The sequence below is a fragment of the Azospirillum sp. P4_B5 genome (genome assembly GCF_056402275.1).
This window is the reverse complement of record NZ_JBFUHT010000005.1, coordinates 1-56,145: the sequence shown is the minus strand read 5'-3', so window position 1 is coordinate 56,145 and position 56,145 is coordinate 1. Positions and strand designations below refer to the sequence as shown.

Sequence of the window (56,145 nt, the reverse complement as noted above, 5' to 3'; positions counted from 1 at the left end):
CGTAGACCGCGTCCACATGCGCGGCGCGCAGCGGTTCGGCCAACGCGGCGTGCAGGGCGTCGGCGCGGTCGCCCAGCTCCCGCATGTCGCCCAGCACGGCGAGGCGCCGGCCGCCGGCACCGGGGTCGGTCTTGCCGAGCACCGCGAAGGTCGCGGCCATGGCGGCGGGGCTGGCGTTGTAGCTCTCGTCGATCAGGGTGAAGGCGCCCTGGGCGGCCTGGACGCGCTTGCGCGTGCCGCGGCCCTTCACCGGCGCGATGGTGGACAGCGCGCGCCCCGCGGCGGCGACGTCGGCGCCCAGCGCCTTCACCGCCAGCAGCACGGCGAGGCTGTTCATCACCCAATGCCGGCCGGGCAGCGCCAGGCTGTACTGGATGCGCTCGCCCCGGACGACCGCGGTCACGGCGCTGCAGGTGGCGTGCAGGGAGCAGTCCACCAGACGCGCGTCGGCGTCGGCGTGGGAGCCGAAGCTCCAGATGCGGCTCAGCCCCTGGGTGCGCGCGGCGGCCAGGAGGCGCCCGAAATGCGGGTTGTCGCGGTTCAGCACGGCGACCCCGTTGGGGTTCATGCCCTCGAAGATCTCGGCCTTGGCGTCGGCGATCGCCTCGACGGAGTCGAAGAACTCCAGATGCGCCGCGTCCACCGTGGTGATGACCGCGACGTCGGGCATGACCTGCCGCGACAGGGGCCCGAGCTCGCCGGCGTGGTTCATGCCCAGCTCGAACACGCCGAACTCGCTGTCCTCCGGCATGCGGGCCAGCGACAGGGGCACGCCCCAATGGTTGTTCAGGCTGCCTTCGGTGGCGAAGGTGCGGCCCTGCGCCGACAGGACGTGGCGCAGCGCCTCCTTGGTGCTGGTCTTGCCGACCGAGCCGGTGACGCCCACCACCTTGGCCTGGGTGCGCAGCCGCGCGACGTGGCCGAGATCGCCCAGCGCCGCCAGCGTGTCCTGCTCCACCGCCAGAAGGGAGGCGTCGCCCGGAACGCCGGGCGGCACGGTGCTGACCAGCGCCGCGGCGGCGCCGGCCTCCAGCGCCTTCGCCACGAAGTCGTGCCCGTCGAAGTTCGGCCCCTTGATGGCGACGAACAGGTCGCCCGGCGCCACCTTGCGGCTGTCGATGCTGACCCCGGTCGCCGCCCAGGAGCGCGTCGCCTGACCGCGGGTGGCGGCGGCGGCGTCCTCGGCGGTCCACAGGATGGTCTTGGCCTCGCTCATGCTGCTCCAACCTCCGCCACGGCGGCTCGTGCCTCGGTCGCGTCGTCGAAGGGAAGGACCTCCGTCCCGACGATCTGACCATGCTCATGTCCCTTGCCGGCGATGACCAGGACATCACCGGGCCGGAGGCTGCGGACGGCGGCGCGGATGGCCTCGCGCCGGTCGCCGATCTCCTCAAGGGCCGGGTGGCCCGCCAGGACCTCCTTGCGGATGGCCGCCGGCACCTCGGTGCGCGGGTTGTCGTCGGTGACGATGGCGCGGTCGGCCAGACGGCCGGCCAGCTCCCCCATCACCGGCCGCTTCCCGCGGTCGCGGTCGCCGCCGCACCCGAACACCGCGATCAGGCGGTTCCGGGCGTGCTGCTTCAGCGCCAGCAGCACCGTTTCCAGCGCGTCGGGCGTGTGGGCGAAATCGACATAGACCGCCGCCCCGCAGGGGTGGGTGGCGACGTGCTGCAGGCGCCCCGGCACGCCGTCCAGGCGGGGCAGGGTGGCGAGAGCCTCGTCACGGTCCGCGCCGGAGCCGATCACCAGGCCGAGCGCGCACAGCACGTTCCACGCCTGGAAGCGGCCCGCCAGCGGCAGGTCCACGGTGATGTCGCGGCCCAGGACCGTCAGGTCCAGGCGCTGGCCGTGGGCCAGCGGCTCGACCCCGTTCACCCGGATCTCGCGACCGGCCAGACCGTATCCGAAGACGCGGTGACCGCGCTGTGAACAAATCCCGGCAAGCTCGGCAAAAGTGCCGCTGTCGGCGTTCAGGACGGCGGTTCCCCCATCGGGCAACACCCGTTCGAACAGCATCGCCTTGGCCTGGAGATAGGCCTCCATGGTGCCGTGGTAGTCCAGATGGTCGCGGGTCAGGTTGGTGAAGCCTGCGGCCTTCAGGACCACGCCGTCGAGACGGAACTGCTCCAGCCCGTGGCTGGACGCCTCCATCGCCAGATGCTCGATCCCCTTGTCCTTGACGGCGGCGAGGTCGCGATGAAGCGATACCGGGTCCGGGGTGGTCATCCCGCCGTAATCATCCAGCCCCGGCCCGATCAGCCCCAGCGTCCCCAGGCTGGCCGCCTTCAGGCCCATCAGGTCCCACATCTGGCGGGCGAACTGAACGGTGGAGGTCTTGCCGTTGGTCCCCGTCACCGCCACCACGGTGTCCGGCTGCCGCCCGTGGAAGGCGGCGGCGAGGCGGGCGAAGAGGCGGCGCGGCTGCTCGTCCGCGACCAGCGTCGCGGCGCTGCCGGCGGGCAGGGCGGTCCCGACGGGCGCCACCACCGCGACGGCGCCCTTGGCGAGCGCGTCGGCGATGAAGGCGCGCCCGTCCGCCTTCGCGCCCGGGAGGGCGGCAAAGACGAAACCGGGCCTGACCGCGCGGCTGTCCGCGGTCAACCCGGTCACATTGACGGACGGCACCTCGACGGAGGACGCCGCGTCAGCGGGGCTTGTTGCCAGCAGGTGGGACAGAAGCAACGGTGCTGCCTTTCGGTTGCGCGGGCGGAGGCGGCGGTGCGGGTGGGGTCGTCTGACCGGCGGTGTTGATGTAGGTGGCGTTGATGACGTCGGGGGAAGCCTCGTCCACCGGCTGGACGCCCAGCAGCGGACCGATCTGCTTCACGATCCGGCCGACCGCGGGAGCGGCGACCCAGCCGCCGGTGGCGAAGCCGTAGGTCTTCTTGGTGCCCTTCGGCTCGTCCACCAGGACATAGACGATGTAGCGCGGGTCGTGCATCGGGAAGGCGCCGAGGAACGACGACATGCGGGAGTTCCGGGCATAGCTCCGGCCCTTCTGCTTCTCCGCCGTGCCGGTCTTGCCGCCGACGACGTAGCCTTTGGCGTTGGCCGACTTCGCCGTGCCGTCGGTGACCACGAAGCGGAACAGGCGGCGCATCATCGCCGAGGTCTTCGGGCTGATGACCTGCTCGCCCGGAATCTCGACCGCGGGGTCGCGCTTCAGCAGGGTCGGCGGGTGCAGCACGCCGCCGTTGATGATCGAGGCCGCGGCGTTGACCGTGTGCATCGGGCTGACCGACATGCCGTGGCCGAAGGAGATGGTCATGGTGTTGACCTCCCGCCACGGATTCGGCACCAGCGGCCAGCCATTCTCCGGCAACTCCAGCGAGGTCGGTCGGGTCATGCCCAGCTTGGTCATGAAGGACTTCTGGTGCTGCACGCCCAGCGACATGGCCATGCGCACCGACCCGAGGTTCGACGATTCCTGGAACACCTCCGCCACCGTCAGATTGTGGCGGAACGGGTGGTATTCGCGGATCGTGAAGCGGCCCACCTTGATGTTGTTGATCGTGTCGAAGGTGTCGGAGACGCGGATCTTGCCCGAATCCAGCGACATCGCCGTGTTGAAGATCTTGAAGGTGGAGCCCATTTCGTACACGCCGAGCGTCGCGCGGTTGAACAGCGTGTCCGGGTCAAGTCCCGTCGGGTTGTGCGGGTCGAAGTCGGGCAGCGAGACCATCGACATGACTTCGCCGTTGCGGACATCGTAAATGATGCCGGTGGCGCCGATGGCGCTGAATTCTTCGATCGTCGTCTGCAATTCCTTCTTCAGGATGTGCTGAAGGCGCAGATCGATCGAAAGTTGCAGCGGCTTCGGGTCGGTGGTCAGCCGCTTGTTGAACTGCTGCTCCAGCCCGGCGAGGCCGTTGTTGTCCACGCCGGTGAAGCCGACCAGATGCGAGGTCAGGTTGGAGGCCGGGTAGAAGCGGCGCTCCTCCCGTTCGAAATAGACGCCGGGCAGGCCCAGCCGGAACACCGCCGCCTGCTGCTTGGGCGTCAGGTTGCGCTTGATCCAGACGAACCGCTTGTCGCCGCTGAGCTTGGTCAGCAGATCCTTGTAGTCCAGCTCCGGCAGGGCGGTGGTCAGCTTGCGCGCCACCTCGTCCGGACGGCTCACCAGCTTCGGGTCGGCGTAGAGCGACTGCGTGGCGAGCGAGGTCGCCAGCAGGTTGCCGTTGCGGTCCACGATGTCGGCGCGGTTGACCGGTGGGGCGTCGACCTCCGCGGCCATGCGCGGGCGCGGTTCCGCCGCGTGGTTGAACAGGGTCGCGTCCACCAGCTTCACGCCGATGGCGGTAAAGACCACGGCGACCATGGCCGCGGTCACCATCAACCGGTTCCGGCTCTGCTCCAGCGCGACCGACAGCGACGTCCGCGGCTTGGAAGCCGGGGGCGGAACGCTGTAGGCGCCGTGCGCGGGATCGATGCCGGGCGGCGGAACGCTCATCGGTTGGCTCCGAGACGGGCGACGAGAAGACCGATGCTGTCATGCTGGGCCGGAGCGGCCGGCGGCGGGGCGGCCTGGAAGCCGGCCTGCTGCGGCTGCGGACGGGCCGCGGGCGGCGGCGCCAGCGTCCGCGCGGTGACCGGCGGCTTGGTGGCGATCTCCGTCGGCTTGGTCGTCACCACCGGAGCCGGGGCCGACTTGGCGGCGGAGGGCAGGGGCGAGGGAAGCGGCGGGACCTTGGCCGAGGCCGGCACGATGGCCGAAGGCTTGATCGGGGCCGGCTTGATCGGCGAGGCCGAGGCCGGAATGATCACACCGCCCTGAACGCCGCCCTGAATGATGGCGCCGCCGCCCACGACGCTGTCCCCGGTGGAGGCCGTCGCCACGTTCGGCACCTTGCCCGGCGTCTGGTTGCGGACCATCGGCGGCAGCGGGGCCTCCTCCGGCGCGACGGTGGGGGAGGGGCGCATCGGGACGATGTTCATCGCCACGAACTGGCGCGCCTCGGTCGGCTGCAGCGCCAGATGCTCGCGCGACAGGTTCTCGAGACGGGTCGGGTCGTTCAGGAAGCTCCACTCGGCCTTGAGGACCTGGATGGCCTCCTGCTCCACCATGATCTTGCGGTTGAGCGAGCCCAGCTTTTCCTCCAGCTCCTGAACCTCGTAGCTGGTCTCGAACAGGACGAAGCCAGCGGCGGCGATCAGGCCACCCCAGAAAAGTGCGGATTTGTATTTCATGCCGCCTCCTTGCCGGGCGCCGGATAGGCCGGCGCCGCCGTGCGTTCAGCCGCGCGCAGCCGGGCAGAGCGCGCGCGTGGGTTGCTGTGGGCTTCCTGGTCCGTCGGCACGATGGGCTTGCGCGACAGGAGCCGGAAGGATGGGGAACGCGCGTCCGCTGCAAGGCTCGGCGCGTGTCGGGACGGGGAGGGCGGGGGCGAGGAGCGTTCCTTCAGGAACGTCTTCACTTCCCGGTCCTCCAGCGAATGGAAGGAGACGACGGCGAGGCGGCCGCCGGGCTTCAGCAGCGATTCGGCGGCGGCGAGGCCGCGGCGCAGCTCGCCCAACTCGTCGTTCACATGGATGCGCAGCGCCTGGAAGGTGCGGGTCGCCGGGTCGATGGCGTCGCCCTTCCCCTTCGGCACCACCGACCGCACCACGTCGGCCAGCTGCTTGGTGCGCGCGAAGGGGGTGTCCAGCCGCGCGGCGACGATGGCGCGGGCCACGCGGCGGGCCATGCGCTCCTCGCCGTAATGGAAGACGATGTCGGCCAGCTCGGCCTCGGTGGCGGTGTTCACCACGTCGGCGGCGGTCGGCCCATCGCGTCCCATCCGCATGTCGAGCGGACCGTCGAATCGGAAGGAGAAGCCGCGCTCCGGCTCGTCGATCTGCGGGGAGGAGACGCCGATGTCCAGCGCCACGCCGTCCACCGATTCGACGCCGTGCTCGGCGAGCAGCCGGTCCATGTCGCCGAATCGGCCTTCGACGATCTCCAGCCGGCCCGGATAGGCGAGGGCGAGCCGGCGGCCGCGCTCGATGGCTTCGGGGTCACGGTCGATTCCCCAGACCCGGCAGTCGGCCCGATCGAGAATCGCGCGGGAATAGCCGCCGGCGCCGAAGGTGCCGTCCACATAGACGCCGCCATCGCGCGGGGAGAGCGCGTCCACGACCTCGTTCAGCAGGACGGAGATGTGGGGAGAGGCCGGGGCGGTGGAGACGGGTGTGGGAGTGGTCATGCGCCCTCCCCTCCCCGGTTGGCGGCGGCGCGGGATGCCTTGGCGACGATCTGGCTCAGCGAAATGTCCTTGCGCACGACCTGGTCGCGCAGCGTCTGTTCATGGGCCTTCAAGGCGCCGGGCTCCCAGATCTGGAAGGTCTTGCGGCGGCCGATGAAGGCGGCTTCCTCGTCGATTCCGGCAAATTCGGCCAGTTCCTTGGGCAGGACGATCCGGCCCTCGGTGTCCAGCGAGACGGGGATCAGCTTGCCGAAGATGAAGGTCTCGATCATGTCGCGCTCGTCCGAATCCAGATCGGGGGATTCCAGGCTTTCGGAGAGCACGTCGAGATAATCCTGATCGGCGCCTTCCAGCGCCTGATGATTCAGCGAAGGCCAGAGATAGACGGTGCCGGGAGCCGACGTCTTGGCAAGCGACTGCCGGAACTGCGCCGGGATGGAGCAGCGGCCTTTCCTGTCAACTTTGTTGACGTATGTGGACAGGAAAATGGCCATCGGCCTGACGAACGCCCCCCTTATCCCGTTGCCGGTCCTCGCCGCCGCGAAGCCCTATCCGCTCTTGCCGCTGAACGCGCCCGGTTTGGCTACCTTGGTTGGGTAGTTCCCCCTCCGAACTGGGCTTTCATGGGATAGCATGGGACAGTTTGGGCGTCAACGCCCCCTCCAGTATTCATATGGTGCTGTCAAGACTTTTGGGCCGATGTGTTGCCAGCGTGCAAATAGGTGATCCGAATCGGCGAGAATCGGCAACGTATCAGCGCGCTAATGAGCGATTACGCGGCGTTGCCCCACAGAGTTCGCAGGATGTTCCGTGAGTCCCGCGAATGGTTCCCATCATGTGGCTTTCCATAAAGGCGAATCGCACCCTACGAATGGTATAGCCTGCTGGGGTAACCTACCGAGGCATGGCATGGGACGGCATGGGAATTTGCCCCACAGTTATCCACCGCCTGTGGATGAAGCTGGGGACATCTGTGGACAAGGGGGTGCCATCCCGGTCCCGCGCTGCGGAAAAGGGGTGGTCCGGTGTCCGGAGGTGGTGGGGGTAAACGCCAGATGGCCTGTAAGCCGGGTTTTGTCCTCAGGTTACCCTGATGGATGGCCATTCATCTGGGACGCCGGTTGCCCGGCGCCTCACGCAACCAACCCGGGCGGCGGCGCGGAAACGCGCTTGGCCCCAGACCATCCCATAAGAGATGGCGGGCCGTGCCGCCCCTATTCGGTCTTGCTCCCGGTGGGGTTTACCGTGCCGCCCCTGTTGCCAGGCGCGCGGTGCGCTCTTACCGCACCCTTTCACCCTTACCGCCGGCGCGAGGCCGGTGGCGGTTTGCTCTCTGTGGCACTTTCCCTAGGGTCGCCCCCGCCGGCCGTTAGCCGGCACCGTGTTTCCGTGGAGCCCGGACTTTCCTCCCCCGATCCAAAAGGTCGAAGGCGGCCATCCGGCCATCTGGCGCGGCACTGTGTATAGGGTCGCCGTTCGATTCGCAACTTCGATTCGCAACGGTGTTCGGGGGCGATTCGGATTCTCAGCGCCCGGTCATCCGCAGCAGCGCGCGCAGGCGGCGCAGCGTCTCGGGATCGGAGTCCCCGGTCAGGCGCTCGGGGTGGAAGTGGCGCTGGAAGGACAGCAGAACCCGCGATTCGGCGGCGTCGTACCCATAGCGTCCCAGAAGCGCCGCCACGTCCTCTACAGAATCCGCCGAGTCGTCCGCCGCGGTGGGCTCCGGCCATAGGCCGATTCCACGCGCCGCCAGCCCCGGCCAGTCGAACAGCTCGCCGGGGTCCTCCTTGCGGGCGGGCGCGATGTCGCTGTGGCCGAGCACATCGGCGGGCGCGATTCCATGACGGCCCATGACGTCCAGGCAGAGATCCGCCACGGCGGCCATCTGGGCGGCGGGGAAGGGGCGGTAACCGAACTCGTGCCCCGGATTGACGATCTCGATTCCGATGGATCGGCTGTTCACGTCGGCCCGCCCGCGCCAGGAGGACAGGCCGGCGTGCCAGGCGCGGCGGTCTTCCGGGACATGGGCGTAGACGGCGCCGTCCTCGTCCACCGTGTAGTGGGCGCTGACCTGGGCCTCGGGGTCGCACAGCCGGCTCAGGGCCGACTCGGCGGTGGGCATTCCCGTGTAATGGAGAATCAGCAGCTCCACCCCCACGCCGTCGGGCCGCGGCCCATGGTTGGGGGAGGGACGGTCGATGCATCCGGTGCCCGTGCGCGTCATGGTGTCCTCAGGTCGGGCTTCCTCAGGTCGGATTCGTCACCTTCTCCGCCAGCGCCGTCGGGCGCCGCTTCACGATGACGGCCATGCCGCCCACGGTCAACAGCCCGCCCAGGACCAGCCGGAGCGTGAAGGGATCGTCCATCAGCAGAACGCCGGCCAGCACGCCGAAGACCGGCACGGTCAGCAGGAAGGGCATGGTCTGGTTGACCGAGTATTTGCGCAGCAGCGGGTACCACATCCCATAGGCGCCGATCGTCACGCCCACCGCCATGTAGGCGATGGCGCCCCAGCCCCACAGGGTGGCGTCGGTGAGCGCGGCCATCTGCCCCTCCTCGAACAGGAAGGAGAGCAGGAGCAGCTGCGGGGCGGCGAACAGCGCCATCCAGCCGTTCAGCGCGAAGCCGTCCACCCCGACGATCAGCTTCATTTGGATGCTGGCGACGGCGAAGGCGAAGCTGGCGGCGAGGATCATGAACAGCGGCACCAGCGACCCGGACAACCGCGGCTCGCCCGCGATCACCGCGACGCCCGCGAAGGCGGCGGCCATGCCGGTGGCGCGGCGCCAGCCGAGCTTGTCCTTGAAGACCAGCGCGGCCAGCAGGGAGGAGAAGGGCACCTGCGCCTGCGCGGCCAGCGAGGCGGTGGCCGCGTCGATGCCGTTCAGCCCGGTGAACATCAGCGGGAAATGCACAGTCCCCAGAGTCACCGACAAGATCGCGATGGGCCGCACCGCGCTCCAGGGAATCCGCTTGAAGGGCAGGATCAGCGCCGCCACCGCGAGGAAGCGCAGCGCCATGATGAACAGCGGCGGGAACTCGGCCAGTCCCCATTTGGCGACGACGAAATTCAGGCCCCAGGTCGCCATGACCAGGAGCGCCAGCAGCGAGTCGCGCAGACTCATCCGCGGCCGCCTTCCAGCTCCTCGCGCAGGGCCTCCAGCTCCAGCCAGCGCTCCTCGGCGGCGGCCAGCTCATTCTGTTTCGCCTGCAACCGGTCGGACGTCTTCTGGAACCTGGCGGCGTCGCGGGCGAACAGGTCGGGGTCGGCCAGCGCCGATTCGAGCGTCGCCACCTCGGCGGCCAGCTTGTCCATGCGGGCCGGCAGGTCGTCCAGCTCGCGCTGGTCCTTGTAGCTCAGCTTACCCTTCGGCTTGGCGGCCGCCGGGGCGGCGGCGGGCTTCGCCTTGGCCGGGGCGGCGGCCTTCTCCTTGGGCGGCGGGCGCTGCATCAGATAGTCGGAATAGCCGCCGGGATATTCGGCGATCACGCCGTCCCCCTCCACCGCGATGGTGCTGGTCACCAGACGGTCGAGGAAATCGCGGTCGTGGCTGACCAGCAGCAGCGTGCCCTGATAGTCGCCGAGCACATCCTCCAGCAGGTCCAGCGTGTCCATGTCGAGGTCGTTGGTCGGCTCGTCGAGGATCATCATGTTGCTCGGCCGCGCGAACAGGCGGGCAAGCAGCAGCCGGTTGCGCTCACCGCCCGACAGGGCCTTGACCGGGCTGTCGAGCTGGCGCGTGTCGAACAGGAAGTCGCGCATGTAGCCGGCGACGTGGCGTGGCTGGCCGTTGACCATCACGCTGTCGCCGCCGAAGGGGCACAGCACCTTGCGGATGGTGTCCTCGGGGTCCAGCCCGTCGCGCCGCTGGTCGAAATAGGCGGTTTCCAGGTTGGTGCCCAGCCGGATCGTGCCGCTGTCGGGCTCCATCTGGCCGGTCAGCATCTTCAGCAGGGTGGTCTTGCCGGCGCCGTTCGGTCCGATCAGCCCCACCCGGTCGCCGCGCAGGATGCGGGTGGAGAAATCGTTGACGATGGTCTTGCGGCCGTCCGCCGTGTCGAAGCCCTTCGCGATGTGCTCGGCCTCGATGACCAGCCGGCCGCCGCGCTCGGCCTCGGCGACGGCGAGCTTGGCCTGCTGGCCGCCCTTGATGTGCTCGGCGCGGTCGGTGCGGAGCTGGAGCAGGGCGCGCACGCGGCCCATGTTGCGGGTGCGCCGGGCCGAGATGCCCTCGCGCAGCCACTTCATCTCGCCTTCGATCTTGCGGTTCAGCTTCTGGGCGGCGATCTCCTCCGATTCGAAGACCTCGGCTTGCCAGGTCTCGAACTCGGCGAAGCCGCGGTCGGTGGCGCGCACCGTGCCGCGGTCCAGCCACAGCGTGCGCTTGGCCAGCCGGTTCAGGAAGCTGCGGTCGTGCGAGATCAGCAGCAGCCCGCCGCGGTAGGCCAGCAACTCCTCCTCCAGCCACTCGATGGTGGGCAGGTCGAGGTGGTTGGTCGGCTCGTCCAGCAGCATGACGTCGGGGGCGCCGACCAGCGTGCGGGCCAGCGCCGTGCGCCGCGCCTCGCCGCCCGACAGTGTGTTGGGGTCGAGATGGCCGGGCACCTGGAGCCGGTCCAGCACGGCGTCCACCCGGTGCGTCTCGTCCCGCTCGTCGGCGGGCAGGCCGGCGGCGACGTAGTCGTGGACGGTGGCGCAGCCGGTGAAGTCCGGCTCCTGCGGCAGATAGGCGATGCGGGCGCCGGGCTGGGTGAATACGGTGCCGCCGTCCGGCTGGATCATGCCGGCCAGCACCTTCATCAGCGTCGATTTGCCGGACCCGTTCCGTCCGACCAGACAGGCCTTGTCGCCCCGCCCGATGGACAGGTCGATGGTTTCGAACAGCGGACGGCCGCCGAAGGTGACGGACACGCCCTGGAGCGCGGTGATCGGAGCGGGAGGAGCCATGACCCAACGATACGGTGTGCGGAGGTGTGCTTATATAGCGTGCGGTCCGCAGGCTCGCGACACCCGATTGCGCCGGGGCGGGGATGCACGGGGAGGGAAGGGGGGCGGTTTCGCCGGGGCCCCCACCCTAACCCTCCCCCGCTATCGCAGGGGAGGGAATGGCTCCTCCCCCTGCGAAGCGGGGGGAGGTTGGGAGGGGGGCCCCGGCGAAACCGCCCTTCACCCCCGCCCGCGCTCCTTCTCGATCCGGTCGTAGGCGGCGTTGATGGCGGCGATTTTCTGTGTCGCCAGATCCACGAACTCCTGCGGCATGCCCTGGGCGATCAGCACGTCCGGGTGATGCTCGCGCACCAGACGGCGATGCGCGGCCTTGATCGCCTCGTCGCTGGCGCGGCGGGAGACGCCGAGCACGCCGTAGGGGTCGGTCTCGTTCGGCGTGCCGGCGATGTGGTGGCCGGCGACGATGCGCTCGAACTCCTCGTCGCTGAAGCCGAAGATATGGGCGACGGTGCGCAGATACTCGACTTCCGTCTCGTGCAGCTCGTCGTCGGCCTCGGCGATGGCCAGCAGGCTGTCGAGCAGCTCCTCCAGCACGGCACGGCGGTCCTCGAACAGGCCGGCGATCTGCTGGGCGTAGTCCTCGAAACCGTGGGTGTCCTTGCGGGCGAGGTCGAAGACGTGGCCCACCGTGTCCAGCTCCTCCGGCGGGACGCGGAACAGGCGCTTGAAGGTGTCCACCTCCACCCGCTTCACCACGCCGTCGGCGCGGGCCATCTTCGCCGACAGAGCGATCACGCCGATGGTGAAGGCGATGGACTTGGTCCCATCCGCCGGGCCGCACAGGCCGCGGATGCCGCGCCCCACCGCATAGCCGGCGGCCAGACCGATCAGGCCCCCGATCGGGCCGCCGATGGTGAAACCGGCCGCCCCGCCCAGGACGCTGCCCCAGATGCTCATTGTTATCCGCCTTTCGACCGAGGGAGCAGCATACCGGCAGTCCGGCGCCGCGCCAACCGGCCCCATACTTTTTCGTTGTTTCCCAGCATCTTCGCGCGCCGCGCCCTTTTCATCCGTTGGAGGTAGGGAATTTTCCGGCGGAGCGGAATGTTGCTGCGCTGCAACGGAGCCTTGTTGTCGTGGTCAGAGGGCTTGCCCTTCGGCCGCTCCTTCGCCATGTTGCGCCGCAACAAAAGAGGGCGACCGGTCCAGGCCGCCGATGGGGAAGCGGACGACGCGAAGCGGTGCGATGTCCCGAATCACCAGCGCCACGAGTCCCCCCATGTCCGCCATCCGCAAGCTTCTCCCCGCCGAGCGCGGCCAATACCGCGCGCATCTGCTGCGGCTCGACAAGGCGGACCGCTACGCCCGCTTCACCGGCACCGTCTCCGACGAAGTCATCGCCCAGCATTGCGAGTCGCTCGACTGGACGCGGACCGCGCTGCTCGGCCTGTTCGACCGCGGCGAGCTGCGGGGCGCGGTGGAGCTGTGCTTCGACCGGCTGCTGTGGCCGGGTGCCGCGGAGCTGGCGATCAGCGTCGAGACGGGGTTTCAGGGGCGGGGCGTCGGCTCCACCCTGGTCCGCCGCTCGCTGTCCATCGCCGCCAACCGGGGCATCCGGCAGGTCCATATGATGTGCCTGTCCGACAACACCCGCATGCGCGCCCTGTCGCGCCGCTTCGGCGGAACGATGGAGCGCGACGGCGGTGAGTTCGCCATCACCTTCGACCTGCCGCGGCCTTCCCAGGTCTCGCTGGCGCTGGAGGCGTTCGAGGACGGGGCCGGCGCAGTGAACGCCATGCTGGACGGGTTGCCCGCGCTGCTCAAGGCGGCCTGACCGAACGGGCAGGGGAACGAAGCGCATCCCACCCTTTCGTGCACCCCGTCTTGACCGGCGGCGGCGTATGGTCACACTCCCCGTAAAGCCAAGACATCAGGGAGTGGGATATGGCGCCCCAACAGCCGGGCCGGTGGCAGTTCTGGATCGACCGCGGCGGCACCTTCACCGACATCGTGGCCAAACGCCCGGACGGGTCGGTGGTCACGCACAAGCTGCTGTCGGAGAATCCGGAACGCTACCGCGACGCCGCCATCCAGGGCATCCGCGACCTGCTGGGCCTCGCCCCCGACCAGCCGATCCCGGCGGAAGCGGTCGAGGCGGTGAAGATGGGCACCACCGTCGCCACCAACGCGCTTCTGGAGCGCAAGGGCGAGCGCACGCTGCTGCTCATCACCGAGGGGCTGGGCGACCAGCTCCGCATCGGCTATCAGGCCCGCCCGAAGATCTTCGCCCGCCACATCGTCCTGCCCGAGCTGCTCTACGAGCGGGTGGCCGAGGTGCCGGAGCGGGTCAAGGCCGACGGCACGGTGCTGAAGGCCGTGGACCTGCGCGCCGTACGGGTCCAGCTGGAGCAGGCCTACCAGGACGGCTTCCGCGCCGCCGCGGTGGTGCTGATGCACGGCTACCGCTTCCCGGATCATGAGAAGCAGGTGGCGGCGCTGGCCCGCTCCATCGGCTTCACCCAGGTCTCGGTCAGCCATCAGGTCAGCCCGCTGATGAAGATCGTCGGGCGCGGCGACACCACGGTGGTCGACGCCTACCTGTCGCCGATCCTGCGCCGCTATGTGGAGCAGGTGGCCGGCGACCTCTCCGGCGTGCGGCTGATGTTCATGCAGTCGAACGGCGGGCTGACCGACGCGCGCTGGTTCCAGGGCAAGGACGCCATCCTCTCCGGCCCGGCGGGCGGCATCGTCGGGGCGGTGCGCACCGCGCGCATGGCCGGCTTCGACCGGGTCATCGGCTTCGACATGGGCGGCACCTCCACCGACGTGTCGCACTACGCCGGGGAGTATGAGCGCGCCTTCGACACGGTGGTGGCGGGGGTGCGGATGCGCGCCCCGATGATGCACATCCACACCGTGGCGGCGGGCGGCGGCTCGGTCTGCTTCTTCGACGGGGCGCGTTTCCGCGTCGGGCCGGAGAGCGCCGGCGCCAACCCCGGCCCGGCCTGCTACCGCCGCGGCGGGCCGCTGACTGTGACCGATTGCAACGTGATGGTCGGCAAGCTGCACCCCGACTTCTTCCCCCACGTCTTCGGGCCGGAGGCCGACCAGCCGCTCGACGCCGCCGTCGTCCGCGAAAAGTTCGCCGATCTGGCCGAGGAGGTGAACGAGGCGCTGGGCACCGCGATGACCCCGCATCAGGTGGCCGAGGGCTTCCTGAAGATCGCCGTGGACAACATGGCGAACGCCATCAAGAAGATCTCGGTCCAGCGCGGCTACGACGTCACCCAATACACGCTGAACGGCTTCGGCGGGGCGGCGGGGCAGCATGTCTGTCTGGTCGCCGACGCGCTGGGCATGCGCAAGGTCTTCCTGCACCCGCACGCCGGCGTGCTGTCCGCCTACGGCATCGGCCTCGCCGACACGGTGGCGATCCGCGAGCGCGCGGTGGAGGCCCGCCTCGACGACGCCCTGGTGGACGAGCTGACCGCCACGCTCGCCGCGCTGGAGGCCGAGGGGCGCATGGAGCTGGCCCGCCAGGGCGTGCCGGAGGACCGTCTCGCCGTCCTGCGCAAGGCGCACATCAAGGTGGAGGGCTCCGACAGCCCGCTGGTCGTCGATTTCGGGCCGCTCGACGCCATGGCCGCGGCCTTCGAGGCGGCGCACCGCCAGCGCTACGGCTTCATGATGGAGGGCAAGGCCCTGGTGGTCGAGGCCGTGTCGGTGGAGGCCGTGGGCCGCACCGAGAGCGCCGACGACCAGGACCTGCCCAGCGTCACCGGCGCCCTGCCGCGGCGCCTCGCCACCGTCACCCTGCACACGGGCGGCGCCGACCGCGAGGCGCCGGTCTACGACCGCGACCAGCTCCAGCCCGGCAACCGCGTGACCGGCCCCGCCGTCATCCGGGAGAAGATCGCCACCACGGTGGTCGAGCCCGGCTGGATCGCCGAGGTGACGCGCAAGAACCACCTCGTGCTCACCCGCTTCGAGGAGCTGCCGCAGCGCCTCGCCATCGGCACCAAGGCCGACCCGGTGATGCTGGAGGTCTTCAACAACCTGTTCATGTCCATCGCCGAACAGATGGGCTTCACGCTGGAGAAGACCGCCTATTCGGTGAACATCAAGGAGCGTCTGGACTTCTCTTGCGCCCTGTTCGACGCGGACGGCGGGCTGATCGCCAACGCCCCGCACATGCCGGTGCATCTCGGCTCGATGGGCGAGAGCGTGCGCGCCATCGTGGAGCGGCGCCACGGGGCGATGAATCCCGGCGACGTCTACATGCTGAACGACCCCTATCACGGGGGCACGCATCTGCCGGACATCACGGTCATCACCCCGGTCTTCGACGAGGCCGGCGAGCGCGTGCTGTTCTACGTCGCCTCGCGCGGGCACCACGCCGACGTCGGCGGGATCACCCCCGGCTCGATGCCGCCGGACAGCACGACCATCGACCAAGAGGGCGTCCTTCTCGACAACATCCAGCTCGTCGAGCGGGGCCGCTTCCTGGAGGAGGAAGTCGTCGCCCTCTTCACCGCCGGGCCGCAGCCGGCGCGCAACGTGGCGCAGAACCTGGGCGACCTGAAGGCCCAGATCGCCGCCAACGAGCAGGGCGCGCGGGAGCTTCGCCGGATCGTCGCCCAGTTCGGGCTGGAGACGGTCAACGCCTACATGAAGCTGGTCCAGGACAACGCCGAGGAGCAGGTCCGCCGCGTCATCGACGTGCTGACCGACGGCGAGTTCGTGCAGGAGCTGGACAACGGCGCGGTCATCAAGGTCCGCATCACCATCGACAAGGACGAGCGGTCGGCGCGGGTGGACTTCACCGGCACCAGCCCGCAGCTCACCAGCAACTTCAACGCCCCGACGGCGGTGTGCCGGGCGGCGGTGCTCTACGTCTTCCGCACGCTGGTGGACGACGAGATCCCGATGAACGAGGGCTGCCTGAAGCCCATCGAGATCGTCATCCCGCCGGGCACCATGCTGTCGCCCAGCTACCCCGCCGCGGTGGTGGCCGGCAACGTGGAGACCAGCCAGTGCGTCACCGACGCGCTCTACGGCGCGCTCGGCGTGCTGGCCTCGGCCCAGGGGACGATGAACAACACGACCTTCGGCAACGAGCGCTACCAATATTACGAGACGGTCTGCGGCGGCTCCGGCGCCGGTCCCGGTTTCGACGGGACGGACGCGGTGCACACCCACATGACCAACTCGCGCCTGACCGACCCGGAGGTGCTGGAGTGGCGCTTCCCGGTGCTGCTGGACAGCTTCCGCATCCGCCGCGAATCGGGCGGGGCGGGGCGCTGGCGCGGCGGCGACGGGGTGGTGCGGCGCCTGAGGTTCCTGGAGCCGATGACCGCCGCCATCCTGTCCAACCACCGCCGGGTTCCCCCCTTCGGCCTGAAGGGCGGCGCCCCCGGCCAGATCGGGCGCACCTGGGTCCAGCGCACCGACGGCTCGGTGGAGGAACTCGGCCCCCAGGACAAGACCGCCATGGGGGAGGGCGACGTGCTGGTCGTCGAAACCCCGGGCGGCGGCGGGTACGAGGAAGTGTGAGGAGCCAATCCCTTCCCCCCCTGGGGAGAAGGTTAGGATGAGGGGGCGCCGAAGGCGGCCCATGCTGCAAAACAGGGACTTTTCTCCGCCCTGCCGGGCGTAATGCCCCCTCACCCTCCCCTCTCCCCAGGGGGAGAGGGTTTTGCTGCGGCACCCACCCATGCGCGCGAGTCGCTTGTCTGCGCGGGCGGCGGGGCTTAGCTTCTCCGGTCCTACCACCGCACGGCATCGTGCCAAAAAGTACCCCTGGGGGAGATTCGTCCATGACCGCCGTACCCGCCGCCCAGCCTCGCGTCGCCTTCACCGACGAGATGAAGGCCGAGTTCAAGGCCCTGCTTGGGGACCGCTTCACCACCGCCGCGGCGGTGCGCGAGCATCACGGCAAGGACGAGTCCTACCACCCCAACTTCCCGCCCGACGGCGTCGCCTTCGCCACCTCCACCGAGGAGGTCAGCGCCATCGTCACGCTCTGCGCCAAGCACAAGCTGCCGATCATCCCCTTCGGCACCGGCACCTCGCTGGAGGGCGGCGTCGCCGCGCTGGCTGGCGGCATCTGCATCGACGTGTCGACCATGAAGGAGGTTCTGCGCGTCAGCCCGGAGGACCTCGACGTCACCGTCCAGGCCGGCGTGACCCGCAAGCAGCTCAACGAGCATCTGCGCGACACCGGCCTGTTCTTCCCCATCGACCCCGGCGCCGACGCCTCGCTCGGCGGCATGGCCTCCACCCGCGCCAGCGGCACCAACGCCGTGCGCTACGGCACCATGCGCGAGAACGTGCTGGGGCTGACCGTGGTGCTGGCCGACGGCCGGATCATCAAGACCGGCGGGCGCGCCCGCAAGTCGGCCGCCGGCTATGACCTGACCCGCCTGTTCGTCGGGGCGGAGGGCACGCTCGGCATCATCACCGAGGTGACGTTGCGCCTCTACGGCATTCCGGAGGCGATCTCGTCGGCGGTCTGCCCGTTCAACGACATCCGCGGCGCCGTGGACACGGTGATCCAGACCATCCAGTCCGGTATCCCCGTCGCCCGCATCGAGCTGCTGGACGAGGTCCAGATGGACGCGGTGAACAAATATTCCAAGCTGGACTACAAGGTCGCTCCGACCCTGTTCTTCGAGTTCCACGGCACCGCCGCCGGGGTGAAGGAGCAGGCGGAGATGGTCTCGGCCATCGCCGCGGAGTATGGCGGCAGCGAATTCACCTGGGCGACCCGTCCGGAGGACCGCTCCAAGCTCTGGCAGGCCCGCCACGACGGCTATTACGCGGCGCTGGCGCTGCGCCCCGGCTCCAAGGGCTGGCCGACGGACGTCTGCGTGCCGATCTCGCGGCTGGCCGACTGTATCCTGGAGACCAAGAAGGACATCGCCGAGTCCTCGATGCTGGCCCCGCTGGTCGGCCATGTCGGCGACGGCAACTTCCACCTCGTCTACGTCATCGACCCCGAAAAGCCGGAGGAGCTGGCCGAGGCCAAGCGCCTGAACGACCGCATGGTCGACCGGGCGCTCGCCATGGGCGGCACCTGCACCGGCGAACACGGCATCGGCTACGGCAAGATGGAGTTCCTGGAGAAGGAGGCCGGCGACGCCTTCGCCGTGATGGGCGAGCTGAAGCGCGCCTTCGACCCGGACAACCGGATGAACCCCGGCAAAGTCGTCCGCATCTGAGGATAGGGCAAGGGGAGCGCCGTGGCGCTCCCCTTGCCCCTCCGGTCAGCGCGTCAGCCGCGTCATCAGGCTGGAGGTGTCCAGCCGGTTGCCGCCCATCCCCTGCACCTCGGCGTAGAACTGGTCCACCAGGGCGGTGACGGGCAGGCTGGCGCCGTTGTTGTGCGCCTCGCCCAGCACGATGCCCAGGTCCTTGCGCATCCAGTCCACGGCGAAGCCGAAGTCGAACTTGCCGTCCAGCATGGTCTTGGCGCGGTTGTCCATCTGCCAGGACTGGGCGGCCCCCTTCCCGATCACGTCCACGACCTTGTGCCCGTCCAGCCCGGCTTTCTGCGCGAAGGCCATGCCCTCGGCCAGCCCCTGGAGCAGGCCGGCGATGCAGATCTGGTTGACCATCTTCGTCAGCTGACCGGCCCCCGCCGGCCCCATGTGGGTGACGGAGCGGCCGTAGCAGGCCATCAGCGGCTGGGCACGGGCGAAGGCGTCGGCGTCGCCGCCCACCATCACCGTCAGCACCCCGTTCTCCGCCCCGGCCTGTCCGCCGGACACCGGCGCGTCGAGAAAGAACAGGCCGCGCTCGCGGGCCAGCTCGGCCATCTCGCGCGAGACGGTGGCGGAGACGGTGGAATGGTCGGCGACGACGGTGCCGGGCTTCATGGTGCCCATCGCCTCGCCGGCCACCGCCCGCACGTCGTCGTCGCCTCCGACGCAGAGGAAGACCACCTCGGCGTCGCGGGCGGCGTCGGCCGGTGTGGCGGCGCTGGCGCCGCCGAAGCGGGCGGTCCAGGCGTCGGCCTTGGCGGTGGTGCGGTTGAAGACGGTCACCCGGTGGCCGCCCCGGACGGCCAGATGGCCGGCCATGGGAAAGCCCATCGTGCCAAGCCCCAGAAAGGCGACGGGGCGGGAGTCGGTCGCGGTGTCGGCCATGGTCCTGTCTTTCGTTGCTGTATCGGCTGCGGATTGTTTTTTGTCGGCGGCTGCCCTTGGATCGCCAAGCTAGGCCGGGAGCGCGTCCCGATCAAACGCCGCCCGTCGAACGCAGCGCGATTGAAGCGTGGCGGGGTCCTTCCCCCATCCGGCATCCCCGTGCAGCGGCACTCTGCCGCGGGAGGCATGACTCTTTCGGACGAGGTTGTCTCGCCGCGCCCTTGCTCCCGGCGCGTGATGTGTTAAGAGGTTGAATGCCGGGTTTGCAGCGCAGCACCCGGCCATGCCGGCGCAACGGCGCCGGTGAACCAGGGCCAGAGCCGGGGCCGCAAGACCCGGGCCGGAGAACAAGGGAAGGATAGCCGCATGACGAATCAGCCGGGTTTCCAGGATGCGCCGCCGGACGAGCGTTCGAACCTCACGGACGAGCAGGAAAGCGCCATCCGCGTCCTCGCCAACAGCCTGCACCGCCTGAACGACGCCGTCGTCAAGGCCGTGGAGGCCGGCGTGACGGTCGAGCTGATGCGCACCGCCCGCTATCACAACGCGACGGGCAACTGGGGCGACCAGCTCACCCCGATGATCCGCACCAAGTAAGCGGCTCATCCCATCCGACCGGAAGGCCTCCCGTCCGAAAGGACAGGGAGGCCTTTCCCTTTTCGGCATGCCCCATCCGGTCCCACCATTGTTCCCGTCGCGGTGCGGAACCGCGGCGCCCTTCGCTGGTTCCTTCCATTTGGCCCCCAGCAAGGAAACGGTCATGAAGGACGCTCAGAACCACACCCCGCAGCGTCAGGGGCAGCGTCAGGGCATGAACGACCGCGAAGCGTTCTGGCGCATGCATTGCTTGTCGGAACCGACCTTCACCGACCTCACCCATGGCATCTTCCTGGGGCTGATCTGGTCGGCGGTGCTGTGGGCGCCGATGTTCATCAGCGTTCTGCTCTGATCCTTCCGTCTGGTCAGACGGCTTTTGCGGTGCGGAGCAGGGCGCGGACGCGGGCGGCGAGCTGGTCCGGGGTGAAGGGCTTGGGCAGGACGGCGGCGTCGGCCTTCAGGCCGGTCAGCGATTCCGGGCTGTAGCCGGAGATCAGCAGAACCCGGATGCTGGGCCAGCGCTCCTGGACCCGCCGCGCCAGATCGATCCCCGACACGCCGTAGGGCATCACGACGTCCGTCACGATTACGTCGAAGGCGTTATCCTGCTCAAGGATCTCCAGCGCGGCGGCGCCGTGGTCGGCGGTTTCCACCTCGAAGCCCTCCTGTGTCAGCCCCTCCACGGTGGCCATCAGGACCAATGCGTTGTCCTCGACCACCAGCAGGCGGACCGGGCCGGCCGGCATCGTCTCCACCGCGTCCGGAACCGCTTCCGTCTCCGGCACCCGGCCGGACACCGGCAGGGTGATGCGGACGACCGTGCCGCGGCGCGGCGCGCTGGAGATGGCGGCGTTGCCGCCCGACTGGCGGGCGAAGCCGTAGACCATCGACAGGCCGAGACCCGTCCCCTTGCCGTGCGGCTTGGTGGTGAAGAACGGCTCGAAGGCGCGGGCGGCGACTTCGGGCGGCATGCCGCTGCCGGTGTCGGTGATCTCCAGAATGGCGAGCGGGCCGTCGGGCGTTTCCTCCTGCCGGGCGGCGATGCGGATGCGCCCACCCGTCGGCATCGCGTCGCGGGCGTTGACGACGAGATTCAGCACCGCCAGCTCCAGCTGGACCGGGTCCACCTCCACCCGTAGGGGAGCGTTGGGAAGCGCCCAATCCAGCGCGATGTCGGCGCGGATGGAGCGTTCCAGCAGATCGGCCATGACCCGCAGGGCGTCCCCCAGATCGATCACCTTGGGGTCCACCGCCTCCTGGCGCGAGAAAGCGAGAAGCTGCCCGGTCAGCGTCCGGGCGCGTTCCAGCGCGGTGCGGGTGCCGTCCAGATAGCGTTCCCCCTCCGCCGGCAGATGCCGTTCCATCAGATGCAGGTTGGCCAGGGCCGCGGTCAGCAGGTTGTTGAAGTCGTGGGCCACGCCCCCGGTCAGCTGGCCCAGCGCCTCCAGTTTCTGCGACTGGCGCAGCGCGTTCTCCAGCGACTCGCGGGCGCGGGCCTCTTCGGTCCAGCGGCGGACGGCCCGCATCTCGCTCTGCGCGCGGCGCAGCGCCAACAGGGTGATGCCGACCAGAGCCAGCATCGCCGGCACGGTGAAGGCAGCGTATGTCAGGACGTTGTGCGCCCAGCCGGCCCGGATCTCGGCGATCGGGATGCCGTAGGTGACGTAGATCGGGTAGGGCGCGACCTTCATGAAGCCGTTGAGTCTCGCCACGCCGTCGAGGCGGCCCCGCGTCCGGAACACGCCTTCGGTCTTCCCGGCCGCCATGGCGCCGAGCAGGAAGCTGTCCGAGGCATGACGGGCCTGCCGGTCGCCCATTGAGGGGAAACGGACCAGAACCGAGCCGTCGCGGCGGACGAGGGAGATCGCCTCCTTCGGACCGGCGACGACGAGTTGATAGAAATCGGCCAGATAATCGGTCAGCACCGCGGTCAGCAGCACGCCGTTGAACGGCCCTTCCGGGCCTCCCGCGGCGGCGCGGCGGCGCGTGACGTTGAACTGCCGCTTGCCCGACCCCCGCCCGGTGATCGCCTCGCTGACGAGGATGCCGGCGTCGCCGGCCGCCTGGGTGCGGAAATACTCCCGGTCGCCGACGTTGATCAACGGGGCGGGGAACAGGCGGTTGTCGTTGCGCAGCGCGCCGTTGGGATCGACCAGCCCGACGACGCCGATCTGCGGAAGCTCCTCGACCAGCGTCCTCAGATAGCCGTGCAGGTCATCGGACCGGCCGATCTCGTCCCAGCTCATGCCGGCGGTCCGCTCGTCCAGCCGGTCCAGGACCTGCTCGACCGTGTCGAAGACCTTCTGCATGTGCTCATGCAGGATCAGCACGGTCTTGCGGATGTTGCGCTCGGCCTGCTCCTCCTCTTCATAGAAGTCGCGCCAGGCGATGGCGGCGAACAGCAGGGTGGGGACCAGGACGGAAGCCACCAGGAGGGTACGCAGAAGACGCAACATTCCCGCCGATTCGGTTGCCAGGGCGTCGAGGTGGCGGAGGGGCATGGGCTTTGGGAGACTTGAGGCGGGGAGGGTGGCGACAGGGCGGGACGCCGTGCGCGGGCCATCGCGGTCAGGAAGCTATGCCGGTCCGCGGCGATTGGAGCAACCTGAACTTTTCGGCGCCCCTTATGACCTTCAGTGGAAGAGTTGCGAGGCCGGGGCCCTTCGCCATGGCCCCGCAGGGCGGAACCGGCAACAATGCTACGGGATCGAACTCCCATCGGTGCCCTTCTGCCGTGGAGACCATCAGCCATGCCCCTGAAACCCATCGAACACGCCGACGCCGCACCCGAGGTGCGCGCCGTCTACGACGACATCAAGGCGGCCCGCAACGTGCCGGACGTCAACAATTTCTGGAAGATGACCGCCCATCACCCGCCGACGCTGAAGCGCACCTGGGAGAGCCTGAAGGAGGTGATGGCCTCCGGCGCGCTGGACCCGCTGGTCAAGGAGATGATCTTCGTCGCGGTCAGCGTGACCAACGGCTGCGACTATTGCATCCGCTCGCACGAGGCGGCGGCGCGGCGCGCCGGCATGACCGACGCCCAGTTCGGCGAGCTGATGGCCGTCATCGGCATGGCCAACGAGACCAACCGCCTCGCCAAGGGTTATCAGGTGGAGATCGACGAGGCGTTGAAATAGCCCCTCACGCGATGTCGTCGAGGGCGTCCTCCAGCGACGGGTAGATGCCCTCGGCCAACGAACCGTCCACCCGCACCGGCCGGGGCAGGACGGCCACGGCGTCCAGCGCCCCGCGCAGCGTCAGGCCGGTGACCTCCACGAAGCCGCCGCGATTGCCGTAGCGCCCGGCGGTCCATTCCGCCCGCTCGGGGTCGCCGGACAACCGCCCATTGCAGGTGATCATCTCGTGGGTGTCGTCGCCGCCGCGCCGGTTCCAGGCCATGCCGCCGCCCACGCCGCTGCCGATGTCGCGGGGGCGGAAGCCGTGGGGCTGGAGCAGGTCGCGCACGGCGCGGGACACCACCACGGCCTTGGGATCGATCTCCGTCCCCACGGGGCCGCCCGCCGCGTGGGGTTCCTGTCCGATCGCCTGTTCCATGGGTCCGCTCCCCGTCTGTGTCGCCATGCTCAAACAACAGGCGGGAGCGCGGCCTGTGCCGCAGCGGCGGAGCGGAAAAGCGAAAGGGCCGATGCGTCGCCGCATCGGCCCTTTTCGTATTGGTCGGAGAGAGAGGATTCGAACCTCCGGCCCCTGCCTCCCGAAAGCAGTGCTCTACCAGGCTGAGCTACTCTCCGGTCCAGTCGGTGCCGCCGTTGCCAGCGTCGCCGTGGAGCGGGTGTATAGACCCATTGCCCGTGGGCTGCAATGGGAATAAGCGGCATTTGCGGAATGTTTTTTTGCCGAGCCGCGAAAGCCGGTGTGGAGGCTGCCGCAACGGCTGGTTGGCTGGGCCGGAAAAGCGAAAGGGCCGATGCGTCACCGCATCGGCCCTTGTCGTATTGGTCGGAGAGAGAGGATTCGAACCTCCGGCCCCTGCCTCCCGAAAGCAGTGCTCTACCAGGCTGAGCTACTCTCCGGTCCGTCGGTGGCGCCGTGGCCGGCGTCACCGTGGGCCGCGTATATAGCCGCTCGATCCGGGAGCTGCAACGTGAAAATCACCCCCAGCGGCGAAAAAGTTCCCAAGGCTCAGAAATCGCGCTCGATCACGAAGTCCAGCACCTCCAGCAGGGCGGCCTTCACCGGGGTGTCCGGGAACAGGCCCAGCGCGTCGCGCGCGATGGCGCCGTAGTGGCGCGCGCGCTCCACGGTGTCCTTCAGCGCGTTGTGCTTGGCCATCAGCTCCTGGGCGCGCTCCAGGTCGCCCTCCTGCTGGTCCAGCTCCTCCATGGTGCGGCGCCAGAAGGCCCGCTCCTCGTCGTTGCCGCGGCGGAAGGCCAGCACGACCGGCAGGGTGATCTTGCCCTCGCGGAAGTCGTCGCCGACCGTCTTGCCCAGCTTCGCCTGCTTGGCCGAATAGTCGAGCACGTCGTCGACGAGCTGGAAGGCGATGCCCAGGTTCATGCCGTAGTCGTAGAGCGCCAGCTCCTCCGCCTGCGGGCGGTCGGCCACCACGGCGCCGACGCGGCAGGCCGCGGCGAACAGCTCCGCCGTCTTGGCCTTGATGACCTCCAGATAGGCCTGCTCGCTGGTCTCGGTGTCGTTGGTGGTGCGCAACTGCAGCACCTCGCCCTCGGCGATCACCGCGGACGCCTTGGACAGGATGCGCAGCACGTCGAGCGACCCGACCTCCACCATCAGCTCGAAGCTGCGGGAGAACAGGAAGTCGCCGACCAGCACGCTGGCCTTGTTGCCGAACACCGCGTTGGCCGAGGCGAGACCGCGGCGCAGGTCGCTCTCGTCCACGACGTCGTCGTGCAGCAGGGTGGCGGTGTGGATGAACTCCACCACCGCGGCCAGCATCTTGTGATCCTCGCCCTTGTAGCCGCACAGCTCGGCGGCGGCGAGGGTGAGGACGGGGCGCAGGCGCTTGCCGCCGGCGGCGATGAGATAGCCGGCGAGCTGCGGGATCATATCGACGGACGAATGCATCCGCTGGACGATGATCTCGTTCACCGCGCTCAGGTCATCGGCCACCAGGGCGGTCAGATCGTCGAGCGGGGTGGACTTCCGCCGTTTCGGCTCGAGGTTGGTCACGACCGCCAAGGTCGACTCCAATGATGATTGACGTGACGAATTCCGGCAGGGAGCATAACGGCATAGCCTCTTCGGTCAAGTCCGCAAGGCGAATAAGGGCACAGAACAGCCGGGATTTCATGAAGGAACTTCTGCGCACCACCGATCCGGTCCGTCTGAGCTGGCTTCTCGCCCTGCTGACCGACGCGGGAATCGAGGGGATCGTGCTGGACACCCACACCAGCATCCTGGAGGGCTCCATCGGCGCCATCCCCCGCCGCCTGATGGTGGCGGAGGAGGACCATGCCGCCGCCTGCCGCCTGCTGCGCGACGCCGGGGAGGAGCTGGGGGCGTAAGGGAGGGCGCGCCTCGTCGCCTTGTGGCCAAACGCCACGCAGGCACCGCGCCATGGGGCACGGTGCCTGCGTGGAGAGCAGAACGTGATGTTTGTCAGGTGGCCTGCGCGTCGGTCGTCTTTGCCTTGCCGGCGCTCGCCTTGAGAGCGTCAAGCAGCCCATTGACCAGGGCATCGCGGGTGCTGGCCCCTTCGCCTTGCGAACCGCCCAGTCCGCCGCTCGCCAGTCCGCCGCTCGCCAGTCCGCCGATGCCACCCGACTTCTGGGCGCTTGTTGCGAGAGCCGATTGCAGCATGGACAATGCCGCCTGCGCGTTTCCGGTATCGTTCTTGGGTTTGGCGCTGTCCGCCTTTGCGCTTTCGGGCTTGGCGCTTTCGGCATTCGGGGGCTGCGACGCGCTCACCGTGGCCGTGGCCGGCGCTGCGGGGGGGGCTGCTTCCGGTGCTGACGCTTTGGCTTTCGGCCCCAAGCCTGGGACATCGGCGGCCTGAGCGTACTTGACGAAGGCGTCCTTGAAGACGGTTTGGTTGAAGCCGAGTTCCCCCAGCTTCATCATGGCGTTGTAGCCTTCCTCCGACCCGATGCCCTCGCTCGTGGAGTCGCCACTGGCCTGCTGCTGCGTCAGAAACTCCCCCTCCTTCCGCTTCAAGACGGCGGCGGCGGCGTTTCCGAACAGTTCGGTGAAGCCCGGTTCGCCGGTGTCCTTGAACGCATCGGAGGCTGCAAAGGCGGAGGTGGCCTCCTTCAACTGGTCTCTCAATTGATCGTGGCTGATTTCGCCGTTCGCATAGGCGTTGTGCGCGGCCTTGCGTCCCTCGGCGACTTGGCCGATGACCTTGTACGCCTCCTTCGGGTCGGGATGCTTCGCATAGGCGTTCTGGAAGGCTTGGTTCTCGGCTGAGGTGTTTGGCGTTTCCTCAACGTATCGGTTGAACGTCGCGTATTCCGCAAGTTGCTGCAGGCCGCGCGCGACGTCGTCGGTGCTTGCCTTTCCCGAGGAGACGAACTCGTCAAGCATGGTCCGTGCCTTCGGGTCGAGATGCTTGAAAATCTCGGCCGTCTTTCCGGTCAGCGCTTGGCCCAGTTTGCTCACGGACAGGCTGTCGACGGTTTGTCCCGCCGTCTTAGCGCTTCCCGATGCGACCGGAGCGGACGAGACGGGTTTCCAATGTTCGGTGGTGACATACGTGGGTGTCTGTATAGAACCGCTCCCAATCACAGGCATGGCGCCCTCCTCGCGAGCATCTGTTTCTTTGAAAGCATCCTATAAGAGATTTTCAACATTCGCAAGAGCTCACGGAAAGGCGTGCGAAGCATTTGCGGCTTGCCTCCACAGATTTCCTCCAAAAAACATCCTAGGTCTCAGCATCGCGGTCGAATTTATGGAGATTTTAATTAGTTAGAAAGCTAACTAATTAATAGTATTGCAGATGATATGAATGGATACATAAATATGTATGCGAGTATACCGTGTCAACTTGACGCATTCAATGCCGTTTGTCTTGTATGCAAATTTGTTTACTTCACATCGTGAGAAAAAATTTACAATAATTGGAGTGTCAAATATGGCCACGTACTATGGGGACAGCGGAAACAATTACATTGGCCCTTACTCCGGGCCGAACATCATATTCGGGGGTGCCGGCAACGATACCTTGGAAGGGTTCACCGACCACGATCGCCTCGACGGCGAAGATGGGAATGACGTGCTGCTTGGCTGGTTCGGAAACGATTCTCTTTACGGGGGGAATGGCTCCGACACGCTGTATGGCGAGGACAACAACGATCTCCTCTCCGGTGGAGAGGGTAACGATTACTTGTTGGGCGGAAACAACAACGACACCCTGTACGGCAACGCCGGCAATGATGTGCTTTGGGGTGATGACAACGACCTCTATTCCGGGTCCGACGTGCTGGCGGGCGGGACCGGAGACGATACTCTGTTCGGTGGCGGCGAGAGCGATTTCTATATGTTTACGTTCTACAGCGATGGAAGGGACTATATTTACGACTCCAGCGGCAGCTATGACGAGCTGTACATCAACGGTGTGTCGAATCTGAGCGGCCTTCAATTCTTCAGGGCCACGGCCTTTGGGTCATCGAATGACTATAACGACTTGGTCATTCGGCGCGCTGGGGATACGGCGATGTCGGAATACATCGTCGTCGACGATTACTGGAGCGGCAGCGCGGCCGGGGCTGGGCGGATCGAGTATCTAACCGTCAATGGATCGAATTACTGGTTCAACGATGTGACGTCCTCGCTATAACGATCGCGGAAACAGACGATTGGAGCCGGGTGTCGGCACGGCTCCAATCGCGTCGATCCGCCGGAACGCACCGGAGGGGCGCCGGGGAGGCTTCCGGGCGAGCGGCGGCTCGGCGCAAGGCGAACCTGTGATCCTGATAAGAATTCCTTTGTGAATATCGTCGTGTCTCTGTGTCTTTGTGGTTCAACCTCCCTCGCTTATCCGCCGCATGACCGAACCCATCGACTCCCTACTGGACAGCCGCGTCCGCCTGCACCAGCCGCAGGCCGGCTACCGCGCCGCCATCGACCCCGTGCTGCTCGCCGCCTTCACCGCCGCCGGGGCGGGGGAGCGGGTGCTGGACGTCGGCACCGGCACCGGGGCGGCGGCGCTGTGCCTCGCCGCCCGTGTGCCCGACGTGACGATCGTCGGTCTGGAGAAGCGGGCGGAGGCGGCCGACCTCGCCCGGCGCAACGCCGCCCTCAACGGGCTGGACAACCGGGTGAGCGTCCTTGAGGGCGACCTGCTGGCTCCTCCGCCGGAGCTGACCCCCGGACACTTCGATCGGGTGATGATGAACCCGCCCTACCTGCGCGCCGGGGCGGCCAGCGTGCCGCCCGATCCCTGGAAGGCCGCCGCGAACGTGGAGGGAGAGGCGGGGCTGACCGACTGGGTCCGCTTCGCCGCCGCGATGCTGAAGCCGCGCGGCACGCTGACCATGGTCCACCGCGCCGACCGGGTGGACGAGATCCTGGCCGCGCTGCATGGCGCCCGATTCGGCTCCCTGACGCTCGTCCCGCTCTGGCCGAAGGCGGGGGAGGAGGCGCGGCGCCTCCTGGTGGCGGCCCGGAAGGGAGGGCGCTCGCCGGCCCGTTTCACCGCCGGGCTGGTGCTGCACGGCCCCGACGGCGCCTATGGCGGGCAGGCGCAAAGGATTCTGCGCGACATGGAACCGTTGATCCCGTAAGTCGGCGCTTTCAATCCAGCCTCAGCGGCACCATTTCAACCGGCGATGAACATGACGAAGCTGCTCGCCAAACTCCCGTTCGGCCCCTGGCGCGACGCCGGGCCGATCGTGTCCGTCCTCCGCCTGTCCGGTGTCATCGGCCAGGCCGGAGCCTTCCGCCAGGGCCTGACCATGTCCAGCATGGCCGGGCTGATCGAACGCGCCTTCGCGCCGAAGGGGCAGGCGGCGGTGGCGCTGGTCGTCAACTCGCCGGGCGGGTCGCCTGTCCAGTCGGCGCTGATCGCCAAGCGCATCCGCGATCTCGCCACCGAGAAGAAGGTGCCGGTCTTCGCCTTCTGCGAGGACGCGGCGGCGTCCGGCGGCTATTGGCTGGCCTGCGCGGCGGACGAGATCTGGGCGGACGAGAGCAGCATCCTGGGCTCCATCGGCGTGGTGTCCGCCGGCTTCGGCGCGCACGAGTTCATAGAGCGCTACGGCATCGAGCGGCGGCTCTACACCGCGGGCGACAAGAAGGTGATCCTCGACCCCTTCTCGCCGGAGCGGGAGGACGGGGTGGCCCATCTGAAGGCGATCCAGGCGGAGATCCACGATGCCTTCAAGGCGATGGTGCGCGACCGCCGCGGCGCCCGCCTGTCCGGGGCGGAGGAGGAACTGTTCTCCGGCGCCTTCTGGGCCGGACGGCGCGCGCTGGAACTGGGGCTGATCGACGGCATCGGCGACCTGCGCAGCGTGCTGCGCGGCCGCTTCGGCGAGAAGGTCCGGCTGCGGGTGGTGCAGGAGGACCGGCGCTGGTTCCGCCGCATGGGCTTCCGCGTGGATGCGCCGGTGGGCACGACCGCGCTGGACCGTCTTGCGGCGGACCTCCCCGCGGCGGCTCTGTCCGCCGTAGAGGAGCGCACGCTCTGGTCGCGCTACGGTCTCTGAGTTCTCCGCTTGTGGTCGCTGCGGGCCCCCACCCTAACCCTCCCCCGCTGGGCAGGGGAGGGGATTGAGGGTTGTGCGGCGGAGTTCCCTCCCCTGCGATAGCGGGGGAGGGCTAGGGTGGGGGCCAAGTGCGAGGGCTTATGCCCCATTGAAAATATCCCAAACTCTCACTGGGTGACTTCGCGCAGGCGTTCGGACGGGGGCGGGACCGGCTCGCCGGTGCGGCGGGCGTTCTCGATCCAGGCGGCGATGGCGTCGAGCGCCGCCGTGCTGGCGTCGGCGGGGGTGGCGCCGCCCGCGGTGCAGCCCGGCAGGTCGGGCACCTCGGCCACATAGCCGACACCCTGTTCCGGGGGCAGGGGGCGGACGATGACCGGATAGGCGCTGGCGTTCATGACGTTGCGTCTCCTCTGCGCACGGTTTTCACCCATTAGGTGCCGCTTCCGCTGCGGACGACAAGGATTCTTTGCGCTGGACGGGCGCTTCTTTCGAAGTTCGATCCATTTTCGGCGGGTCGATCTTTTGGGGTGAAGGCCCCTCTTGACCGGGCGACCCCGCAGGCCCTAATCCTCCTCCATGTTCAGTCTCTCCAAGATCCTGTTCCTGATCCTGGTGATCGGCGCCGTGTGGTTCGGCTGGCGCTGGTACAACCGCGTCGGCGCGGTCGGCCGGGAGCGCCTGCGCGAGCGGGAGCGTCGCGGCTCCGGAAAGCCCGCCTCCACCAGCGGCGGCGGCTCGCCCCAGGTGGCCGCGGAGGACATGGAGAAGTGCCCGGAATGCGGCGCCTACGTCGCCCCGCGCTCCGCCGTGGCCTGCGGCCGGCCGGTCTGTCCCTACGGTCGTTGAACCTTAAACCCAGGCGGGCGCTTGATTCCGTGGATTCCGCCGCGTATCGTGCGGCGCGTTTTTCCACACCAATCATAAGTGACCGCCGATGGCCTCCCCGAGCGGGTCTTCCCAAGACAGCCGCGGCCTGTCCTTTCAGGCCCTGATCCTCAAGCTCCACCAGTTCTGGTCGGAGCAGGGCTGCGTGATCCTCCAGCCCTACGACATGGAGGTGGGTGCGGGCACCTTCCACCCGGCGACGACGCTGCGCGCCCTCGGCCCGCAGCCGTGGAAGGCGGCCTATGTGCAGCCCTCGCGCCGCCCGAAGGATGGCCGCTACGGCGAGAACCCGAACCGGCTCCAGCATTATTACCAGTATCAGGTGATCCTGAAGCCCTCGCCGGCCAACCCGCAGGAGCTGTATCTGGAAAGCCTGAAGGTGCTGGGCATCGACCCCGGCTTGCACGACATCCGCTTCGTCGAGGACGACTGGGAAAGCCCGACGCTGGGCGCCTGGGGCCTCGGCTGGGAGGTCTGGTGCGACGGCATGGAGGTCACCCAGTACACCTACTTCCAGCAGGTCGGCGGCATCGAGTGCGACCCGGTCGCGGTCGAGCTGACCTACGGGCTGGAGCGTCTGGCCATGTATGTGCAGGGCGTGGAGAACGTCTACGACCTGGACTTCAACGGCCAGGGCGTGACGTACGGCGACGTGTTCAAGCGCGCCGAGGTCGAGTATTCGGCCCACAACTTCGAGCACGCCAACACCGACATGCTGCTCCAGCATTTCAAGGACGCCGAGGCGGAGTGCCAGTCGCTGATCGCCAAGGGCGTCGCGCTGCCGGCCTACGACCAGTGCATCAAGGCGTCGCACCTCTTCAACCTGCTGGACGCGCGCGGCGTCATCAGCGTCGTGGAGCGCGCCGCCTACATCGGCCGCGTGCGCGCGCTGGCGAAAGCCTGCTGCGAGGCGTGGACCGCCGGGGGGGCCAAGTAACATGTCGGTCAACATGCCCGAACTTCTGATCGAATTCTTCTCTGAGGAAATCCCGGCCCGCATGCAGGCGCGCGCGGCGGACGACCTCAAGCGCCTCGTCACCGAGAAGCTGGCCGCCAACGGCCTGACCTTCGCGTCGGCCGAGGCCCATTCCACCCCCCGCCGCCTCGCGCTGGTGATCGACGGCCTGCCGGAGCGCACCGCCGACGTCCGCGAGGAGAAGAAGGGGCCGCGCGTCGGCTCGCCCGAGCAGGCGGTCGCCGGCTTCCTGAAGTCCGCCGGCCTGACCAGCCTGGACCAGTGCGAGCAGCGCGACACCGGCAAGGGCGTCTTCTACTTCGCCGTGGCGGAGAAGAAGGGCCGCGCCACCGCGGAGGTACTGGCCGAGATCATCCCGGCGGTCATGGGCGACTTCCCGTGGCCGAAGTCGATGCGCTGGGGTACCGGCACGGTGCGCTGGGTGCGCCCGCTGCACTCGATCATCGCGCTGTTCGGCGGCGCGGTTCTGGAGGGTTCGTTCGACCTGGGCGGCGCGCAGGGCAAGCTGGTGTTCGGCAACAGCACCCGCGGCCACCGCTTCCTGTCGCCGGACGCCTTCACGGTCACCGGCTTCGCCGACTACAAGGCCAAGCTGCGCGCCGCGCACGTCGTGCTCGACCGCGCGGAGCGCAAGGCCAAGATCAAGGCCGACGCCGAGGCGCTGGCCGCGCAGGAAGGGCTGACCCTCTCCCCCGACGACGGGCTGCTGGAGGAGGTCGCCGGCCTCGTCGAATGGCCGGTCGCGCTGGTCGGCACCATCGACGAGAAGTTCATGGACGTGCCGTCGGAGGTCCTCATCACCTCCATGCGCACGCACCAGAAGTATTTCGCGCTGCTGGACCAGGCCGGAAAGATGGCCCCGCGCTTCGTCGTGGTCGCCAACACGGAGACGGCGGACGGGGGCAAGGCCATCGTCGCCGGCAACGAGCGCGTTCTGCGCGCGCGCCTGTCCGACGCCAAGTTCTTCTGGGACCAGGATCGCAAGACCAAGCTGGAAGACCGCGTGTCCAAGCTGGGCGCCATCACCTTCCACGCCAAGCTCGGCACGGTGGCGGAGAAGGTCACCCGCGTCCAGGTCCTGGCCGCCGAGATCGCCCGCGCCATCGGCGCCGACGCGGACGCCGCGACCCGCGCCGCTCTGCTGTCCAAGGCGGACCTCGTGACCGAGGTGGTCGGCGAGTTCCCCGAGGTCCAGGGCATCATGGGCCGTTACTACGCGCTGGGCGAGGGCGAGAACCCGGCGGTGGCCGAGGCGATCGCCGAGCATTACAAGCCGCTCGGGCCGTCTGATTCGTGCCCGACCGCGCCGGTGTCAGTCGCCGTGGCGCTGGCCGACAAGCTCGACACGCTGGTCGGCTTCTTCGCCATCGACGAGAAGCCGACGGGCTCGAAGGACCCCTACGCGCTGCGGCGTGCGGCGCTGGGCATCATCCGGCTGATCCTGGAGAACGGGCTGCGGCTGAACCTGACGCAACTGTTCAAGGCCGCGCACGGCGCCTATTCGGTCGGCGGTTTCGCCGCGGCCGACGGCGTCGCCACCGACCTGATGGCCTTCTTCGCCGACCGCCTGAAGGTCACTCTGCGCGACCAGGGTGTGCGGCATGATCTGGTTGACGCGGTGTTCGCGCTCGGCGGCGAGGACGATCTCGTCCGCCTGCTGGCCCGCGTGAAGGCGCTCCAGACCTTCGTCGGGTCGGAGGAGGGGGCGAACCTGCTCGCCGCCTACAAGCGCGCCAGCAACATCGTCCGCATCGAGGAGAAGAAGGACGGCAAGGCCTACGACCAGCCGGTCGATCCGGCCCTGCTGACTCTGGCGGAGGAGAAGGACCTCTACGGCGCCCTGTCCGCCGCCGGCGAGACGGCCCGGCCGCTGCTGGCGAAGGAGGACTTCACCGGCACCATGGCGGCGCTGGCCCGCCTGCGCGGCCCGGTGGATGCCTTCTTCGACAAGGTGACGGTGAACGCCGAGCAGGCCGATCTGCGCGCCAACCGCCTGCGGCTGCTCAGCCAGATCCGGGCGACGCTGAATGCGGTCGCGGACTTCTCGCGTATCGAGGGGTGACGGGGGAGGGGGTGCCGTTGCGGTGGCCCCCCCCCCCCCCCGCGGCGCAGGGGCGGGCTACGTTTCCCTCCCCTGCGTCAGCGGGGGAGGGTCAGGGTGGGGGCCCGTCTCGGCCACTCCCCACCACCCCAACAAAAAAGGGGCGCCCCMCCGGGCGCCCCTTTCTCTTATCCCCAAACCCCTTACCGCAAGGCGCGGTTCGCGGCGCTGACCAGGGCGCGCAGCGAGGCGGTCACGATGTCCGCGTCCATGCCGACGCCGAACAGCGTGCGCTCGTCCTTGGTCTTCACCTCGACATAGGCGCAGGCCTGGGCGTCCTCGCCCTCGCCGACGGCGTGCTCGCGGTAGTCCACCACATGCAGGTCGATGCCGGCGCCCTGGCGCAGCGCGTCCAGGAAGGCGTCGATCGGACCCTTGCCCGAGCCCTTCAGCGTGCTGACCACACCGTCGCGCGACACCACCACGTTCAGCACGCGGGCGCCGGAGTTCGGGCCGCGCGGCTCGGTCGAATGCTCGATCAGGGCCAGCGGGGCGTCGATGTCCAGATACTCGGCCTTGAAGGCGTTGTGGATGTCGGCGGGGGCCAGCTCCTTGCCGGACTCGTCGGCGATGCGCTGCACCGTCTTGGAGAACTCGATCTGCAGGCGGCGCGGGATCTGGATGCCGTAATCCTTCTCCAGCACATAGGCGATGCCGCCCTTGCCCGACTGGCTGTTGATGCGGATCACCGCCTCGTAGCTGCGGCCCAGGTCCTGCGGGTCGATGGGCAGGTACGGAACCTCCCAGGTGCCGTGGTTGGACTTGGCCAGCGCCTTCAGTCCCTTGTTGATGGCGTCCTGGTGCGAGCCGGAGAAGGCCGTGAAGACCAGCTCGCCGGCGTAGGGGTGGCGCGGATGGACGGGCAGCTGCGTGCAGTATTCGGCGACGCGGACGATCTCGTTGATGTCGTCGATGCGCAGCTCCGGATCGACGCCCTGGGTCAGCAGGTTCAGCGCCAGCGTGATGACGTCCACGTTGCCGGTGCGCTCGCCGTTGCCGAACAGGGTGCCTTCCACGCGGTCGGCGCCGGCCAGCATGCCCAGCTCCGCCGCCGCGACGCCGGTGCCGCGGTCGTTGTGCGGGTGCAGGGAGATGATCGCCGCGTCGCGGTTCTTCATGTTGCGGCAGAACCACTCGATCTGGTCGGCGTGGATGTTCGGGGTGGACATCTCCACCGTCGCCGGCAGGTTCAGGATGACCTTGTTGGCGGCGTCGGCGCCCCAGGTCTCCATCACCGCCTCGCAGATCTCCAGGGCGAACTCCAGCTCGGTCCCGGTGAAGCTCTCCGGCGAATATTGCAGGACGATCTCGGTCTCCGGATGCTCGGCGGCCAGTTGCTTGATCAGCTTGGTGCCGGCGACGGCGATGTCGACGATGCCCTGGCGGTCCAGCCCGAAGACGACGCGGCGCTGCAGCTCCGACGTGGAGTTGTACAGGTGGACGATGGCGCGCTTGGCGCCCTTGATGCCCTCGAAGGTGCGGCGGATCAGCTCCTCACGCGCCTGGGTCAGCACCTGGATGGTCACGCCGTCGGGGATCTTGCCGCCCTCGATGATCTCGCGGCAGAAGTCGAAATCGGTCTGCGAGGCGGCGGGGAAGCCGATCTCGATCTCCTTGAAGCCCATCTTCAGCAGCGCGTCGAACATCGCGCGCTTGCGGTCCGGACCCATCGGCTCGATCAGCGCCTGGTTGCCGTCGCGCAGGTCCACCGAGCACCAGACCGGCGCCTTCTCGATGGTCCGGTTCGGCCACTGGCGGTCGGTCAGCTTTACCGGGGCGAAGGGGACGTACTTCTCGTGCTTAGAGGCAGAAGTGGCGGCGGCGGGGGTGGCGATGTGGTTCATGACGCTTCGTGATCCCTTGGGAGCCCCGGTTCGTGCGGCGGGGCGTTGTCTCGTGTCGTGTGGGGACCGGCGGGACTACGGTCGCCGAGCTGCCGGGCGGCTCAGCGACCGTTCCTAAGTCGCAGCCCCGGCCCCAGCCGGGAGACACGCCTCACCCCGCAAGGGCGCGTGCCGAAATGGCGCAAACTGTGGGTGCTCATGGGAAAACAAACACTTCGACCAGGAAACAGGGCAGACGAACGCAGACGACCCGGACGCTCAAAGCGCCGGGGTGATAAGTCGCAGAAGGGCGTTCGTGTGGTCGATGCGGGTCATGGGCCACACTGTGCGCAGGCAGGCTTGCTCTGTCAAGCCGCGATTCCATGAAATCTTCTGTCGCGGAGCGGGGTTTCAGCTGAAGAACAGGCGGTAGAGGACCGGCAGCAGGATCGCCGTCACCAGCCCGTTCAGCCCCATCCCCAACCCGGCGAAGGCCCCCGCCACCTCGTTCACCTGGAGCGCGCGGGCGGTGCCGATGCCATGCGCGGCCACCCCCATGCCGAAGCCGCGCGCCCGCCAGTCCGTCACACGGACGAGGTTCAGGACCCAGGTGCCGAAGGACGCGGCGATGATCCCGGTCAGGATCACGAAGACCGCGGTCAGGGAGGGCAGGCCGCCGATCTGCTCCGACACGCCCATCGCGATGGGGGAGGTCACCGACTTCGGCGCCAGCGACAGCATGGTCCGCTCCGACGCGCCCAGCGCCCAGGCGATGGCGACGGCGCTCAGCGCCGACGCGGCGGAGCCGGTCAGCAGGGCGACCAGCAGCGCCACGGCGGAGCGGCGGACCTGCTGGAACTGGCGGTAGAGCGGGACCGCCAGCGCCACCGTGGCCGGGCCGAGCAGGAAATGCACGAACTGCGCGCCGTCGAAATAGGTCCGGTAGTCGATCCCCGCCACCATCAGCGTCGCGGCGATCAGCAGCACCGCGATCATCACGGGGTTCAGCGCGGGGCGCCGCCCGAACCGCTCGAACACCCACATCCCCGCCTGATAGGCGGCCAGCGTCAGGGTCAGGCCGGCGAGCGGGCTGGCCGACAGATAGACCCAGATCTCGTGGAAATCGGGGCTCATGGCGCGTTCTCCCCACTGCCGGTTTTCCCGTTGCCGGATTCGGCGTCCGGGCCGCGGCGGCTCAGGATACTCATCACCCAGGCGGTCAGCGCGACGCCGATCAGCGTGCTGCCCAGCAGGGCGGCGACGATGGGCAGGGCCTCCGCCTCCAGCCGGTTCAGGTGCGCCATCACCCCGACGCCCGCCGGAACGAAGAGAAGGGAGAGGTGACGCAGGATGCCGCCCGCCGTCTCCTGCAGCGGCTCCGGCACGCCGCCGCGGACCAGCAGGCCGACGAACAGCAGGACCATGCCCAGCACCGGTCCCGGAACGGGCAGATGCAGCAGGCGGGCGGTCAGCTCCCCCGCCAGCTGGCAGGAGAGAAGTAGGGTCAGGGTGCCGAGCATCGGCAGGCTCCGGGCTTTTCGGGGAGGTGGCCGCAGCCTAATCCCGGAGGGTGCCATGGGGGGAGAGGATATGCCCTACCGCGCCAGCAGTTGAGCCTTGAGCCAGTCGCGCACCTCGCGGCAGACGGCCTCGGCGGTCTCGTCCAGACAGTGGCCGGCGCCGGGCATCAGGACCAGCTTCTTCGGCTCGCGCGCCATGCGGTGGACGTGGATGGAGCACATCGGCGTCAGCGCCTCGTCGGCCTCGCCGTGGATCATCAGCACGGGGCAACGGAGGTCCGCCACCGCGTCGGTGCCCAACCCCTGGGTCGCCAGCGTCACCACCGTGCAGACCGCGCCGCGGTTCGAGGCCGCGGCCTGGATCGCCACCGCGCCGCCGAAGGAATGGCCGACCAGGGCGACATGGTGGATGCCCATCCGGCCGAGAAAGGTCAGGCCGCACAGCGCGTCGTAGACCGCCTCGTCCAGCGCGCGGGGGTTGCGGTAGCGGATGCGCAGCGAGGCGATGCCATCCGGAGTGAGGTCCTTGGCCAGCCGCGGATAAAGCCCGTGGGCCGGCGAGTCGAAGCCGCCGCCGACGCCGCCGAGCCAGATGACGCCCAGCGTTCCCGCCGCCTTATGCCCACCGGGTGCTGTGTAGAGACGGGCGTCCACGGTGCCGCGGTCGGTGTCCATCCGCACGGGGGCGAACCCCTCGTCCACGGTTTCGCCGATCTGCGCCGACAGGAGCGGCATGGGTGTTCTCCGGCTTGCCAAGGTCTTGCGGGAGTTAACAAGCCACCGGGCATCTCTGTTGCTCCGGCGTGCTGCTTCGGAACCTCGCCGCACCGTCTCCGGTTGTGCCGAGAGGCGGTCCGCGACACGGGCCGCATTCCGATGCCTCCGCAGCCCGGCTGTTGGCGTCGGGCAAAGCCGTGCAACTGAAAAGAAGTGCGACACATGCTCAAACAGATTTCGGTCGATACCGTGAAGCAGGCCGCCGACCTCGCGTACGAGGCCGTGGCCGACCGCCAGCGTTTCCTCGCGGGAATGCGCAACATCGACCTCGGGGAGCAGACCAGCGAACGCGGTTCGCGGAACCCGACCGATCTCGACGCCCTCAGCATCCTGTCTTCCGACGCCAGTGGAGCGTTGAGCCAGTTGAACCGGATGCTGGAGGACCTGACCCCCGAACAGCGGATGGAATTGCGCGCGGTCATGTTCGTCGGGCGCGGCGATTTCGCCGGAAACCAGTGGGACCGCGCGCTGGACGAGGCCGGGCGGGCCCCGGACGCCACCCACTACACCGACATCGCGGAGCGCATCGACCTGCACCGCGACCTGATGAAGGGGCTGTACGAGCTGGACCTGCTGAAGAAGAAGGACGGGCAATGACCAGGGGCCGGGATGGCGGGTGGCGCCCGGAGGGCTCCGCCGGGACGCTCGAACGCTGGGCCGCCATCCTCGGCGGCACGGCGCTGGGTTTTGCCGGGGTGCGGCGGGGAAGCTGGACGCTGTCTGCGCTCGGCGGCGGGCTGTTTCTCGCCGGGGCGGCGGGGGTTCCGCTGTCCAGCCCGCTGCGGCAGGCCGCGCTGCCGGCGCTGCGCCGGGAGCCGACGACCACCCAGGCGAACGTCACCATCGCGGTCCCGGCCGAGAAACTGTTCCGCCACTGGCGCAACGTCCGCCATCTGGCGGCGCTGTTCCCCCACCTCGACGCCGTGGAGATCCTGTCCGACACGGAAAGCCGCTGGAAGGCTCATGGCCCCGGCGGCGTTCCGGTGGTCTGGAACAGCCGGCTCGACAAGGTCCGGGAGAACGAACTCATCACTTGGCACACGCTGGAGGGGGCGGATCTGCCGCACCGCGGCACCGTCCTGTTCCGTCCGGCGCCGGGCGGCCGTGGGACGGAGGTCAGCCTGACGCTGGCCTACCACCCGCCGGGCGGCGCTGGCGGCAACGCCGTGTCCCGGCTGTTCGGCGCCGCGCCTGAGCAGCAGGCGCGCGAGGCGTTGCGCCGCCTGAAGCGGATCATGGAGGTCGGGGAGCTTCCCACCATCGACGGCCAGCCGAGCGGGCGGGCCGAGCGGGGCGGGTCGCGGTCGCGAATGCAGGAGGTGACGGGATGAGGGCGCTCTGCTGGAACGGCGTGAACGACCTGCGGGTGGAGCGGGTGCCGGACCCCACGATCCTCGGCCCGCAGGACGCGATCATCAAGGTCGGCCTGTCCTCGGTCTGCGGGTCGGACCTGCATCTGATCGGCGGCTACGTCCCCACCATGCGGGCCGGCGACATCATCGGCCATGAATTCCTGGGCGAGGTGGTCGAGAAGGGGCCGGAGGTGACGCGGCTGAACCGCGGCGACCGGGTGATCACCGTGTCGATCATCGGTTGCGGCAAATGCTGGCATTGCCAGCACGAGGAGTTCTCGCTCTGCGACAACTCCAACCCGCAACCGGCCTTCGAGGAGGCGGCCTACGGGCATTGCACCGCCGGCATCTTCGGCTACAGCCACGCCTTCGGCGGCTATGCCGGGAGCCACGCCGAATACATCCGCGTCCCCTTCGCCGACACCAACTGCTTCCGTGTGCCGGAGGGAGTGACGGACGAGCAGGCGGTCTTCGTCTCCGACGCCGTGCCGACCGGCTACATGGCCGCCGACATGAGCAACATCAAGCCGGGCGACGTGGTGGCCGTCTGGGGCTGCGGCGGCGTCGGCCAGATGGCAATGAAGAGCGCCTTCCTGATGGGGGCGGAGCGGGTGATCGGCATCGACCGTTTCCCCGACCGGCTGCGCGCCGCCCAGATGAAAGCGGGTGCGGAGACGCTGGATTACAGCCGCGTCGACATCTACGACGCCCTGCTGGCGATGACCGGCGGGCGCGGGCCGGACGTCTGCATCGACGCGGTGGGCATGGAGGCCGACAGCGGCGCCTCCGCCCTGGAGGACTTGTACGACCGCGGCAAGCAGGCCCTGCGGCTGGAGAGCGACCGGCCCGCCGTCCTGCGCCAGATGATCCAGTGCTGTCGCAAGGGCGGCACGCTGTCCATCGTCGGCGTCTATGGCGGCCTCATCGACAAGTTCCCCATGGGAGCGGCGATGAACAAGGCGCTGACCTTCCGCATGGGCCAACAGCACGGCCAGCGCTACGTCAAGCGCCTGTTCGAGCACATCGAGAAGGGCGACCTCGACCCATCCTACCTGTTGACCCACAAATGGGCGTTGGACGACGCCCCCCAGGGCTACCGCATGTTCAAGGAGAAGGCCGACGACTGCATGCGGGTCGTCTTCGCGCCGTAACGGCGGGCCGTTATAAGGGGTGGAAGGCCATGAAGATCGTCTACGCCTACTTGGCGGAGAAGGGGCGCGGCGTCGAGGCCGAGATCGTCGGGGACTTGCGCGACCGCTGCGGCCACGTTGCCCAAACCGCACGCGAGGAGCGCGACGCGGAGCGCGGCGGCGCCGTCGATGTCATCGTCACGCTGGAACTGGACGACTCCCAGCGGGACACCGCCCTCAACAGGCTGCGCGCCCACCCCGCGGTGATCGACGCCGCGGCGGAGAGCTTCGGGGAGCGGGTGTAGGACTCATGCAACGACAGCGGGCTCGGCTCCCGCGGAGTCGCCCAACGGGCGGGTGACGAAGAACGCGCACAACATCTCGTGGCGCTCCCTTCGATGATACCGCAGATGTTCGTCATCAACCCCGTCGCCCATGGGACGAAGCCGGTCGGCGCCTGTTGGGGGCGGTGGTCGAAACAGTGCGGTGGAACATCCCGTGTCGAGTCCTCCCGATGCAGCGCACGCCGGCGGCTCGGCCTTTGCCGTCCGCCGTTGTCCCATAGGCGTCGAACCCGCGCCCGGTGACCGGGTGTTGGCGCGGGTCTGGGCGCCCGCCTGTCGCAGTGTCCGGCTGCTGGTCGGACCGGAGGAGCGCGCGGTGGCGCTGGACGCGGAGGGCGACGGCTATTTCTCCGCGATGGTGGAGGGGGTGCCGGTGGGCAGCCTCTACCGGTTCCGGTTGGACGACGGCCCGGCCTTCCCCGACCCGGCGTCCCGCTTCCAGCCCGAGGGGCCGGAAGGGCCGTCGCAGGTCGTGGACGCGTCCGCCTTCGCCTGGACCGACGCCGGCTGGGCGGGATGCGGCCTGCGCGGGCAGGTGGTCTATGAGATGCACATCGGCACCTTCACGCCGGAGGGCAACTGGGCGGCGGCGGCGCGCGAACTTCCGGGTCTGGCGGAGCTGGGGGTGACCGTCCTGGAACTCATGCCGGTGGCCGAGTTCCCGGGCCGCTTCGGCTGGGGCTACGACGGGGTGGATTTGTTCGCCCCGACCCGGCTCTACGGTGGGCCGGACGACATGCGGCGCTTCGTGGACCGCGCCCACGCGCTGGGCCTCGCGGTGATCCTGGACGTCGTCTACAACCACCTTGGCCCAAGCGGAAATTTCCTGTCCCGCTTCTCCCCGGACTACTTCACCACCCGCTACAAGAACGAGTGGGGCGACGCGCTCAACTTCGACGGCCCGAACTGCGGCCCGGTGCGGGAGTTCTTCCGGGCGAACGCCGCCTTCTGGATCGACGAGTACCATCTCGACGGGCTGCGGCTGGACGCCACCCAGCAGATATTCGACCGCTCCACCCCGCACATCATCCAGGAGATCGGGCAGGCCGTCCGCCAGGCGGCGCGCGGGCGCGGCACGCTGCTGATCGGGGAGAACGAATCCCAGCATGCCGCCATGGCCACTCCGGTGGAGCGGGGCGGCTGCGGGCTGGACGCTCTGTGGAACGACGATTTCCACCACGCGGCCCAGGTCGCGCTGACCGGGCGGAACGAGGCCTACTACACCGACTACCGCGGCACGCCGCAGGAATTGCTGTCGGCCGTCAAGCACGGCTTCCTCTATCAGGGGCAATGGTACCGCTGGCAGGGCAAGCGGCGGGGGACGCCTGCCTATGAGCTGCCGCGGCCGGCCTTTGTCACCTTCCTCCAGAACCACGACCAGATCGCCAATTCGGGCCGCGGCCAGCGGATCCACGCCCTGACCACGCCGGGGCGCTTCCGGGCGCTGACCGCGCTGACGCTGCTGGGCCCCGGCACGCCGATGCTGTTCCAGGGGCAGGAGTTCGCGGCCAGCGCACCTTTCTATTACTTCGCCGACCACGAACCCGATCTGGCCGCCAAGGTGGAGACGGGACGGGCGGAGTTCCTGTCCCAGTTTTCCAGCCTCGCCACCCCCGCCATGCGCGCCCATCTGACGCGCCCGCAGGACGAGGAGACCTTCCGGCGCTGCACGCTCGACCACGCGGAACGGGACGCCCACGCCGAAGTCTGGGCGCTGCACCGCGACCTTCTGCGCCTGCGCCGCGAGGACCCGGTGTTCCGCGCACAGGGCGACGGCGGGCTGGACGGCGCCGTGCTGGGCGAGGAGGCGTTCGTCCTGCGCGTCTTCGGTGCGAAGGAGGGCGGTGCGAAGGAGGGCGGTGCGGGAGACGACCGGCTGCTGCTGGTCAATCTGGGGCGCGACCTGCGGCTAGACGTCCTGCCGGAACCGCTGCTGGCGCCGCCGGTTGGCAGGGAGTGGACGCCGCTGTGGGCCAGCGAGGACCCGCGTTACGGCGGCTGCGGCATCGCCCCGCTGGAATCCTCGGACGGTGGCTGGCGGCTTCCCGGCCACGCGGCGGTCGTCCTGGCCGCCAAGGACGTTGTTCCGGACGAGGAACGTCCGGACGGGGAACGGGGCGAAGACAACGGCGCGAGCGCTCAGGAGGCCCATGGCTGATTTCATCCGCAAGATCACCAGCGACGCCCTGCGATCCGCGCCGGACGCCGCGCTGTCCCGCGAATGGCTGGTCGCCAACGGGCTTGGCGGCTACGCCTCCTCCTCCCTGTCGGGGGCGGTGACGCGGCGCTATCACGGGTTGCTGGTGGCGGCCCTGCCGGCGCCGCTGGGCCGCGTGGTGATGCTGAGCCAGCTCAACGACGTGCTGATTGAGCCGGACGGCACCGAGCGGCGGCTGACCGGCCACAACCCGCAGGCGGACCAGTGGCCCGACCCGAACTACCCGTCGGACGCCGCCCCCTCCGGTCTTGCCGAATTCCGCATGGAGTCCGGGCTGCCGGTCTGGCGCTACGAATTCGGCGACGTGGTGATCGAGAAGCAGATCGTGCTGCCGCACTTGCAGAACATCGTCCACGTCACCTACCGGGTGGTCAAGGCACCGCAGCCGATCTTCCTGCGCCTGCGCCCGGTGATGGCCTTCCGCAAGCTGGAATCGGCGGTGGACGAGCCGCTGGCCCGCGACTACCGCGTCACCGCCCGCGGCCACGAGTACGAGATCTGGGCGGGGCCGGAACTGCCGGTGCTGCGCATGACCATCGAGGGGGCGGAGCTTCCCCTGACCCTGGACGGCGGGGCGCGGCGCGACATCGTCTATCCGGTGGAGGCCGAGCGTGGGTACGAATCGCGCGGCTCGCTGTGGACGCCCGGCTATTTCAGCGGCCCGCTCAGCCAGGGCCAGACGCTGAGCTTCGTCGCGGCGACGGAGCCCTGGCAACGGCTGTGGGCGCTGCCGCCCGCCGATGTCCTGCGCTTCGAGAAGGAGCGGCGGCGCCGCATCGTCGGGACGGCCCATCCGTCGCTGCGCGAGGGGGCGATGGCGGAGCTGGTGCTGTCGGCGGACAGCTTCCTGTTCGTGCCGGCGGGCCGCGTCGCCGACCAGATGCGCGCCCGCGCCGAGGGGGACGAGGTGCGCACGGTGATCGCCGGCTACCACTGGTTCACCGACTGGGGCCGCGACACCATGATCAGCCTGGAGGGGCTGACCCTGACCACCGGGCGCCACATGGAGGCCGGCTGGATTCTGCGCACCTTCGCGCATTACATCCGCGACGGGCTGATCCCCAACATGTTCCCCGACGGCAAGGACGAGGGGCTGTACCACACCGCCGACGCCACACTGTGGTTCTTCCACGCGCTGAACCGCTATGTCCACGCGACCGGGGACCGCCACACGCTGCAACTGCTGCTGCCCCGTCTGGTCGAGGTGATCGACCATCACCGGCGCGGCACCCGCTTCGGCATCACCGTGGACCAGGGCGACGGGCTGCTGCGCCAGGGGCGGGAGGGCTACCAGCTCACCTGGATGGACGCGAAGGTCGAGGACTGGGTGGTCACGCCACGCCGGGGAAAGGCGGTGGAGATCAACGCGCTCTGGTACAACGCGCTGTGCCTGACCGCCGGCTGGCTGACCGAGGAGGGCGACGCCATGGCCGCCCGCCCGCTGGAGGAGCTGGCCGAACGGGCACGCGCCTCCTTCAACGCGCGCTTCTGGTGCGCCCACGCCGGGCACCTTTATGACGTGGTGGACGGGGAGCGGGGGGACGACGACGCCTGCCGGCCCAACCAGATCTTCGCCGTCTCGCTCGACAACCCGGTGCTCGACCGCGCCCGCTGGGAGCCGGTGGTGGAAACGGTGCGGCAACGGCTGCTGACCCCGGTCGGGCTGCGCTCGCTGGCGCCGGGACAGCGCGACTACAAGTCGAAATACTTCGGCGATCTGCGCGCCCGCGACGCCGCCTATCACCAGGGCACGGTCTGGGCGTGGCTGATCGGCCCCTATGTCGATGCGTGGCTGAAGCTGCACCCGGAGGACAACGCCGGGGCGCGCGAGCTGCTCCAGGGCTTCCTGCCCCATCTGGACCAGGCGGGGATCGGCACCATTTCCGAGATCTTCGACGCCGAGCCGCCCTTCAGTCCGCGCGGCTGCATCTCGCAGGCCTGGAGCGTGGCGGAAGTCCTGCGTTGCTGGGCGGCGACGGCCGAGGATCGGTGACCGGCTCCCCTCCCCGCACAGCCTATGAAAAGCGTCATAAGAACTTAAGGAGAGAGGGTGCGAAAGCCGGCTGGTTACTGAACAGAAAGCGGAGGTGCGGAGAAAGCGCGAATCGATGACGGGTCTATAACATTGGCGAAACCCACATTTTGTTGAAGGTTTCTGCCGCCCGTGTCTATGATCGCTGGCGGGTTGAGAAAGAAAATGCACGAACTCACGGCCGTGTGAGCGACCCGCACAGGATAATGTCGGGAGGGGTCATGCTGGCACTGCTGTCGAAGCCCACGCGCCCGGCGGTCGATTGGGACCGTTTGGGCCAGCGGATCCTGGACCAGACCGCTCAGCCCTGTTGGGTGGTGGATCGCGAGCTGGTCACCGTCGGCGTCAACCCGGCGCTGTGCGCGTTGCTCGGCTATCGGGCCGGGGAGCTGATCGGAAACCACCTGCTGGCCTATGTGGCCGAGGACAGCCGGAGCGTCCTGGAGCGGCAGGCGGCCATCCGCGACCTGACTCCGCACCGCAGCTACGACGTCACCCTGATCCGCTCCGATGGGACGCCGGTCCGCGCGATCTTCAACGACTCGCGGCTGGACGGCGAGACCGGCGGAACGGCGCCGGCCTTTTGCATCTTCGTCACCGACATCACCCGCCGTGTCGAAGAGGAGACGCAGCGCGCTCGGCGGGTGGACCAGCTGGCGGACGCGGTCGCGCGCATGAACCGCTTCCTGGGGCAGATCTGCCAGGAGCTGAAGGATCCGCTGAGCGCCATCCTTGGCGCGACGCAGATGATATCCTCCGACGTGGCGTCTCCCGATCCGGCGGTCGGCAGCCAAGCGCCGGGGACCGCGCATCTGGGCGCCTACGCAGCGCTGTGCAGCGACGCCGGGCGGCAGATGATGCGGACCATCGAGAACCTGTCGTTGTGGTCCCGCCTGCAGCTGAATCAGGTGCCGCTTGATCTGCGCGTCTATGAGTTGGGCGGCCTTCTCCAGGACGTGCTGGAGGAATTGGAGCCGCGCGCCCGCGCCCGCGATATCCTGATCGTCAACCGCATCGTCGCCCTTCCGGTGTTGGGCGACCTGTCCGCGCTGAGCACCGTGCTGAAGCATCTGATCGAGAACGCGGTGCGCTTCTCGCCTTCGGGAAGCATCGTCATGCTGACCGCCGCCCTGACGGACGGGCGGGTGACCGTGCGGGTTCAGGACAATGGGCTGGGCATTCCGGAGGAGTTTCAGCCCCATCTGTTCCGTATCGACCCGCACCACGCCGCGCCCGGTGCCGACGGGGAGGTGGGGAGCGGCCTCGGCCTGCTGATCTGCAAGGCGCTGGTCGAGCGCATGGGCGGCGGAATCCGCGTCTTCAGCAAGCCGGGCGGTGGAACCGCGGTGACGGTGGCCTTGACTCCGGGAGGGTGTGGCGGATTGTGACGCTGGCGAACGGATGGTCGGGCGAACCGTTTCGACCGGTCGGAGAAGAAACGGCGAGATCGGAGTGCCCCTTGCGGGGAGTTCGAACCTTCAGTTGTCAACAGGGCACAGACCCGCGCGAAATCGCCGCGCCGGGAGTCCGGCATCAGAATCCAATTGACAGGCGTGAGCGCTGCAACACCCATCGGAATCTGGAAAGGCGATGCATTTCAATGGTTTGTGTGACATGCTCAAAATTTGGGCAAATCGGGCTATGGCCTTGTCGCGCTTGACTCGAATCGGGAAAAGCCGGGCCTTGTCAACACAGTTATCCACAGACTCTGTGGAGAGCCTACGCGGGAGGTGAGGGAGTCGGCACCCGGCCCCTAACCTTTGGCGGGAGGCCCGTCCAATCAGAATAAGTACTTCAGATTTTAGGTTCCGCGCGTTTTTGCCGCTATAGTGGTCGCGCCTCATCCCGCCGTATTGCCTCAATCCAATCGGCGCCGGATGAGCAATGACGGGAGGGGTGCCCATGCTGGATGTCTATGGGACGTCTTGCCCGGCGGCGCGTCCGCGATGGCCGTGGCGCGCGGCGACCGGTGAATCGCGGTGCCGGCGCGTGCAAGGATTTGCCGTTCCGGCGTCGGCGGCGGCGATGCTGTCCGCGTTGATCCTCCATCTGCTGCTGACCCTGGCCGCCCATTTGGGCGATGCCGATGTGGCCGGGGTGCTGACGGTGGCGGTGGGCATGGTGGCGGTCCTGGTTGTCCTGCTTCCCTTCGCCCTGCTGTGCATCCGGCAGGCGCAGAGGGCGCTGGCCGCCGGGTCGGAGCGTCGTGGGACGATGGCTTCGCCGCCAGGTTGAAGCACCGCCGTCCGGGGACATCACGCCAGGGAAATCGCGCCGGGGAAATCACGGTTGCCCCTTTTTGCAAGTCCGCGCATAAAGTGACGACGCCGTGGCGATGGACGGCGCTGTTCGGCGGGGGCGGTGCATGGGGTTGTTCGATTTTCTGAAAGTGACCGTCAAGGACGAGAAGAAGGCGCCGCCGCGCCGGCCCAACGCGTCCGCTGGCCCATCGAACGTGATCGAGTTCGATGGCAAGAGTTTCCCCTTGGCCGGGGTTAGTCACAAGGGTTTCGTGGCGACCGGCTTCGACGGGTCCTTGATCCCCAGCCAGACCGCGCGCATCACGGTGCGGATCGATGACGCCTGCGGCAAGTTTTCCTTCGCCGCCACCGTGACCATCGAGGACGTCAAGGGCGGGTCGGTGTCCGGCGCCTGGAACATGCTGCCGCCGGAGGTCGAGGCGACCATCCGCAAATATCTGCAGATCCGCAAGCAGAAGACTGGAAAGTAAGGGGTCTGGTCCGCTTCAGCGGCCGGCGCCGCTCAGTTGATGGTTTGGAGGGGGGCGGCGCCGGCCTTTGCCCCAGCCTTCACCAGAGTGGGGACCATCGCCGTGGCCGGCGTGGCGATCTGGTGCATCCGCTCGATCCATTCCGACAGGGTGACGAACTCGCAGCCCTTCGCGCGCATCGCGGCGATCACGCGGGGCAGGGCGTTCAGGGTGGACGGGTAGGTGGAATGCAGCAGCAGCACGCTGCCGGTTCCCGCCTCGGTCTTCACATGCTGCACGATGCGGTCGGGGTCGCGGACCTGCCAGTCGCGGGTGTCCACGGTCCATAGCACGGGGCTCATGCTCTCCTCGCGGGCGATCGCCAGCAGGTCCGGCGTGTAGCGTCCATAGGGCGGCCGGAACAGCACCGGGTTGGCGCCGAACCCGCGCAGGATGCGGTTGGCCTCGGCAATCTCGTGCCGCTGTGCGTCGGGGTCCATGGCGCGCAGGTCGGCGTGGGTCAGGCTGTGGTTGCCGATTTCGTGCCCGGCGGCGATGAAGTCGCGGATCACCTCGCCCTGGTTCTCGGCGACGCTGGCAACCGGAAAATAGGTCACGGGAATCTTCTCGCGGTTCAGCACGTCCAGGATCTGGCGGGTGACCACACGGTGCGGCCCGTCGTCGAAGGTGAGGGCGCAGAGGTTCCAGCCCTCCTCCTTCAGCGTTGCCGGCATGACGTCGAGCGCCGTGTCGGGGATCACCGCGCCCAGCCGGCCCTTGCGGCGCACCGATTTCTCAATGGCGGCCATGGTCCGGGCGGCTTCCGGGGGGTAGGTGATCGCGACGTCGGCCTTGCCGTCCCCGCCGGGGCGTGGCGTGGCGAGTTGTGCGCTGTCGGCGGGGGGCCTGATCTCCGGCGCTTGGGGCGTTGCCTGAGGCGTTGCTTGGGGCGGTGCGGGCAGGGGGGGCGCGTCGAGAACGAGGCAGCCGAACCCGGCGCCGAGCATGCGGCGGCACAGCGCCGTCACGTCCAGCCCCACGGGGGCGGTGGCCCGCAGGGCGACACCCTCGCCCTGGCGCCGCGCGTCGAGCGGAACGACCGCCGGGCTGAGCCCGTCCGCGAGATCGGGGGAGCGGCGGCGCAGGCTGTCCCACGCCCACCAGGCATCGCCCTCCCTTTGGAAAAGGCCGAGTTGCAGCAGCGACGGTCCGTCCGCGGCGCGGGCGGCGGTATCCGGGAGCGCCATCAGCGTCCCCGCGGCCAGCGGCAGCGCGAATAGAGAGGTGCGGAAGCGGCGCATGCCCGTGAGGAGGCAGGACGTCAGGGAGCGTCCGCTTTCAGGCCGGTTCACACATTTATCCTCCGGATCGTCGCTTTCGTCGAATACCACCCCTTCGGGATTAATTCAAACGGCGCGGGGTCCGTCGGCCTCCCCGTTTCGACCATCCCTTGGTGAGGAACTTCGGTGTTCCGGCACGGTTGACGGGAAGCGCGCCCGGTCTAAAAGCCCATTCCCACAGGAAGGCATGACGGGCGCGGAACGAGAACCGAAAGGAGGCAGCCCGGATGGCGGACGACTTGGAAAGCCGGATCAGAGCGCGCGCTCACCAGATCTGGGAGCGTGAAGGCCGTCCGGAGGATCGCGCCGCGGACCACTGGACGCTGGCCCGCGAGGAAATCGCCATTGAGGACAATTACCGGGACACCTTGCGCCCGAACCCGGCCCGCGGTCCCGACGACACCGCCGAGCGGACCGAGCCGGTCGAGCCCGTGCTGAGCATGGAAAACCAGGGCGAGATGCCGGGCATCGCCGATCAGGGCGAGGAGTTCCGCATTCCCGGCCAAGCCCGCGACTCCTGAACGCGGCCCGCGCCACGCCGCTTTCGTCATGTCGTGCTTAAAGAGGACCCCCATGGACACGAACCTGGAAATCGCCTTCCACAACATGGACTCCCAGCCGGAGCTGGAGGCCTACATCCGCGAACGGGCGGAAAAGACGGAAAAGCTGTTCGACCGGCTGGTCGGCATGCGGGTCGCCGTGGAAGCGCAGCACCGCCAGCACAAGACCGGCAACGTCTTCGACGTCCACATTGAGTTGATGGTGCCGGGCCAGGACATCGTGGTCAGCCGCAAGCCGAACAAAGCGAAGGAACGCTACGCCAATCCCGACGCCCGGACCTCGATCCGCGACGCCTTCGAAGCCGCGGAGCGGCAGTTGAAGGAATACAAGGACAAGATGCGCCGCGATGTGAAGGTCCATGATCCGGAACAGCCCGGCCGCGTGTCGCAGCTCAACCCGAACGAGGACCATGGCTTCATCACGACCAACACCGGAACGCAGCTCTATTTCCACCGGAACAGCTGCCTGAACGTCGACATGGACCAGCTCAAGACCGGCGATCCGGTGAAGTATGTGGAAGCCACGGGCGACACCGGTCCGACCGCCTCCAAGGTCTGGCGCGCGTCCGGATCCGACACCGAATTGCGGGCCACCTGACGTGAAAGCACCCGCGAACCGGCGGGGGCTTTTTCTTTGGGCCACTTTCTTTGAGTTGTTTGCCTTCGGGTCAAACCCTCTGGGCCGGGGGCATCGGGTCGGCCAAGGTGGGATCGGCCAAGGTGGGATCGGCCAAGGTGGGATCGGCCGAGGTCGGGTCTGTCGAGTCCGGCGCCGCGGCGGGGACGGGGTCCTCATTCAGGTCATAGATGTCCGGGTGGAGGCGGACGGCGTCGCGGTCGTCCACCGTCGCCGTCCAATAGACGAAGCGCACCGGCACCGGCTGGCTCAGCTTGATCCACTGCGGTTCCTGCCGGTCCAGCATGCGGTCGAGCCGCATCGTGGACACATGCTCGGTCGCCAGCAGCGCCTCGGCCATGCCGCGCGCGTCCTCAAGGCGCACGCAGCCGGAACTGACGGTGCGGACCTCGCGCTCGAACAGCCTCGGTTCGTTGGTGCCGTGCAGATAGATGTTGTAGGGGTTGGTCATGTTGAAACGGTACCGGCCCAGCGCGTTGTGGTCGCCGGGCTGCTGGACGATCCGCACGCGGCGCGGCGAGACGTTGCGCCAGTCCACGACCGCCGGCTCCACCGGGGCACCGTCCAGGTAGACCACCGCGTTCGCGATGCCCGGCGTGCCCTTGGCCCGCAGCAGGGGCAGCTTGTCCTCCTTGAGGACGGTGGGGGGCACGGTCCAGGTGGGGTTCACGATCACATGGGTGATCTGGTCCTGAAGCAGCGGCGTCTCGCGCGACGGGCGTCCGACGATCGAACGCATGGTCAGGGCCTCCTCCCCGTCGCGGACCAGCGTGGTGGTCTGGCTGGGCAGGTTCACCAAAATCACGGTGTCGGGGGCGGTGTCGCGGAAGGCGCGCATGGACAGCGCGCTGCGCCGCATCTGGACGGCCGCCTCCTGCGGGCTGCGGTCCAACGCCACCCGCGTTCCGCCGCCGACCAGCCCATCCACCTTCATGCGCTGGGCGAACTGAAAGGCGCGCACCGCGGTGTCCACCCGGTCATCGAACACATCGCCTTGGCGTGCCCGGTCGAGAAAACCCAATTCGGCCAAGCGTTGCGTCAACCGTTCCACGCGCTCGCCGCTGCTGCCCTTCTTGAGAAGCGGGCCGGACCCGGTGCGGGTGACCGGGCGCTCCGGTGCCGCCTCCAGCACCGTGGCGGCTGCGTCCAGCCGGTCGGCCCAGCCGGTCAGGGTGTCGCGGTAGGAGGCCGCCTCGGCGGTGGCCCGGGTGGCGGCCGAACCGGCGATCACGGACAGCGCCAGCGTCAGCGCGGCCAGGATCGGCGCCGGGCGGCGTCGTCGGTCGGTAAGCGTCTGGGATGCGTGCATGGTCCGTCCTCGACTGGCGGGAGGTCCGATCCCCCGTCCTTTCTATCAAATGTAGTACGTGATCCCCTGCCCGGCGAGGCGGGGACGCGCTTCGATAGGGTCGGGAAATCGGCGTAAGGCCTCCGGCCGAGGGGCGACCGTCCCGCGGTGCCGGTGCCGCGAACGACCGGAAGCCGAATTGTGACCGATTCGGGCCATTTTCGGGTTGATCCCGGTCAAGCCCTAGCCTATAGGAAATAGTCGTTCGCTATGACCATACTAAATTTGGTCTTATTCGAACAATCCATAGGGGGTCGTCCGGCGCTGGAACGGTGCGGCCCGATCACCAAAATGCATAGGGAGTGATGCTTTTGGGGAATGACGACCGTGCCGCGCCGCTGAATGGGCGCGAGACCGGCCGCCGTGGGTTTCTGACCTTCGCCGCCGCCGCCTTGACCGCCATGGCCGTTCCGGTCCTGGTGCCCGCCGCACCGGCCCTTGCGGCCCCCCTGGCCGGCGGCGTCCGCCGCCTGTCCCTGCACAACATCAACACCAACGAGCAGTTCAGCGGCGTCTATTGGGCCGATGGCGCCTATCGCCCGGACGCGCTGAAGAAGCTGGACGTGCTGTTGCGCGACCATCGGGCCAAGCAGGTCGGCCGCTACGACCCGCGTCTGTTCGATGTCCTGGCCCGCCTGCACCAGACGCTGGACAGCGACGAGCCCTTCCGGGTCATCTGCGGGTACCGGTCGCGCCGCACCAACGCCATGGCCCGCCGCCGCTCGCGCGGGGTCGCGAAGGAAAGCTACCACACCCGCGGCATGGCCATCGACGTGATGCTGCCGGATGTTGAACTGAAGGCCATCGCCACCGCCGCCCGCGGCATGGAGGCCGGCGGTGTCGGTTTCTACCCGCGCAGCGGCTTCGTGCACATCGACACCGGCCCGGTCCGCGCTTGGTGACTTGCGGTCCATGGCTGGGCGAGATCATCGTCACGGGCGTCATAGGCTGACTTGCCGTACGCCGTGTCCCGGGGGCCTGCCCAGTCGGTAGGCACCCCGGAACCATGGGCCGACACGCCGGTTGCTCCAATCGGAATTCCCCCGAACGAGCAACACGGAGGGCGACGAAGGCGATGTTCTGCAAACACGATCTGGAACGACTCCTGACCGTCGATGCCGCCCCGGCGGTGTCCATTTTCCTGCCCACCCACATCGCCGGGCGCGACATCCGCCAAGACGTGATCCGGCTGCGCAACCTGCTCTCCAAGGCACAGGACCAGCTGTGCGAGAAGCACGGCCTGCGCCGGCCCGACGCCGAGGCCTTCCTCAAGCCGGCTTCCGACCTGTTGGAGCAGAACGAGTTCTGGCGCCACATGGACCGTGGTCTGGCGATTTTCCTGGCCAAGGGCGTGTCGGCCATCCACCGCGTGCCCGTCGAGCTGCCGGAGGAGGTGGTCGTCAACTCCCGCTTCACGCTGCGGCCGCTGCTGCCGCTGCTGGCGGACGACGGAGCCTTCATGATCCTGGCCGTCACGGCGGGTCGTGCCCGCCTGTTCTGCGCGACCCGTCACGGCATCGCGGAGGAAGATGCCGGCCTGCCGCAGGGTGTCGCGGAAATCCATGCCGAAACCAATTACGAGAACAACCTGCACTCCGCCCCGCCGGCCCGCCATGCCGACCGCACGGATCGGGGCGGCGTGTCGATGGTCAAGACGCACAACTTCGGCGAAGACCCCGAGGAACTGCGCAAGGCCCATCTCATCGAGTATCTCGGGCGGGTCGGCGGCCGCGTGCGGGATCATCTGAAACCCTTCCGCGGCCCGCTCGTTCTGGTGGCCGACGAGGAGATCCAGGGGCATCTGCGCAAAGATGCACATCTTCAAGGGATACTGGAGGATGGGGTCGTGACGAACCCCGACGCCCTGGAGATCGACGACCTGCATCGCCGCGCCTATGCGGTGGTGCGGCCGATGTTCGAGTCGACACGGCGGACGGCGGTGGAGCGGTTCAACGCCCTCTATGGCGACCGCAACACGGCGGAGCGGACGACGACGCGGGCCGAGGATGTGATGGTGGCGGCGCGCGAGGGACGGGTTGGGGTTCTTCTGGTGGCCGAGAACGGCAAGGTCTGGGGCCACTTCCGGGAAGACTATCACCGGGCCTTTCCGTTGCACCACGAAACGGACGGCGCCATCGACCTTGTCGAGGAGGCCGCCACGGAAACGCTCCTGCGCGGCGGGGAGGTGCATGTGGTGACCAAGGAGGAACTGCCGTCCGGCGCCTCGACCGCAGCGATCCTGCGCTTTTGATTCTGAACTTCCGGCGCTTCAACTTTCCGGCTGGCGGGGGGCGTGGGATGGCGCCGCCCCGCCGTCGACTCGTCGTCAGGTGGACACCTTGCTGGGCTTGCCGACGCTGGGCTTGCCGATGGGCGCCTTTCCGGCGCGGTAAATGTCCGCCGGGTCCCACACGGCACCATGGCGCCGCCGCTTTCCGCCGGGCGCCGCATCGGCCTTGACGCGGGGTTTGGCGGCGGTCTTCAGAACCGCCTTGCCGCCCGGTGCCACGGTGCCTGCCTTCGGCGATGCCGGACCCGCCAGCACGATCCCCCCCGCTGAAAAGGCGGTCGTCGGCGCCGCGGCCGGAAACGCGGGGTCCCCCGACTCGCCCTCCTCCCGTGCGTCGCGCAGATGGGGCGACAGGGAACTCAGAAGCGACAAGAGTTCGTCGCCTACGCTGTCCGGTGCGGCCCGCCACAAGCGCAGCATGCGCGCTTCGCGGCGGCTGATCGAACTGTCACTGATCCGGGCGTCGTCCGCGGCGGGCGCTTTTCCGGGGAGGGCTTGCGGGTCGTCATAGCAATCGAAGAAAAAGCTGACTGGAACGCCAAGTACCAGTCCGAGACGATAAAGCGTCCCGGCGGAAATGCGGTTGGAGCCTCGTTCGTATTTCTGAACCTGCTGAAACGTCAGGCCAATGGCCTCGCCCAGCTTCTCCTGGCTCATACCCAGCAAGGTGCGGCGCATACGCACGCGCTGCCCGACATGAGCGTCGACCGACCAGGATTCGGGTGATCCGCGTCGCCCTCTTTTGCGTACCGCAGGTTCGCTCATGGATCCGGAACTCCAATGCTTGCGAATAAATATGTAGGATTTGAGAATGTCGCCAAGATTGTTCACACAGAACTTTCGGACAGGCAAGCGGAATCTCTGAAATTACTGCGCCGGTGCCATGACTTGGACAGGCATAACGGCATATCGACTCTCTGACGCCCTTGCGGCGCCGGGAAGCTGAAAACGTTGATTGCGGTGTTCTGCCGGCATCGCGCGTGTCGGTTGCGTGGCGGCTGCGCCGCGGTGGCAGGGAAACAAACGGGGTGGAACGGGGCGGCAAGCATGCCGAATATGTCGAATTGTGGGAATTCGCAGCCCGCGGGTTGGTGTGGAAACACTTTGATAATCAAATTCGGATAGGTCGCATCGGATGGAGTTCGCGCCACAGGCCGCACCGGGCCGGCAGGGTCGGCATGGTGGGGCCGGTAGGCGGCGATGATCGGCGGCGACGCTCCCCTGCGCCGCCGGATCGCAATCAAAGGATCAGGTCGATGCAGACAAGCAGTCTGGCGGGGCGCTTCAAAGTCGGAACCCGCATTTACTTCGGTTTCCTCGTGGTTCTTCTGCTGCTTGCGGTGGTCGTCGCCATCGGTGTACGGGGCCTCGGGGTGGCGCGGGATGGCTTCGAATCCTACGCGGCGGTGAGCAACCACTCGATCCAGGTCAGCTCCATCGACGCACAGGTCGCCCAGATGCGCCGCCTCGCCTTGACCTTCAACACGTTCGGGGACCCGAAGGTGGCGGATCAGGTGCGCGCCGTCCAGGCGACCCTCGTGAAGGACCTGCGGGGCGCGCTCGACGGAACGACCGGCGAGCGTCGTGCCCTGCTGGAGCGTATGAACCAGGTCTTCGCCAACTACGTGACCGACTTCAACACGCTGGCGGAGCTTCGCCTGCGCCGCGACCGCCTCTACGCCGAGCAGCTCGTCCCGGCGGGCGAGAAGGCGCGCGAGACCGTCTCGCAACTCGTCTCCACCCTGATCGCCGACGGCGAGCACGAGGCGGCGGCCAACGCCGCCCTCGCGCAGGAGCAGCTGCTGCTGGCGCGGCTGGCCGCGTCGCGCTTCTTCACCAGCCCGAACGAGTCGATCATCGCGGAGGTGTCGGCCCGTGACGACGCCTTCGGCGAGGCCATCCGCCGGGCGACCGAGCGACTGAACAACCCGGCGCGCCGGGCCGCCGCGCTGGCCGCCGACCAGTTGGCCGACCGCTACGTCTCGCTGTTCCGCGAGACCGCCGCCGTCATGCTGGAAAACGCCCGGCTGGTCGATGTGATGGGCGCCCGCGGGGTCGAGTTCGCCGACCTCTCCGACCGCACCGTCGCGATCGAGGGCAAGGATCGCGACGGCGTTCTGGCCGAAACCACCGGCAGCATGGACCGCACCCTGTCGGCCAACATGACGATCGCGGCCGGCGCCTTCCTGTTCGGCCTGCTTCTGGCCTGGGCGGTGGCGCGGTCCATCGTGAAGCCGGTCGTGTCGATGACCGAGACGATGACGAACCTCGCCGGCGGCGACCTGACGGTGACCATCCCGGCGCTGGCCAACCGCGACGAGATCGGGCGGATGGCCCATGCGGTTCAGGTGTTCAAGGACAACGCCATCCAGAAGAAGGCGATGGACGAGGCCGAGCGCGAGCGCCTGGAGGCCGAGCGCCGCGCCGACGAGGCACAGCGCGCCCGCGAAACGGCGATCGGCGAGGAGATCGCCGCGCTGATCGACGGCGTGTCGAAGGGCGACCTGTCGCGCCGCCTCGACCTGACCGGCAAGGACGGCTTCTACAAGACCATGTCGGCGGGCATCAACCGCCTGACCGACACGGTCGAGGCGGTCAT

The 56,145-nt window shown here is 68.4% G+C and carries 50 protein-coding genes, 2 tRNA genes and 1 other RNA gene (1 of these 53 only partly in view); 27 read left to right on the top strand and 26 right to left on the bottom strand.

The genetic code is table 11. The annotated features are described in order from the left end of the window. The 11 genes from AC1DVI_RS05165 to AC1DVI_RS05115 all read right to left on the bottom strand — a co-directional run. Nucleotides 1–1,216, bottom strand: the 5' portion of a protein-coding gene (locus AC1DVI_RS05165; RefSeq protein WP_476957018.1) for a UDP-N-acetylmuramoylalanyl-D-glutamyl-2,6-diaminopimelate--D-alanyl-D-alanine ligase. The gene continues 281 nt to the left of window position 1, outside the view; 1,216 of the gene's 1,497 nt are visible here — the first part of the coding sequence; the start codon lies at nt 1,214–1,216; its stop codon lies off the left edge, out of view. Next, nucleotides 1,213–2,667, bottom strand: coding sequence for a UDP-N-acetylmuramoyl-L-alanyl-D-glutamate--2,6-diaminopimelate ligase (locus AC1DVI_RS05160; RefSeq protein WP_476957159.1), 1,455 nt, complete (start codon nt 2,665–2,667; stop codon nt 1,213–1,215). The genes AC1DVI_RS05165 and AC1DVI_RS05160 overlap by 4 nt, the downstream gene beginning before the upstream one ends. Beyond that, nucleotides 2,645–4,450, bottom strand: coding sequence for a peptidoglycan D,D-transpeptidase FtsI family protein (locus AC1DVI_RS05155; RefSeq protein ID WP_476957017.1), 1,806 nt, complete (start codon nt 4,448–4,450; stop codon nt 2,645–2,647). The genes AC1DVI_RS05160 and AC1DVI_RS05155 overlap by 23 nt, the downstream gene beginning before the upstream one ends. Then, nucleotides 4,447–5,187, bottom strand: a complete 741-nt coding sequence (gene ftsL, locus AC1DVI_RS05150; RefSeq protein ID WP_476957016.1) for a cell division protein FtsL — start codon at nt 5,185–5,187, stop codon at nt 4,447–4,449. The genes AC1DVI_RS05155 and ftsL overlap by 4 nt, the downstream gene beginning before the upstream one ends. Further along, nucleotides 5,184–6,182: a 16S rRNA (cytosine(1402)-N(4))-methyltransferase RsmH gene (rsmH, locus tag AC1DVI_RS05145; RefSeq protein WP_476957015.1), complete on the bottom strand. Its 999-nt coding sequence runs from the start codon at nt 6,180–6,182 to the stop codon at nt 5,184–5,186. Before rsmH ends, ftsL begins: the two co-directional genes overlap by 4 nt. Further along, complete coding sequence (locus AC1DVI_RS05140; RefSeq protein ID WP_145622566.1) at nt 6,179–6,676, bottom strand: division/cell wall cluster transcriptional repressor MraZ; 498 nt, start codon at nt 6,674–6,676, stop codon at nt 6,179–6,181. The genes rsmH and AC1DVI_RS05140 overlap by 4 nt, the downstream gene beginning before the upstream one ends. Nucleotides 6,677–7,229: 553 nt before the next feature. Continuing rightward, nucleotides 7,230–7,632, bottom strand: an RNA gene (gene rnpB / locus AC1DVI_RS05135) — RNase P RNA component class A. Nucleotides 7,633–7,707: 75 nt separating this feature from the next. After that, entirely contained in the window at nt 7,708–8,406 is a 699-nt protein-coding gene (locus AC1DVI_RS05130) for an N-acetylmuramoyl-L-alanine amidase (protein WP_476957014.1), read from the bottom strand. A gap of 22 nt (nt 8,407–8,428) precedes the next feature. Next, nucleotides 8,429–9,307, bottom strand: a complete 879-nt coding sequence (locus AC1DVI_RS05125; RefSeq protein WP_476957013.1) for a DMT family transporter — start codon at nt 9,305–9,307, stop codon at nt 8,429–8,431. Continuing rightward, entirely contained in the window at nt 9,304–11,130 is a 1,827-nt protein-coding gene (locus AC1DVI_RS05120) for an ATP-binding cassette domain-containing protein (protein ID WP_476957012.1), read from the bottom strand. The genes AC1DVI_RS05125 and AC1DVI_RS05120 overlap by 4 nt, the downstream gene beginning before the upstream one ends. 219 nt (nt 11,131–11,349) lie before the next feature. Continuing rightward, the gene (locus AC1DVI_RS05115; RefSeq protein WP_476957011.1) at nt 11,350–12,087 is read right to left on the bottom strand and encodes a TerB family tellurite resistance protein; all 738 of its coding nucleotides are present in this window, start codon (nt 12,085–12,087) and stop codon (nt 11,350–11,352) included. A 322-nt stretch (nt 12,088–12,409) separates the two neighbouring features. Here AC1DVI_RS05115 and AC1DVI_RS05110 point away from each other — a divergent pair, with 322 nt between their 5' ends. The 3 genes from AC1DVI_RS05110 (at nt 12,410) to AC1DVI_RS05100 (ending at nt 18,350) form a co-directional block, all read left to right on the top strand. After that, nucleotides 12,410–12,964, top strand: coding sequence for a GNAT family N-acetyltransferase (locus AC1DVI_RS05110; protein ID WP_476957010.1), 555 nt, complete (start codon nt 12,410–12,412; stop codon nt 12,962–12,964). Between the two features lie 110 nt (nt 12,965–13,074). Beyond that, nucleotides 13,075–16,683: a hydantoinase B/oxoprolinase family protein gene (locus AC1DVI_RS05105; RefSeq protein WP_476957009.1), complete on the top strand. Its 3,609-nt coding sequence runs from the start codon at nt 13,075–13,077 to the stop codon at nt 16,681–16,683. Nucleotides 16,684–16,946: 263 nt separating this feature from the next. Next, nucleotides 16,947–18,350 carry an FAD-linked oxidase C-terminal domain-containing protein gene (locus AC1DVI_RS05100; RefSeq protein WP_476957008.1) on the top strand — a complete coding sequence of 468 codons (1,404 nt, stop codon included), beginning with the start codon at nt 16,947–16,949 and terminating at the stop codon, nt 18,348–18,350. 45 nt (nt 18,351–18,395) lie between these two features. Here AC1DVI_RS05100 and AC1DVI_RS05095 read toward each other — a convergent pair whose 3' ends face one another. Then, on the bottom strand, nt 18,396–19,277 hold the full coding sequence (locus tag AC1DVI_RS05095; RefSeq protein ID WP_476957007.1) for an NAD(P)-dependent oxidoreductase: 882 nt from the start codon (nt 19,275–19,277) through the stop codon (nt 18,396–18,398). Between the two features lie 366 nt (nt 19,278–19,643). Here AC1DVI_RS05095 and AC1DVI_RS05090 point away from each other — a divergent pair, with 366 nt between their 5' ends. Both AC1DVI_RS05090 and AC1DVI_RS05085 read left to right on the top strand, forming a co-directional pair. Beyond that, a complete protein-coding gene (locus tag AC1DVI_RS05090) occupies nt 19,644–19,874 on the top strand; it encodes an SMc00767 family acetate metabolism repressor (protein WP_094301980.1) in 231 nt (76 codons plus the stop codon). A gap of 163 nt (nt 19,875–20,037) precedes the next feature. After that, nucleotides 20,038–20,226, top strand: coding sequence for a hypothetical protein (locus AC1DVI_RS05085; RefSeq protein WP_014241200.1), 189 nt, complete (start codon nt 20,038–20,040; stop codon nt 20,224–20,226). A 13-nt stretch (nt 20,227–20,239) separates the two neighbouring features. Here AC1DVI_RS05085 and AC1DVI_RS05080 read toward each other — a convergent pair whose 3' ends face one another. After that, a complete protein-coding gene (locus AC1DVI_RS05080; RefSeq protein WP_476957006.1) occupies nt 20,240–22,330 on the bottom strand; it encodes an ATP-binding protein in 2,091 nt (696 codons plus the stop codon). A 294-nt stretch (nt 22,331–22,624) separates the two neighbouring features. Between AC1DVI_RS05080 and AC1DVI_RS05075 the strand changes: the two genes are divergently transcribed. After that, entirely contained in the window at nt 22,625–23,014 is a 390-nt protein-coding gene (locus AC1DVI_RS05075; protein WP_476957005.1) for a carboxymuconolactone decarboxylase family protein, read from the top strand. Nucleotides 23,015–23,018: 4 nt separating this feature from the next. Here the strand turns inward: AC1DVI_RS05075 and AC1DVI_RS05070 are convergent, their stop codons facing one another. The 4 genes from AC1DVI_RS05070 to AC1DVI_RS05055 form a co-directional block, all read right to left on the bottom strand. After that, nucleotides 23,019–23,432, bottom strand: coding sequence for a hypothetical protein (locus AC1DVI_RS05070; protein WP_149163077.1), 414 nt, complete (start codon nt 23,430–23,432; stop codon nt 23,019–23,021). A gap of 120 nt (nt 23,433–23,552) precedes the next feature. Next, nucleotides 23,553–23,629 (bottom strand) — tRNA-Pro (locus AC1DVI_RS05065). Nucleotides 23,630–23,834: 205 nt separating this feature from the next. Beyond that, nucleotides 23,835–23,911: transfer RNA gene (locus AC1DVI_RS05060), tRNA-Pro, on the bottom strand. A gap of 109 nt (nt 23,912–24,020) precedes the next feature. After that, a complete protein-coding gene (locus AC1DVI_RS05055; protein ID WP_476957004.1) occupies nt 24,021–25,037 on the bottom strand; it encodes a polyprenyl synthetase family protein in 1,017 nt (338 codons plus the stop codon). A 110-nt stretch (nt 25,038–25,147) separates the two neighbouring features. Between AC1DVI_RS05055 and AC1DVI_RS05050 the strand changes: the two genes are divergently transcribed. Continuing rightward, the gene (locus AC1DVI_RS05050; protein WP_014241194.1) at nt 25,148–25,363 is read left to right on the top strand and encodes a putative signal transducing protein; all 216 of its coding nucleotides are present in this window, start codon (nt 25,148–25,150) and stop codon (nt 25,361–25,363) included. Nucleotides 25,364–25,457: 94 nt separating this feature from the next. Here the strand turns inward: AC1DVI_RS05050 and AC1DVI_RS05045 are convergent, their stop codons facing one another. After that, the gene (locus AC1DVI_RS05045; protein WP_476957003.1) at nt 25,458–26,456 is read right to left on the bottom strand and encodes a hypothetical protein; all 999 of its coding nucleotides are present in this window, start codon (nt 26,454–26,456) and stop codon (nt 25,458–25,460) included. Between the two features lie 472 nt (nt 26,457–26,928). Between AC1DVI_RS05045 and AC1DVI_RS05040 the strand changes: the two genes are divergently transcribed. From AC1DVI_RS05040 to AC1DVI_RS05030, 3 genes are all read left to right on the top strand, one after another. Continuing rightward, nucleotides 26,929–27,633, top strand: coding sequence for a calcium-binding protein (locus AC1DVI_RS05040; RefSeq protein ID WP_476957002.1), 705 nt, complete (start codon nt 26,929–26,931; stop codon nt 27,631–27,633). Nucleotides 27,634–27,841: 208 nt separating this feature from the next. Beyond that, complete coding sequence (locus AC1DVI_RS05035) at nt 27,842–28,579, top strand: tRNA1(Val) (adenine(37)-N6)-methyltransferase (protein WP_476957001.1); 738 nt, start codon at nt 27,842–27,844, stop codon at nt 28,577–28,579. Nucleotides 28,580–28,630: 51 nt separating this feature from the next. After that, nucleotides 28,631–29,503, top strand: a complete 873-nt coding sequence (locus tag AC1DVI_RS05030) for a S49 family peptidase (protein ID WP_476957000.1) — start codon at nt 28,631–28,633, stop codon at nt 29,501–29,503. A 167-nt stretch (nt 29,504–29,670) separates the two neighbouring features. On the opposite strand, the gene AC1DVI_RS05025 is transcribed toward AC1DVI_RS05030, so the two are convergent. Further along, nucleotides 29,671–29,898 (bottom strand): type II toxin-antitoxin system HicB family antitoxin, encoded by a 228-nt coding sequence (locus AC1DVI_RS05025; protein WP_014241191.1) that lies wholly within the window; start codon nt 29,896–29,898, stop codon nt 29,671–29,673. 181 nt (nt 29,899–30,079) lie between these two features. On the opposite strand from AC1DVI_RS05025, the gene AC1DVI_RS05020 reads away from it, so the two are divergent. From AC1DVI_RS05020 to glyS, 3 genes are all read left to right on the top strand, one after another. Continuing rightward, nucleotides 30,080–30,349, top strand: a complete 270-nt coding sequence (locus tag AC1DVI_RS05020) for a hypothetical protein (RefSeq protein WP_476956999.1) — start codon at nt 30,080–30,082, stop codon at nt 30,347–30,349. 88 nt (nt 30,350–30,437) lie between these two features. Then, nucleotides 30,438–31,325 carry a glycine--tRNA ligase subunit alpha gene (locus AC1DVI_RS05015; protein WP_476956998.1) on the top strand — a complete coding sequence of 296 codons (888 nt, stop codon included), beginning with the start codon at nt 30,438–30,440 and terminating at the stop codon, nt 31,323–31,325. Between the two features lie 13 nt (nt 31,326–31,338). Further along, complete coding sequence (gene glyS, locus AC1DVI_RS05010) at nt 31,339–33,426, top strand: glycine--tRNA ligase subunit beta (RefSeq protein WP_476957158.1); 2,088 nt, start codon at nt 31,339–31,341, stop codon at nt 33,424–33,426. Nucleotides 33,427–33,608: 182 nt separating this feature from the next. Here glyS and leuA read toward each other — a convergent pair whose 3' ends face one another. From leuA to AC1DVI_RS04990, 4 genes are all read right to left on the bottom strand, one after another. Beyond that, nucleotides 33,609–35,309 (bottom strand): 2-isopropylmalate synthase, encoded by a 1,701-nt coding sequence (gene leuA / locus AC1DVI_RS05005; RefSeq protein WP_476956997.1) that lies wholly within the window; start codon nt 35,307–35,309, stop codon nt 33,609–33,611. A 390-nt stretch (nt 35,310–35,699) separates the two neighbouring features. Further along, on the bottom strand, nt 35,700–36,422 hold the full coding sequence (locus tag AC1DVI_RS05000) for an LrgB family protein (RefSeq protein ID WP_476956996.1): 723 nt from the start codon (nt 36,420–36,422) through the stop codon (nt 35,700–35,702). Next, nucleotides 36,419–36,808 (bottom strand): CidA/LrgA family protein, encoded by a 390-nt coding sequence (locus AC1DVI_RS04995; RefSeq protein WP_476956995.1) that lies wholly within the window; start codon nt 36,806–36,808, stop codon nt 36,419–36,421. The genes AC1DVI_RS05000 and AC1DVI_RS04995 overlap by 4 nt, the downstream gene beginning before the upstream one ends. 75 nt (nt 36,809–36,883) lie before the next feature. Then, complete coding sequence (locus AC1DVI_RS04990; RefSeq protein WP_476956994.1) at nt 36,884–37,543, bottom strand: alpha/beta hydrolase; 660 nt, start codon at nt 37,541–37,543, stop codon at nt 36,884–36,886. A 204-nt stretch (nt 37,544–37,747) separates the two neighbouring features. Here AC1DVI_RS04990 and AC1DVI_RS04985 point away from each other — a divergent pair, with 204 nt between their 5' ends. The 9 genes from AC1DVI_RS04985 to AC1DVI_RS04945 all read left to right on the top strand — a co-directional run bounded on the left by AC1DVI_RS04985 (nt 37,748) and on the right by AC1DVI_RS04945 (nt 47,392). Beyond that, complete coding sequence (locus AC1DVI_RS04985; RefSeq protein WP_038526583.1) at nt 37,748–38,182, top strand: DUF3775 domain-containing protein; 435 nt, start codon at nt 37,748–37,750, stop codon at nt 38,180–38,182. Then, nucleotides 38,179–38,916: an SRPBCC family protein gene (locus tag AC1DVI_RS04980; protein WP_476956993.1), complete on the top strand. Its 738-nt coding sequence runs from the start codon at nt 38,179–38,181 to the stop codon at nt 38,914–38,916. Before AC1DVI_RS04985 ends, AC1DVI_RS04980 begins: the two co-directional genes overlap by 4 nt. Further along, entirely contained in the window at nt 38,913–40,088 is a 1,176-nt protein-coding gene (locus tag AC1DVI_RS04975) for a zinc-dependent alcohol dehydrogenase (protein WP_476956992.1), read from the top strand. Before AC1DVI_RS04980 ends, AC1DVI_RS04975 begins: the two co-directional genes overlap by 4 nt. 29 nt (nt 40,089–40,117) lie before the next feature. Further along, on the top strand, nt 40,118–40,372 hold the full coding sequence (locus tag AC1DVI_RS04970; RefSeq protein WP_476956991.1) for a hypothetical protein: 255 nt from the start codon (nt 40,118–40,120) through the stop codon (nt 40,370–40,372). A 289-nt stretch (nt 40,373–40,661) separates the two neighbouring features. After that, the gene (gene treZ, locus AC1DVI_RS04965; RefSeq protein ID WP_476956990.1) at nt 40,662–42,569 is read left to right on the top strand and encodes a malto-oligosyltrehalose trehalohydrolase; all 1,908 of its coding nucleotides are present in this window, start codon (nt 40,662–40,664) and stop codon (nt 42,567–42,569) included. Continuing rightward, nucleotides 42,562–44,622, top strand: a complete 2,061-nt coding sequence (locus AC1DVI_RS04960; protein WP_476956989.1) for an amylo-alpha-1,6-glucosidase — start codon at nt 42,562–42,564, stop codon at nt 44,620–44,622. The genes treZ and AC1DVI_RS04960 overlap by 8 nt, the downstream gene beginning before the upstream one ends. Nucleotides 44,623–44,882: 260 nt before the next feature. Then, nucleotides 44,883–46,049 (top strand): sensor histidine kinase, encoded by a 1,167-nt coding sequence (locus AC1DVI_RS04955; protein ID WP_476956988.1) that lies wholly within the window; start codon nt 44,883–44,885, stop codon nt 46,047–46,049. A 601-nt stretch (nt 46,050–46,650) separates the two neighbouring features. Then, nucleotides 46,651–46,896 (top strand): hypothetical protein, encoded by a 246-nt coding sequence (locus AC1DVI_RS04950; protein WP_476956987.1) that lies wholly within the window; start codon nt 46,651–46,653, stop codon nt 46,894–46,896. Between the two features lie 130 nt (nt 46,897–47,026). Next, entirely contained in the window at nt 47,027–47,392 is a 366-nt protein-coding gene (locus tag AC1DVI_RS04945; protein WP_476956986.1) for a hypothetical protein, read from the top strand. Nucleotides 47,393–47,424: 32 nt separating this feature from the next. On the opposite strand, the gene AC1DVI_RS04940 is transcribed toward AC1DVI_RS04945, so the two are convergent. Further along, nucleotides 47,425–48,723: a polysaccharide deacetylase family protein gene (locus AC1DVI_RS04940; protein ID WP_476956985.1), complete on the bottom strand. Its 1,299-nt coding sequence runs from the start codon at nt 48,721–48,723 to the stop codon at nt 47,425–47,427. A 215-nt stretch (nt 48,724–48,938) separates the two neighbouring features. On the opposite strand from AC1DVI_RS04940, the gene AC1DVI_RS04935 reads away from it, so the two are divergent. Then, on the top strand, nt 48,939–49,232 hold the full coding sequence (locus AC1DVI_RS04935) for a DUF2934 domain-containing protein (RefSeq protein ID WP_149163097.1): 294 nt from the start codon (nt 48,939–48,941) through the stop codon (nt 49,230–49,232). Nucleotides 49,233–49,284: 52 nt separating this feature from the next. Further along, complete coding sequence (locus tag AC1DVI_RS04930) at nt 49,285–49,869, top strand: HPF/RaiA family ribosome-associated protein (protein WP_170295702.1); 585 nt, start codon at nt 49,285–49,287, stop codon at nt 49,867–49,869. Nucleotides 49,870–49,939: 70 nt separating this feature from the next. Here the strand turns inward: AC1DVI_RS04930 and AC1DVI_RS04925 are convergent, their stop codons facing one another. After that, nucleotides 49,940–51,217: a L,D-transpeptidase family protein gene (locus tag AC1DVI_RS04925; RefSeq protein WP_476956984.1), complete on the bottom strand. Its 1,278-nt coding sequence runs from the start codon at nt 51,215–51,217 to the stop codon at nt 49,940–49,942. A gap of 344 nt (nt 51,218–51,561) precedes the next feature. On the opposite strand from AC1DVI_RS04925, the gene mepK reads away from it, so the two are divergent. Together mepK and AC1DVI_RS04915 are read left to right on the top strand one after the other, a co-directional pair. Further along, entirely contained in the window at nt 51,562–52,158 is a 597-nt protein-coding gene (gene mepK, locus AC1DVI_RS04920; RefSeq protein ID WP_476956983.1) for a peptidoglycan L,D-endopeptidase MepK, read from the top strand. 173 nt (nt 52,159–52,331) lie between these two features. Then, complete coding sequence (locus AC1DVI_RS04915) at nt 52,332–53,507, top strand: baeRF3 domain-containing protein (RefSeq protein WP_476956982.1); 1,176 nt, start codon at nt 52,332–52,334, stop codon at nt 53,505–53,507. Between the two features lie 75 nt (nt 53,508–53,582). Here AC1DVI_RS04915 and AC1DVI_RS04910 read toward each other — a convergent pair whose 3' ends face one another. Continuing rightward, nucleotides 53,583–54,311, bottom strand: coding sequence for a helix-turn-helix domain-containing protein (locus AC1DVI_RS04910; RefSeq protein WP_476956981.1), 729 nt, complete (start codon nt 54,309–54,311; stop codon nt 53,583–53,585). A gap of 491 nt (nt 54,312–54,802) precedes the next feature. On the opposite strand from AC1DVI_RS04910, the gene AC1DVI_RS04905 reads away from it, so the two are divergent. After that, a partial coding sequence (locus AC1DVI_RS04905) for a HAMP domain-containing protein (protein ID WP_476956980.1) occupies nt 54,803–56,145 on the top strand: 1,343 nt, incomplete at its 3' end.

Coding starts and splice junctions, on each gene's coding strand:
- AC1DVI_RS05050 (WP_014241194.1), top strand. CDS start 25,148: ATGAAGGAACTTCTGCGCACCACCGATCCGGTCCGTCTGAGCTGGCTT.
- leuA (WP_476956997.1), bottom strand. CDS start 35,309: ATGAACCACATCGCCACCCCCGCCGCCGCCACTTCTGCCTCTAAGCAC.
- AC1DVI_RS05070 (WP_149163077.1), bottom strand. CDS start 23,432: ATGGAACAGGCGATCGGACAGGAACCCCACGCGGCGGGCGGCCCCGTG.
- AC1DVI_RS05095 (WP_476957007.1), bottom strand. CDS start 19,277: ATGGCCGACACCGCGACCGACTCCCGCCCCGTCGCCTTTCTGGGGCTT.
- AC1DVI_RS04985 (WP_038526583.1), top strand. CDS start 37,748: ATGCTCAAACAGATTTCGGTCGATACCGTGAAGCAGGCCGCCGACCTC.
- AC1DVI_RS04980 (WP_476956993.1), top strand. CDS start 38,179: ATGACCAGGGGCCGGGATGGCGGGTGGCGCCCGGAGGGCTCCGCCGGG.
- AC1DVI_RS05105 (WP_476957009.1), top strand. CDS start 13,075: ATGGCGCCCCAACAGCCGGGCCGGTGGCAGTTCTGGATCGACCGCGGC.
- AC1DVI_RS05025 (WP_014241191.1), bottom strand. CDS start 29,898: ATGAACGCCAGCGCCTATCCGGTCATCGTCCGCCCCCTGCCCCCGGAA.
- AC1DVI_RS04970 (WP_476956991.1), top strand. CDS start 40,118: ATGAAGATCGTCTACGCCTACTTGGCGGAGAAGGGGCGCGGCGTCGAG.
- AC1DVI_RS05155 (WP_476957017.1), bottom strand. CDS start 4,450: ATGAGCGTTCCGCCGCCCGGCATCGATCCCGCGCACGGCGCCTACAGC.
- AC1DVI_RS04975 (WP_476956992.1), top strand. CDS start 38,913: ATGAGGGCGCTCTGCTGGAACGGCGTGAACGACCTGCGGGTGGAGCGG.
- AC1DVI_RS04910 (WP_476956981.1), bottom strand. CDS start 54,311: ATGAGCGAACCTGCGGTACGCAAAAGAGGGCGACGCGGATCACCCGAA.
- AC1DVI_RS05080 (WP_476957006.1), bottom strand. CDS start 22,330: ATGTTGCGTCTTCTGCGTACCCTCCTGGTGGCTTCCGTCCTGGTCCCC.
- AC1DVI_RS04955 (WP_476956988.1), top strand. CDS start 44,883: ATGCTGGCACTGCTGTCGAAGCCCACGCGCCCGGCGGTCGATTGGGAC.
- ftsL (WP_476957016.1), bottom strand. CDS start 5,187: ATGAAATACAAATCCGCACTTTTCTGGGGTGGCCTGATCGCCGCCGCT.
- AC1DVI_RS05000 (WP_476956996.1), bottom strand. CDS start 36,422: ATGAGCCCCGATTTCCACGAGATCTGGGTCTATCTGTCGGCCAGCCCG.
- AC1DVI_RS05030 (WP_476957000.1), top strand. CDS start 28,631: ATGACGAAGCTGCTCGCCAAACTCCCGTTCGGCCCCTGGCGCGACGCC.
- glyS (WP_476957158.1), top strand. CDS start 31,339: ATGCCCGAACTTCTGATCGAATTCTTCTCTGAGGAAATCCCGGCCCGC.
- AC1DVI_RS05020 (WP_476956999.1), top strand. CDS start 30,080: ATGTTCAGTCTCTCCAAGATCCTGTTCCTGATCCTGGTGATCGGCGCC.
- AC1DVI_RS05120 (WP_476957012.1), bottom strand. CDS start 11,130: ATGGCTCCTCCCGCTCCGATCACCGCGCTCCAGGGCGTGTCCGTCACC.
- AC1DVI_RS04995 (WP_476956995.1), bottom strand. CDS start 36,808: ATGCTCGGCACCCTGACCCTACTTCTCTCCTGCCAGCTGGCGGGGGAG.
- AC1DVI_RS04915 (WP_476956982.1), top strand. CDS start 52,332: ATGTTCTGCAAACACGATCTGGAACGACTCCTGACCGTCGATGCCGCC.
- AC1DVI_RS04960 (WP_476956989.1), top strand. CDS start 42,562: ATGGCTGATTTCATCCGCAAGATCACCAGCGACGCCCTGCGATCCGCG.
- AC1DVI_RS05110 (WP_476957010.1), top strand. CDS start 12,410: ATGTCCGCCATCCGCAAGCTTCTCCCCGCCGAGCGCGGCCAATACCGC.
- AC1DVI_RS05090 (WP_094301980.1), top strand. CDS start 19,644: ATGACGAATCAGCCGGGTTTCCAGGATGCGCCGCCGGACGAGCGTTCG.
- AC1DVI_RS04925 (WP_476956984.1), bottom strand. CDS start 51,217: ATGCACGCATCCCAGACGCTTACCGACCGACGACGCCGCCCGGCGCCG.
- rsmH (WP_476957015.1), bottom strand. CDS start 6,182: ATGACCACTCCCACACCCGTCTCCACCGCCCCGGCCTCTCCCCACATC.
- AC1DVI_RS05075 (WP_476957005.1), top strand. CDS start 22,625: ATGCCCCTGAAACCCATCGAACACGCCGACGCCGCACCCGAGGTGCGC.
- AC1DVI_RS05125 (WP_476957013.1), bottom strand. CDS start 9,307: ATGAGTCTGCGCGACTCGCTGCTGGCGCTCCTGGTCATGGCGACCTGG.
- AC1DVI_RS05140 (WP_145622566.1), bottom strand. CDS start 6,676: ATGGCCATTTTCCTGTCCACATACGTCAACAAAGTTGACAGGAAAGGC.
- AC1DVI_RS05115 (WP_476957011.1), bottom strand. CDS start 12,087: ATGAGCATCTGGGGCAGCGTCCTGGGCGGGGCGGCCGGTTTCACCATC.
- AC1DVI_RS05130 (WP_476957014.1), bottom strand. CDS start 8,406: ATGACGCGCACGGGCACCGGATGCATCGACCGTCCCTCCCCCAACCAT.
- AC1DVI_RS04990 (WP_476956994.1), bottom strand. CDS start 37,543: ATGCCGCTCCTGTCGGCGCAGATCGGCGAAACCGTGGACGAGGGGTTC.
- AC1DVI_RS05100 (WP_476957008.1), top strand. CDS start 16,947: ATGACCGCCGTACCCGCCGCCCAGCCTCGCGTCGCCTTCACCGACGAG.
- AC1DVI_RS04945 (WP_476956986.1), top strand. CDS start 47,027: ATGGGGTTGTTCGATTTTCTGAAAGTGACCGTCAAGGACGAGAAGAAG.
- AC1DVI_RS05040 (WP_476957002.1), top strand. CDS start 26,929: ATGGCCACGTACTATGGGGACAGCGGAAACAATTACATTGGCCCTTAC.
- AC1DVI_RS04930 (WP_170295702.1), top strand. CDS start 49,285: ATGGACACGAACCTGGAAATCGCCTTCCACAACATGGACTCCCAGCCG.
- AC1DVI_RS05015 (WP_476956998.1), top strand. CDS start 30,438: ATGGCCTCCCCGAGCGGGTCTTCCCAAGACAGCCGCGGCCTGTCCTTT.
- AC1DVI_RS05085 (WP_014241200.1), top strand. CDS start 20,038: ATGAAGGACGCTCAGAACCACACCCCGCAGCGTCAGGGGCAGCGTCAG.
- AC1DVI_RS05035 (WP_476957001.1), top strand. CDS start 27,842: ATGACCGAACCCATCGACTCCCTACTGGACAGCCGCGTCCGCCTGCAC.
- AC1DVI_RS04935 (WP_149163097.1), top strand. CDS start 48,939: ATGGCGGACGACTTGGAAAGCCGGATCAGAGCGCGCGCTCACCAGATC.
- mepK (WP_476956983.1), top strand. CDS start 51,562: ATGCTTTTGGGGAATGACGACCGTGCCGCGCCGCTGAATGGGCGCGAG.